This window comes from Acinetobacter junii CIP 64.5 (genome assembly GCF_000368765.1).
Classification (GTDB): Bacteria; Pseudomonadota; Gammaproteobacteria; order Pseudomonadales; family Moraxellaceae; genus Acinetobacter; species Acinetobacter junii.
This window is the reverse complement of the sequence record NZ_KB849659.1, coordinates 57,672-115,027: the sequence shown is the minus strand read 5'-3', so window position 1 is coordinate 115,027 and position 57,356 is coordinate 57,672. Positions and strand designations below refer to the sequence as shown.

The window sequence follows — 57,356 nt, the reverse complement described above, 5'->3', positions numbered from 1 at the left end:
AACTTTCATCTGGCAGCATCCACCATTGCTGCAATTTATAAAGACCGCTGGAAGATTGAGTTATTCTTTAAAGCCATCAAGCAGAATTTAAAACTGAAGTCATTTCTAGGTCGAAGCCGCAATGCGATACAAACGCAAATATGGATTGCATTAATTGCCTATTTGCTGGTGAACTTCGCTAAACACATGGCACAAGAAGGATGGAGTGTTCAGCGTTTACTGAGAATTATTCAGATCAATTTATTTGAAAGGAAACTTTTAAGGTCACTCTTTGTGCCTGATAAAAAATGGCGAAAACAAGAAGAACCTCAATTGAGGTTCTTCTTGTGATATTTGTGGGACAGTAGTGGCGTAACGCTCCTTTTTATTTAAAACGGAATTCGTTTATATCGACGATATTCAGGATGCCAGAAAGATTCTTCTATTTTTTGCTGCAATAAATCATCACTAATGGTTACAGCCACACCATCTGCCATTGCAGCTTTTGCCACTTCAAATGCAATTACTTTAGACACTTGTTGAATTTCACCTAAAGGTGGCAATAAATCCGCTTGTGGATCTTTCAGCAACGGTGAACAGTCTGCTAAAGCACTACTTGAAGCCATGAGCATGTTTTCTGTAACGCGTTTAGCGCCTGATGCTACTACACCTAAACCAATACCAGGGAAGATGTATGAGTTATTGCACTGCGAAATATTATAAAGCTTGCCGTGATGATTTACAGGTGCAAATGGGCTACCCGTTGCAATTAATGCTTTACCTTCAGTCCATTCCACAATATCCGCCGGTACTGCTTCTACACGCGAAGTCGGGTTAGATAACGGCATCACAATTGGTCGTTCACAATTGGCAGCCATGGTCTTAATGATTTCTTCAGTAAATAGGCCCGGCTGACCAGAAACACCGATTAATACTGTAGGCTTGGCATTTTTAACAACATCAAGCAGTGAAATCACTTCTTCAATATTGCCCCATTGGTCTACTACTTCAGCTTTTTGAGCTAACTTACGTTGGAAGTCTAATAGGTTTGGCTGATTTTCAGTGATCAAACCAAAACGATCTACCATGTAAACACGAGCACGTGCTTCAGCATCGGTTAGACCTTCTGAAACCATTTGTGCAACGATTTGCTCTGCAATACCACAACCAGCCGAACCTGCACCTAAGAAAGCAATTGTTTGGTCTTTTAATTGTTTACCTGCTGCACGGCTTGCAGCAATTAAACTACCAACAGAAACCGCTGCTGTTCCTTGAATATCATCATTGAAACAACAAATTTTATCGCGATATTTTTCTAAAAGTGGCATCGCATTTTTTTGTGCGAAATCTTCAAACTGGATGAGCGCTTTTGGCCAACGATGCTTTACAGCTTCAATCACCATATCTACAAAGTCATAATACTCATCACCACTAATACGTGGTTGACGCCATCCCATGTAGATTGGGTCATTTAATAATTGAGGGTTATTCGTCCCTACATCGATTGTGATTGGCAATGTGTAAGCAGGGCTAATACCACCACATGCGGTATACAGCGAAAGTTTCCCAATTGGAATACCCATGCCACCAATGCCTTGGTCACCAAGACCTAAAATACGTTCACCATCTGTAATCACGATGACTTTGACATTATTTTTATTAACGTTTTGCAAAATATCATCAATCACATCACGATCTGGATATGAAATGAAAACACCACGATGACGGCGATAGATATCAGAGAAACGTTGACATGCCTCACCCACAGTTGGCGTGTAAATAATTGGCATCATCTCTTCAAGATGATTTTCAATTAAGTGGTAGAACAGAGTTTCGTTGGTATCTTGGATATTACGTAAATAGATGTGCTTATTAATATCATCATTGAAAGCACAATATTGCTGATAAGAGCGTTGGCTTTGCTCTTCGATAGTTTCAATAATATGTGGAAGTAACCCGTGTAAGTTAAAGTTACTTCTTTCTTCTTGAGTGAAAGCGGACCCTTTATTCAAAAGGGGTAACTCTAAAAGTGTATAGCCTGCATAAGGGATATAAAGGGGATGTTTACTTGGGTGACCTGATATCATTGCCTATCTCATTTTCCAGCTTAGAACTCAGAAAAGTACAGTTTCAGCACTCTCTAAAGCTCGTTGTATGCGTAAGCTTAAGACTATTTAATACAAAATAGGTATTTTAAACTGTGATATTGAAATTGAATACTATTTAGAAAAAACATATAACAAAATTAATATTAAAAATTAATTACTTACATTTTTCATCTTTTTAAATCTATTCTTTCTTAACTCTATATCTGGCTTAGAATCTTATATTTTTGCCCTGTCTTACATTTTTATAAAAAATACCAAGTGTTTTACTATCTTATAATTTCAAAAATATTGCATAGAAAGCTTGAATTTACTTGTTTTTAGAATTTTACTAATTTTATTTTTTAATATTTACGAAAAAAATAGTTCTCGGCAACTTCATGAAAGAAATTAAATGAAAGCGTTAAATGCACTCCCCTAACTTATAGGAAATTTGCTATATTTGACGTTTTTCTGCGACATCTATTTTCGATTGATATGAATACGGCAATACAAGCAGCTCTCGACCATGCAGTGCAAACCCTTCAGCAAGAAGGTGTGCTTCCTTCGGATTGGAATAATTCAAGCAATTTAACGCGCACCAAAGACCGAAGCCATGGCGACTTTGCTTCTAATATTGCCATGATCGGCTCTAAAGCCGCTGGTATGAAACCACGCGATTTAGCTGAGAAAATTCTCGCAGCGCTACCAGAAGTTGCAGACATCAGCAAAGCTGAAATCGCAGGTCCTGGTTTTATCAATTTCTTTTTAAATGCAGATCAACGTTTTGCAATTCTTGACCAGATTCAGGCTCAAAAAGAAAGCTTTGGTCGTAGCCAATCAAATGCAGCTAAAAAGATTCAAGTTGAATTCGTTTCTGCAAACCCGACGTCTAGCCTACACGTAGGTCATGGCCGCGGGGCTGCTTATGGTATGACTGTTGCAAACTTGCTTGAAGCGACAGGTGCTAAAGTTGATCGCGAATATTATGTAAATGATGCTGGCCGTCAAATGGATATTTTGGCGACTTCTACTTATTTGCGCTATTTAGAGTTAACAGGTCAAACTCTTGTTTTCCCTAAGAATGCCTACCAAGGCGACTACGTGAAAGAAATCGCACAAAGCATCATTGATCAAGATGGTGATGCTTATGTTCGTCCAGTTGCAGATATCTACAAAGATGTACCAGAAGACGTTCAATATGCAGAAGAATTAGACGCTGATGGCAACAAAGTTGTGCTCTCTGGGGATAAAGAAAAGCATATTGATGGTTTAATTTCGAATTCTCAAAAACATTTAGGTGAAGGCTATCGCGTTTTCCACCAAGCGGCTTTGCTTGCCATTTTAGATGATATTAAAGACGACCTCGCAGACTTTGGTGTGACCTTTGATCAATGGTTTAGTGAAGCATCATTGGCTGATAAAATTGATGAAGCACTTGCAACACTTGATCAACGCGGTTTCCTATACGAAAAAGATGGCAATATCTGGTTTAAATCAACTGAATTTGGTGATGAAAAAGATCGTGTTGTGAAACGTCGTAACGGTCAAACCACTTATTTTGCATCCGACATTGCTTATCATTTGAATAAATTACAACGTGGTTATACTGACTTAATTGATATTTGGGGTTCAGACCATCATGGTTATATCTCACGTGTCAAAGCAGCAATTGACGCGATGGGCTATGACTCGAAGAAATTGACTGTACTTTTAGTTCAGTTCGTGAGTTTGTGGCGTGGCGGTGAGATGGTACAAATGTCATCTCGTTCAGGTCAGTTCGTCACATTGCGTGATCTACGTAAAGAAGTTGGTAATGATGCGGCACGCTTCTATTACGTGATGCGTAAATCTGAGCAACACATTGATTTTGACTTAGACCTCGCGGTTTCGCAAAGCAAAGACAATGCGGTGTATTACATCCAATATGCGCATGCGCGTGTAAACAGTATTGTCAATCGTGCTAAAGAAAAAGGCATTGTATTTGACGCTACGAATGCACGACAGTTTGCTGATCTATTAACCTTAGAGACAGAAACAGAAATACTTGCAAAATTAGCAGCTTATCCTGAAATTGTTATACGAGCTGCAAATGTTTGCGAACCACATCAAATTGGTAACTATCTCAAAGATTTGGCTGCACTATTCCATGGTTGGTATGCACAAGATGGTGTGAAATTTGTAGATGAAACAAATACCTCATTGTCTCAAGCACGCTTACTGCTCTCAACGAATGTACAGCAAGTGTTACGTAATGGTTTAGAGTTATTGGGCGTATCTGCACCAGACTCAATGTAATCTAAACAACGTTATAATTAATAGATGCAAGCAAAGTTCGCTTTGCTTGCTTTATTATTTATATCGTTTAAGTTTAAGAAATGAGAGATTCATATTCACTTTACAGAAAAAAACACTATCTTAGGTTTTATCTGATAAATAATAAGGTGAATAACGCATTATTTTTGAACATAATGCTTTGTTTATTCAATGATTCACGTTACAAATAACATAATAGGATCAAGAGGAATTTCAGGTGTTTGGAAAAACGCAACGTGGTGTATCTGAACGACCAAATAAACCCAAAAAACCACTCATACCCAAGTGGCTCGGTATGCTTGTAGCCATTTTGGCGATTCTATGTGTTGCGGTTATGTTGATGCTATGGAAACCATGGCAACCTGTACCTGCTAAAAACCAGGTGACATCAGAGCATTATCAAGAAGAAGATACCAACAAAGACTATCGCTTCTATGATCTGCTCCCTCAACAACAAGTCACGCCAATTCCTGAACAAGCTGTTCCTGAAACCAAACAGCAAGGTAATGTCGTGATTATTGAATCCCCAGCCGCAGAGACGACAAACGCTGATGCGTCAGGAGGAATTACGCCAAGTGAGCAAACAGCTCCTGCTCAAGCCACTTATATTTTACAAGTGAGAAGCTATCCAGATCCTGATAGTGCCGATGCACGACGTGCCGAAATTATTTTAAATGGTTTATCGGCAGATGTAGTCAAAACTGTTGAAAATGGTCAAACATGGTATCGTGTTTTTTCAGGACCATACGATAGCCAAGATGCCGCTTTAGCAGCACAACAAACACTTCAAAATAGTGGTATTGATTCGATTGTCATCAAACGTTGATCGGCAAAATATCAAATAGAAAAGGAACGCTTGATCGTTCCTTTTTTATTTAAAGCAAGATGATTTGAACTAGCCACACTCAGATTCTAAACTTTTCTGTTCAGCACGTTGAAATGCCGCGCGCTCTTGTATTCGCTGTACAAAGGCTTGAATATTTGGGTATTTCCCATGTAGACGTTTTTGTAACGCAATCAATGGGAACGCCATTTGAATATCAGCAAATGAAAACTCACCTGCAAAATAATCATGCTCAGACAGATATTGTTCTAAATACAGAATATGTTCTTTTACACGAGGACGAATAAAACCACCTTTTACGCCATCTGTGATTTTCTCGGCAATTGGACGAATCACCCACGGTACATGCTTACTGACATTGTTCATGACTAAAGTCATCACCAAAAGCGGCATCAAAGACCCTTCCGCATAATGCATCCAATAGTCATATTGTCTTTGATCTTTCGCTTGTTGGGGTTTGAACTGCTGAAGTCGATCATATTGTTGCTGCAAATAATCCAAAATCACTGCCGATTCAACAATCACATCACCATCATCTACCAAGATAGGTGCTTTGCCGAGAGGATGTATGTTTTTAAGGATTTCTGGTGCTGCGTAACTGGCTGACCTTTGATAAAACTCTACTTGGTAGTCCACACCAAGCTCCTCTAATGCCCACAGTATTCGAAACGAACGGGAGCATTGCAGATAATGTAAGGTAATCATTTTGTGTGCCTGCTTGTGCTACGCAACTGTTGTTTTTTATCCCTCTAACAGTTGCGTTTAGAATTATGTTTTGCCCAAGCACAATAGCACTAAAGCCTTAAAGAATCACGGTCTGAATGTCTAAACTGCGTAACAAAGTTTTAGTGACAGGTGTCTTGCTGCAGACATTGAGAAGTTTTTCTTTTAGCTCTGGTGAAACAGGTTGCTTAAAGGTGACACGACGTTTAATTCGCTCCTGTTGTTCACGATTAGTATGAAAATCCACCTCAACAGTAAACTCACCTAAGTCTATTTCTTTATGTTGAGCATACATGCGCAATGTAATCATGGTACATGATGCTAGGCTAGCTGTAAGAAAATCATATGGTGCGGGACCTGTGTCATGTCCACCGAAAGATTCAGGCTTATCTGTCAAAAATTGATGCGTTCCACTAGTCACTTCCCCTTTCTACGGTTCAGGTAAAGTTAGAACTTTTACACTTGCGATAACACTCATTTTGAAGCCCTCATTTGATCAGGTAGCGTTGGTGCTTCCAAGCGTTTGCCTTGATAATCTGGAATCTCACCAAAGCGTGCATCATGGTTAATCCAGTCTTCACGTGCTTGCTGCAAGTCTTCCATCGTGCGTCCTACGAAGTTCCACCACAACAAAATAGGTGATTCAAAAGGTTCACCGCCAATGAGAAGCACTCGATTACCAGATTTGATTTCAACTTCGATTTCCGTCAAACCTGTTTCTAAAACCACCATATTATCAGCAGTTAATTCATGTCCGTTCACACGAGCTTTGCCATCAAGCGCCATGAAAGCATATTCAAATGCTGGATTAAGTGGTATACGTGTTTTAGTATCTTGGGTAGCAATGAGATCAACCCCTACTAACGGTGTATGAACCACAACTGGAGAAGTCGTCTCTAAATATTCACCCACCAGTACAGTAAATTCCAGACCGTCTTTTTCAACAACAGGAAGATCGGGATAATGTTCAAATTTCGGATCCATGTTGCGCTTATGGTCCGGTAATGCGATCCAGAGCTGTGCCGCATGCATTTGAGTTTCAGTATCAGGTGCAACCTCGGTATGAGAAATACCATGTCCCGCTGTCATTAAATTAACTTGTTTAGGACGAATTAATTGCTTTGACCCTAAACTATCTGTATGCATCATGGTCCCTTCAATCATCCAAGTGAAGGTTTGCAAACCAATATGTGGATGAGGTCCTACATCCAAACCATTGCCGGCAGGAAATGTTACTGGTCCTGCATGATCTAAAAAGCACCATGCCCCAATCATTCGTTTTTGTCGACTAGGTAAAGCCCGCTTAATCACCGTCCCCTGTCCAATTTCGGCAGAGCGAATTGGAAATTCCTGAATAAATTGATTGGCAAATTTTTCGCAATCCTTTGAATCCGAAATATCGTAATCGTTATTATTGCTCATGATATTACTCTCTTTTACCTATGCTTGTGCAATGAGTCGTTATACTGATCTTAACAATACACTCATTATTCAATATAGTCTTTTAGTAATACACAGGGTGCTATGAATGAGACAATCAATTTTTAATAATCGAAAATCTAAAGGGATATGGCCAACTTAAGGTGATTGGGTCTTAACTTGTTGTTTTAAATTTTTCATAAATTGTCCAAACTGTGGCAAGAATTCTTGAAACAATGGATGGTCTCGATTCTCTAACATGACTTCACTAAATAACTTTAGACCGACTGCAAAAGACTTTGTGGTTTGATCATCAAAAAATTCTGCTTTCTTTAACTTTTCAACAATCTCAAAAATATCGTCATGATTACCAGTATAGAACTCGAACCTTTCCGTATAAGTAGAAACTTCCCCTTTGGCATCTTTTAAATGTTGTACCGTAACGTGATATTGATGCTGTTTCATACATAAACCCTCTATTAAAGTTGATAGTTTTTAGATAATTTCAACCTGTTTAAGACCCACCTATAGGCGCCCAATCGCAACAGCAGCCTGATCAATTTTTTCAGCAATTTGATAGATCTGCTCTTGCTTCAACTCAGTGGTATTCAATTTCAAACGTAAAGCTGTTTTTAAGTTTTCCATGGCACGGTGAATTTCGATTAATTGATCATTACTGTGAATTTCACGTCTCAAACGCAATTTCTCTAACAACCCACTTAGCTTGTCTTGGTGTTCATTTAAATAAGCTTCCCCAAATTCCGTAATTTGATATTGTTTACGCTCTACATCTAGCAAGTTAATGAGGTTCATTTCTTCCAGGCTAGTTAAAGTCGGATAGATTGTTCCTGCACTTGGCGTATAGCCATCGCCTACCAAATCACTTATTTCTTTAATAATTTCATAACCATGCTTAGGACTTTGCTGAATAAGATGAAGGACTAAAAGTTTCATACGTCCAGCTTCAAAAAGTCTCCCACGACGCCCCGAACGGTGATGGCCGTGATGATGGTCATTATGTTCAGCATAATGATGTTGTGATTGTTGTCTCATCTTTGGAGGTTCTCTAATACGCACAATTTATAACTATTAAGATATATCTTAATATATCTTTTATCAAGAAAAAGTAATAAACTCCAACCTATTACTTTGATAATTATTAAAATTAATATTATTTTCTTTAAACACTAAGTAATAAAAAAAGAGTGCTTAAGCACTCTTATATAGCCGTATGTTTAGTAAAGTCGGTAAAAAAAGCCAGAATCTAAAAAATTATTATGTGATCAAATTTCTTTTCTGCTCAAACTGCTCTTCAATTTTTGAACTCAGAAAATTAACAATAGGCTGCAAAGCATAATGTTCCTCTTGCCAATTTTGCTTGCCGATTTCCCCTCTATATTCCTGTATAAGCCGCTGCAATACGAATTTCTGCTCAGGAGGAAGCTGAGGCATAACCCATCGAGCTGCATTGCCTTTTGAAGCAATATCCTTCATGACTAAACTAAAATAGATCCGGCATAAAGCTAAAATCTGGTTTCTTTCATCTGCATCCTCATCCCAATGAGCTACAATTTCGGGATAAGTATCAGACATTGCTTGCCATAGTTCTTGATCAGAAATTTCAGGTGCCCATTGGTTTAGAGCTGGACCAAATAAAACTGTATGATGAGATCTCGCTTTTCTAAGCAATATACTAATATCTGGGTCTTTCTGCGAACTTAATGTTCCACCTTCTTTAAGTTCTTCACGTAGCCATTCACCAAACTGCATTTCATAACTTAAAGGATAATTTCCAGACTGAATCTCATCTTTTAATAAAATAGTAACTTCTAATGGTCTTTGTAATTCCCCAACAGGCTGTGAAATTTTTAGTAATTCTCGTGCAAGCTGCTCGCGTAAAGCAGATGTTAATGGTTGAGTAACCACGACCAGAACATCAAGGTCACTTTCTGGCCCTAAGCCACCATCAACAGCTGAACCATAAAGATAGATTGCAAATAATGATTCCGCTAAAAGTTGCTGTAATTTTTCTTGTAGATATTCTAACTGAATGAAATCAGACAACTCTCACCTCCTTCGGAAGAAACAGATATAAAAAAGGCAGGATTTAATCCTGCCTTTTCATTTGATTATTCCCACTCAATCGTTGCTGGTGGTTTAGATGACACGTCGTATACCACACGTGATACATCTTTAATTTCGTTCATAATGCGTGTTGAGATTTTATCAACCAATTCGTATGGTAAATGTGCAAAACGAGCTGTCATAAAGTCAACTGTTTCAACTGCACGAAGCGCAATCACCCATGCATAACGGCGGCCATCACCGACTACACCCACTGATTTAACAGGTTGGAAGACAGCAAATGCTTGAGCTGTTTTATCATACCAACCGCTGTCACGAAGCTCTTGCATAAAGATATCATCAGCAAGACGAAGAATATCTGCATATTCTTTTTTCACTTCACCCAAAATACGAACGCCTAAACCTGGGCCCGGGAATGGATGACGGTAGATCATGCTGTGCGGTAAACCAAGTGTAGTACCTAATTTACGTACTTCATCTTTAAACAAGTCACGTAAAGGTTCAACCAATTCAAATGCTAAATCATCTGGTAAACCACCCACATTGTGGTGAGATTTAATAACGTGTGCTTTACCTTGTTTGCTTGCAGCAGATTCAATTACGTCTGGGTAAATTGTACCTTGCGCCAAGAATTTCACGCCATCAAGTTTACGTGCTTCTTCAGCAAATACTTCAATAAACTCGCGACCAATAATTTTACGCTTTGCTTCAGGATCGGTAACGCCAGCTAGAGCATTTAAGAAGCGCGCTTCTGCATCTGCACGAATAACACGAATACCCATGTTTTCAGCAAACATTTGCATCACTTGGTCACCTTCGTTTAAACGAAGCAAACCATTATCAACAAATACACATGTTAATTGATCACCAATCGCTTTGTGTAAAAGCGCAGCAACAACAGATGAGTCAACACCACCAGAAAGACCTAAAAGTACTTTCTCATTACCAATTTGCTCACGTAACTGCTCTACACGCAAATCGATGATGTGTTCAGGTGTCCAAAGGCCACCACATCCACAAATTTTGTGAACGAAATTAGAAAGTAGCTCTTCACCTTTTGCCGTGTGTGTTACTTCTGGGTGGAACTGAACACCGTAAAAACGGCGTGTTTCATCACTTACAGCAGCAACTGGACAGCTTGGTGTGCTTGCAGTAATCGTAAAACCTTCTGGAATCTGGCTCACTTTGTCGCCGTGGCTCATCCAAACGTGTAGTTGGTTTTCGCGGTCTTGTAAGTTGCCAATGAGTTGGTCACGTTTAACGATATCAACTTCGGCATAACCAAACTCATGTACAGTACCCGGCTCAACTTTACCGCCTAACTGTTCAGACATGGTTTGTAAACCATAGCAAATACCCAATACTGGAACGCCTAATTCAAACACCACTTGCGGTGCGCGAGGGCTGCCCTCTTCATGCACACTCTCAGGTCCACCTGATAAAATGATACCGTTTGGCTTAAAAGCACGGATGTCTTCTTCAGACATATCAAAGGCATACATTTCAGAGTAAACACCAGCTTCACGTACACGACGTGCAATGAGCTGACTATATTGAGAGCCGAAATCCAAAATAAGGATACGATCTTCAGTAATTTGAGTATTGGTCGTCATGGGATAATCATAAAGGCAAATGAATTAAGCGCCACATTCTAACATTTTTCACGCTTTGGCGCATCGCAATTCATCATCTATCTTATTTTTTAGCTTTACTTGCTAATCCCTGCTGAAATTTAAACTAAAATTTCACAACTTTTTGCCTATTTTAGAGAGTTAAATCAACAATTCTTGCCAATTCTGCTCAACACAAAGCAAAAATTGGTGCTAAGATGATGAACTGAAAAAAGCATTACCATGGAAAGGTATTCAATAGATCTCATCGTTTCCTTTTTATGTGAATGCGATGTCCTTGATAAAAGGAAAAATTAAAAGAATCTAAAGATATTGGTGTACCACCAATGTCCTAAAACATTTCATTATCATCTATGGCTTGTCTTGTCATAAGGCAACAATTAGGACTTGAAGGACCAATACAATAATGTTTCAAGAAATGATTGCAGATTTTCAACAGAATTTCTGGTTATATATTTCAATCCCTTTTATTAGTGGCATTATTGGCTATGTAACAAAAGTGATTGCGATTCAAATGATGTTCTCACCACTTGAGTTTAAGGGGTTAAGATTATTTGGTCTTCCTATTGGCTGGCAAGGTATCGTTCCTCGCAAAGCTGAAAAAATGGCAACCACTGCCGTTGAATTGATGACCTCAAAACTGATCAAACCTGAAGAAATATTTGCACGACTCGATCCGAAACGCATCGCAAAAGAAATTGAAAAACCGCTCATGGCAGCCGCTGAAGACATCACTCGTGAAGTTGCTCAGCAATACCAACCTGGTTTATGGGAAGGGATGCCAGAGTTTGCTCGTCAAAAACTGATCAAACGTGTCCAAACCAAAGCACCTGAAATCGTTGAACATATCATGAGTGAAGTACAGCGTGATGTGTCTAAGTACTTCGATATCAAGCACATGGTGGTCAACAACCTACTCAAAGATAAACGCCTCCTCAATGAAATCTTTAAAAAAGTCGGCAAACAAGAATTTAAATTCTTTAGTAATGTCGGCTTTATTTTTGGATTCGCGATTGGTGTCGTACAAATGCTTTGTTGGATTGTGACACAAGGAAAATATCCTTGGATGCTTCCAATGTTTGGTGGTTTTGTCGGTTTCTTTAGTGACTGGATCGCATTACAAATGATGTTTAGACCTTTGTACCCGAAAAAAATCATGGGTTACACATGGCAAGGACTATTCATTAAACGTCAAAATGAAGTGGCTGCGGACTACGCTGCATTAATCTCGAAACAGTTACTCACCTCTCGTAACATGATGGAAGAGCTTTTTTCAGGAACTCACTCAGACAAGGTAATTGAACTGGTCAGCCGCCATGTAAAACAAGAAATTGATTTACAGGCAGGTATTGTTCGCCCATTGGTGGTGTACGCGATTGGCGGCGAGAAGTATCAAAGCCTGAAAGCTGAAGTTGCTGAGCGTATTTTAAAACAGCTGCCAGATACGATGCGTTATGTTGAATCTTATGCTGAAGATGCAATGAATGTTCGTAATACCTTAGTTGATCGTATGCAACGCCTCAGCCCTGAAGAATTTGAAGGTATGTTACGTCCAGCATTCAAAGAAGATGAATGGTCATTGATTATCGTCGGTGCTGTGCTCGGTTTCCTCGTCGGGGAAATGCAAATCCACTTTATGCTGTAAATCTAAAATCCATACCAGCAAAAACAGGGAGCAATTGGCTCCCTGTTGATTTTATATCAATTGAAGTTATTTAATCGGTATGGGCAACCTTTTCAATTGCGTGGTCAAGGCTCAAACGGCCTGCGCCATGCAGTATTAAATAAAATAGGCCACCTGACATGGCCAGATTTTTCATAAAGTTGATGTGTTGTGCCTGATCATCGGCACTGTGGAAGATAAATGCAGTGATAATGCTGAAAATAGCCATTCCAAAGGCTGCAAAGCGTGCCTGAAAACCAAATAACAACATTCGGATTAAACATAATCAATTCCACACTGTTTGTTTTTTAACTTAACACCAGTTTATGTATCTTCCTATTTGCAATAAACATCATATTTATTAATACATCGTTCCATTTTAAGAACAATAGTGACTAATTTAACAGCAATTCGTTATGCTTTGCATCATTAAGTAAAGTTACTAATTAATTTGCTTTTCTTACTGACATTAGACAGACGCACTGCTAGGATTTAGCTCAAATTTATAGTGTTAAAGCCTTCATGGAACTCATTGATTTTATTCTGCACGTTGACGAACACCTTTTAGAGTTTATTAAGAATTATGGTGTCTGGATTTATGCCATTCTCTTTTTGATTATTTTTGTCGAAACGGGTTTAGTGGTGATGCCATTTCTGCCAGGCGATAGTTTGTTATTCGCGGCAGGTGCGCTAGCAGCATCAACTGGTGCAATGGATCCTTGGGTTCTCGGTGTCTTGTTGTTTATCGCTGCAGTTCTTGGTGACACTGTCAATTATCATATCGGACGTTACATAGGTCCTCGTGTATTTGAAATGAACTTGCGTTTCATCAATAAACAGCACTTGTTTAAGACTCAAGAATTTTTTGAGCGTCATGGTGGAAAAACCATTATCTTCGCACGTTTCGTGCCATTTGCACGTACCTTCGCGCCATTTGTAGCTGGTACAGGCAGCATGAACTATAAATACTTCCTGACCTATAACGTGGTGGGGGCATTCTGTTGGATCGCATCATTCATTACTTTGGGTTATTTATTTGGAAATATGCCAATCGTGAAAGATAATTTTACGCACTTAATTTTCGGTATCATTATTATCAGTATCTTACCAGGTGTAATTGGTTTTCTACGTCAGAAAATGCAAAGCATTAAAGCAAAATAATGCTCTGCCCCATTGATTAATAGAAACGAAAAATCATTGGTAAGGTGCAAATAATCAATAACATAGCCGATCCTTTGTACAAGTGGTCGGCTTTGATTCCTACCAAACTACCAGCCAATAATGCACGCCCAAAGATCATCCAAAAGATTGATACTGGTATTAACACTAAGCTAAACACTGCGAAAACCAATAATGCATTTTCAACGGAGTCCCATGTTTCTCTTGGGAAAATTCCTGCTGCCAATAACAATGTTTTAGGATTCTTTAGACTTGAAACAAATAGTCGAGGAGTTTTAATTTGTTGATGATGCTGATTATATTTTTGAAGATGTGAACTTTTCCATAAATGAAATGCTAGCCATAAAACATAGGCAACACTACAAACATGCAAAATGATGATTAAAGCAGGCCAAATTGGGTCAAAAAGATGGATAAATAACGCCCACAATCCGATCCCATAGATATAACCTAGCCACTCTACAGGTATATATGACAACGTTTTCAGCACGCCTTGTTGATGTGTTGAACTGGCTAATAAAGCATTCGTCGGCCCTGGAATGAGTAACACTGCGATCATCGCCAAAACAAAAAACCAACTCTCAATCATATAGATACCAACTGACTAAACATGCTCGCCACCTTATACGAAATTCGCTGCGACAAACAAGTTTTATGGGAAAAATGAACAATTTGAAATGAAGAAAATTGAAGATAGAATCAATTAAGACATTGTTATATTTATATTTTTAATGAAACATTTTGCTAAAATTTAATTAAGCATCACCAGCGTAAACACCAGTGATGCACATATGAAGATTAAGAATTTGCACGCTGTTTGACAATAATTGGGCAACCTTTAAACTTCGCAGCCTGAACAATTGCATCTTGTTGACCCAGTACATTCGCAAGCTCAGTATTTTTGGTGTTCATCGACTGCCCCATATTGACTGAGATCGAAGGCCCAAAGCCCCAACCGCCTTTACCCCAGCCACCGCCAAGTCCAACTCCCACCCCTACGCCTGTGCGCTTCGGTGTTTGTACCCCATTATCGATGTAATGCTGAATACGATTGTATTCTGCTTGTAGTTGCTGACAGTTTAATGACTGATATTGCGTTGGAGATACATAAGCAGGTTTAACCGTCGATGCACATGCACCGAGAAATAAGGTTGTTGCCAAAACTGGCAACCAATATAAACGCTTCATAAGCTTCTCTTATTTTTTTGCTTCAATCTCATTGAATAAAGTGACATAAGCAAGCGTCAATTTATGTTCAGCTGCGAGATGAACCAAAGGTAAATTCTTCTGATGTGATTCTTTCATCAAAACTGATGGCGGCAGCATACTTTCAAGTACAGGCAAACCATCATCTTTCAATTGTTGAACCACTTCACGTGGTAATTTTGCTTGAGCTTGATATTGATTGACCACAATACCTTCAATCTCTAAGCGATCATTATGATCATCTTGGGTTTCGATCACATTTTCAATCAAAGTTTGTAACGCACGTTTAGAGAAAACATCACAATCAAATGGAATTAATACACGATCTGCTGCAATTAATGCGGATAAAGTAAAGAAATTGAATGCAGGTGGTGTATCAATAAAAATACGATCATAACGTGCACTAAGCGATTGAATTGAATCACGTAATTTATAAATTTTATGTTTGCTTTCTAATGCGTGTTCTAATGAACCTAGACTTGGACTGGCAGGAATGACATCTAAATTTTCAAATGACGAACGATGTACATAACTTTCAAGCCCTTTACCACGTGGGGCTTTCAAAATAGAACCAATTGCATTACCAATCAGTCCTTTTTGTTGTGTTGTACCTAAGACATCTTCAAAGAAGTTCTCAATGTTTGGCTCTAATGCTGTTTTATCAGCAGAATATGTCGCATCTTCACCCAAAAGGTATTGGCTCGAATTTGCCTGTGGATCAAGATCAATAACTAAGGTTCTTAGACCTTGTTTAGCACTGATTGCTGCCAAATTGACTGTGATACTTGATTTTCCCACACCACCTTTTTGGTTAAATACCACACGAGTTAACATGATTTCCCTCTACAAGATTTTTTGTAAACTGCACGCAGTTTAACCTAGTGCTAAAACAATTACTAAAACAATGTCAAACAATCATGCAAAAACTGGCTTGATCATAACTAAGCCCAGAATACCCACTAAGGCCACTGTTCCGATCAATAAACCAGCACGACGTTGAACCAAAAGTACCGTATCATCTTTTTTATACATTTTGATCATCGAAGACCAGAGTACAAAAAATAGGATGACTTTGGCATAGAACCACGGCTCGACTTGGAAGTTTTTCATATAAACCAGCACAGCACCCGTAACAATAATTAAAGTCAACGATAAATGCTGTAACCCTACGATCGCTTTACTTGAGCTTGTATTTGGCTGTTGATTATCTCGCAATCCAATAAACAAAGTTGCTGCTCGAGCGACAAATACTAGAATGAGCAAACTCACCGCTGACATATGGATAATTTTGGTAATTAAATGCGCGTCCATAGTCGATTCCTAGTTTTTTGGTGCATGGGCACATTCAGGACTTGCTGGTGCTTGTCCTTGCCATTCTGAAGTGATATAAGCATGTATAGCTAAGGCGTGAATTTTCCCAGGACTCATCAATTCCGCAGCAACCGCATAAATTTTCTGGTGACGCTGTACAAGACGTAAACCTTGAAACTCTTCACTGACCACCACAACTTTAAAATGAGATTCTTTACCTGGAAAGTATCCACCATGACCTGAAGATTCATTGATAACTTCAAGATGAGTAGGGTTTAACGTGTTTAAGCGCTCAATTAACTGTTGTTCTAAGTTCATCATTCACTCTGTAAATCAGATTGAGATAGTGCATTGATTATACATAACTACTTGCATGAGGTCTGTGATGATTTCAGAGATACAAACGCAGAGTATCTGGGCAAAATAGATTAAAACTTCGCCTCTAAAGGTGAGTTTTTCGGTATTTTCAAGATAAATGCTTTTATTTTATGCAATTAAGCAAAAACTTTGCATAAAGTTGTTGACCCTTGTTTTGCTTAATGTATTATAGCTGGCACGCGGGAATAGCTCAGTTGGTAGAGCATAACCTTGCCAAGGTTGGGGTCGCGAGTTCGAGTCTCGTTTCCCGCTCCAGATTGGTTTTTTTAAGTGTAAGTTTTAGTAAAAACTGCTCAATATGCGGGAATAGCTCAGTTGGTAGAGCATAACCTTGCCAAGGTTGGGGTCGCGAGTTCGAGTCTCGTTTCCCGCTCCAAATTTAAAAGGCCCTAGTCGAAAGATTAGGGCTTTTTTCTTATCTATGGATTTTGCAAACTAGGATTGTTCAGTAATCTTCGTTTTTAAATCTAGCTCATTTGATTGCTGATAAGTTTGAGCAATTCGGTCACGCGGCATAAAAGTTGTCGCAATAATTGCTATCATCGCCATCGAACCAATATAAATCATAATCAAATATGGATTGCCACCACCGACACTCAACAACTTGGTTGCAATCAACGGTGCAATACCACCACCCAATACACCAGCCAACTGCACTGAAATCGAGATACCGCTATAACGAATCTCAGCAGGGAACTGACGCGCGAATAATTGTGCTTGCGGCGCATACATAATCGGGAACACCACACCAATTGCCAATACAATCGCAGTCCACACCAGTACAGGGTCTTTGGTATTGAGCATACTAAAGAATGGATAGCTAAATACTGCCAACACGCATAAGCCAAACATAAACATGTTGCGTTGACCAACCCGATCGGACAGATGTCCACACAATGGGGTCATAAATAGAATGACTGCTGCACCACAAATGGTGGCAAATAAAATCTCTTGTCGAGGGATTCCAAGTTGAGTCGTGGTATAAGCCAAGGTGAATGTTGATGCAATATAAAACCATGCGTTTTCAGCAGCACGTGCCACAATAATCGTAATCAACTGTTTTGGATGTTGTTTGAAGACCTGTAACGCAGGAACTTTAATATTCTCAGCTTGCTCTTTGACTTTCTCAAAGTCAGGTGACTCAGGTACTTTGACACGGATATACCATCCTACAGCCAGTAATACGATACTTGCGAGGAAAGGGATGCGCCAGCCCCAACTAAACAACGCTGGTTCAGGCAGTAGGGACACTAAACCGAGCGCAATTGAAGCCAGCATTAAACCGCCACCTGTACTGGCTTGAGGCAAACTGCCCCAAAATCCTTTTTTGCCCTCAGGTGCATGTTCAACTGCCATGAGCACAGCACCGCCCCACTCTCCACCCATAGCCATACCTTGGATAAAACGCAAGATCACCAAGCAAATCGCAGCCCAATAGCCAATTGATTCATAAGTAGGCAACAGCCCAATCAATACAGTGGGAATACCCATCAGCATCAAAGTCAGTAACAACATGGACTTACGACCAATCTTGTCGCCGAAATGTCCAAACACTAAACCACCTAAAGGTCGTCCAATAAAGCCTACTGCATAAGTACCAAATGCTGCGAGTACGCCTGTCAGTGGATCAAGATTAGGGAAAAATAATTTATTGAAAATCAGTGCTGCCGCTGCACCATAGATAAAAAAGTCATACCACTCGATGGTGGTACCCACCATACTGGAGATACCTGCCAAACGATGTGATGACTTTTTAGGATGTGAACCGTTTCCATGTAATGTTTGCATCTTCATTTTCCTTTCTTGGAAATTTTTATTCTGAATTTTTATGCTGATGATCATGCTTGATCAAAAGTCTACGTCCTGCTTGTATTTCTCCTTTGTGATAACAATCGGATGAGCCGTACTTAGCTCAGCTTTTCTAATATTTGCTCTAGTTCAGGATTGGCTTGTTGCCATTGCGGTTGTTTGTCTTTATCGACAATCAGTGCACGCACGCCTTCAATAAAGTCTCCATGCTCAAACCAAATATCCTGCAAATCACGCTCTAGTTGCATACATTGCTGCAAGGAAAGCCCACGTCCAAGATGTTGTAGTTTCAAGCTAGTTTGTTTTGCTACGAATGAGCGTTGTTGCAGTAGATGCAGTAATTTGCTTGCCCATGCTTTTAACTGCTCATCTTGTTCATTTACAAGACTTTGCTCAATCTCATCCAAATGTTGAAAACCGAAATGTTTACGAATCGCTTCAGCATACTGTTTCAATTCACTTTCTGCTGGGCGGGTGATAAAGCAACTCACAATATATTCAATGTTTTGTTGACTTAAATCGTTTTCTGCAACCAAGGCATCTTGCAAAGCTTGTAATTTTTCGCTCGGAACATGGTAGTCAATCAAATCCAAATAAAGAGCATCACTGCTACTGATTTGCTCACCTGTAATCGCCATATACACGCCTATGTCATCCAAGCGCGATAGGAAATGAGTAGCGCCGACATCTGGGAAAAAACCAATCGCTGTTTCAGGCATGGCAAAGCGTGATTTTTCACTACTCACAATGATGTGGCAGGCTTGTGCTAAACCAAAACCACCACCAAGCACATAACCATCGAGCAGAACGATGACAGGTTTATGGTACTCGCGTATGGTAGTGAGCATCTTATATTCGGCACTAAAATACCCCTGATGATCGGTCGTGCCCAGTTTATAACTGTCATACAGATAGCGAATATCGCCTCCTGCACAAAAGGCTTTCGGGCTGTTCGATTTGATTAAAATCGCTTGGATAGCGGCATCATCTCGCCAAAGCTCAAGTTGGGCTCGAATCCCCTCAATCATCTCTAGTGATAATGCATTCAGATGTGTCACTCGATCTAAGGTGATCATGCCTAGACCACCTTGTTGCTCAATCATTAAGTGATTTTCTTTGTTCATTTTATTGATCTCTTATTGATTTTTAAAATTTGCCTGCCGCTTTTCAACAAAAGCTTGCATGCCTTCTTTTTGGTCCGCAGTGGCAAAAATAGAATGGAACATGCGTCGTTCAAATCGTAATCCTTCGGTCAAATTGACTTCAAACGCTCGATTAATGGTTTCTTTCAGCATCATGTTTGCGGTCAGAGAACGTGTCGCAATTTGTTCAGCGGCTTGTAGGGTTTGTTCGAGTAGGTCTTCTTTGTTGAATACACGTGCAACCAAACCACATAACTCAGCTTCTACTGCACCCATTTGTCGTGCGGTGAGGCACATTTCCATGGCTTTAGCTTTACCAATGGCATGAGTTAAACGTTGTGTTCCACCAATTCCCGGAATTACGCCCAAAGTCACTTCCGGTAAGCCGAACTTGGCATTCTCAGCGCAGTAGATAAAGTCACACATCAGTGCCAATTCACAACCACCACCCAAAGCATAGCCACTCACCGCAGCAATCAAAGGTTTACGGCGTTGGGCAATACGATCTGCAAGATGAAAAAAATCATCAAAATAAATATCAGGAAAATTCAGCTGTGCCATTTCCTTAATATCCGCGCCTGCTGCAAAAGCTTTTTCTGAACCTGCCAACACAATACAACCAATCTCACCATCCTTTTCCAGTTGGTCGAGGGCTTGATTCACTTCACTGATCAATTCACTGTTAAGCGCATTTAAAGCTTTAGGACGATTGAGAGTAATTAACCCAACACCATTACGCTTTTCCAATAAAATAGTTTGCCACTGCATCATTCAATCCTTGTTTGAGTTTTATAGACTACGTGCGATCACTAAACGTTGAATATCGCTAGTACCTTCATAAATCTGACAAATTCGTGCATCACGATAAATTCTCTCGATTGGAAAATCTTTCAGATAGCCATAACCACCAAAGACCTGTAAGGCACTTGAACAAACACGCTCTGACATTTCAGAAGCAAATAATTTGGCCATCGATGCTTCATTCAAACAAGGCTGACCCGCTTCTTTGAGACGTGCAGCATAATGAACCAGTTGTCGTGCAGCTTCGATCTCTGTTGCCATACTGGCAAGGCGGAAGGCAATCGCTTGATGCTCGAAAATTGGTTTACCAAATGTCAGACGTTCTTTGGCATAGTGCGTGGCTTCTTCTAAAGCTGCACGCGCCAAACCCACTGCTTGTGCTGCAATCCCGATACGACCACCTTCTAAATTAGCAAGTGCAATTTTCAGACCCTCGCCTTCTTTACCCAACATCAAACTTTTATGCACACGTACATCGGTCAAAGCAATCTGACAGGTATCCGAAGCATGTAAACCTAACTTTTCTTCGACACGAATGACCTCATATCCGGGTGTATCACGTGGCACGAGAAAGGCACTAATACCCTTTTTACCTGCGCTTGGGTCAGTCACGGCAAAGACGATAATCACCCCTGCATTATGACCGGAAGTAATAAACTGCTTTGCACCATTCAGAATATAATCATCACCATCTTTAACCGCGCGAGTTTTGATAGCTGCAGCATCCGAACCGGTATGAGGTTCGGTTAAAGCAAAGGCTCCGATCATTTCACCTTGGGCTAAGGGCTTTAAAAAGCGTTCTTTTTGCTCGTCATTACCAAACTTTAAAATAGGTACACAGCCCACCGAATTATGCACGCTCATAATAGTCGAGGTCGCACCATCTGCTGCTGCAACTTCTTCGAGTGCCAATACATAGGCCAAATTTCCCGTATCTGACCCACCCCATTGCTCTGGGACGAGCATCCCCATAAAACCAAGCTGCCCCATCTGCGCCAACGCAGCTTTGGGAAAGGTGCCATCTCGATCCCAATCACTGGCATTCGGTTTGATTTGTTCTTGGGCGAAACTTTTCGCCATATCACGAATTAACAATTGTTCTTCGGTAAATTGCATTGTTATTTCCCTTACCCTGCTTTTGCTTGTTGCTTAGCAATTTCCTGATTACGCAATAAAAAACGTTGGATTTTACCACTTGGCGTCTTCGGCAACTCGGTGACAAATTCCACTAGACGTGGATATGCATGTGCAGAAAGACGTTTTTTCACAAATTGGCTTAATTCTTCTGCCAAAGCAACCGTAGACTGCACGCCTGCCGCTAAAATCACAAAGGCTTTAACCAGTTCAGTACGATCTGGATCAGGCACACCAATCACTGCGGCTTCAATTACCGCATCATGTTCAAGCAAAGCACTTTCAACATCAAATGGACCGATGCGATAACCAGATGTGGTGATCACATCATCGCTACGCCCTACAAAACTCATACTGCCATCACTATGTAACTCAGCGGTATCGCCTGTTAAGTAATAATTGCCAACAAAAGGTGATTTACGGCTTTCTTTATAACCACCAAACCACATCATTGGTGACTGGCTGATATCCACCGCTAAAATTCCGGCGGTGTCTGGCGGAAGCTCTTCGCCTTGTTCATTGACCACGGCAACCCGATAACCTGGACTTGGAAAACCTGCCGCACCCGCACGTATTTCATGGCTTAAACCGTGATGGTTACAGACCACCATACCCACTTCAGTTTGTCCGTAATGATCGTAAATCGGCGCATCTAAAACTTGTTTGAACCAGCGAATCACTTCTGGATTCAGTGGCTCACCTGCACTGCTGACCACACGGAACTGACCTTTTAACGGCGCCATTTGTGCTGGATCAGCCGCCATCATCATACGATAAGCCGTTGGTGCACCTGCCAAATTGGTGATTTGATAATCCTTGACAATTTGACACAAACTATCCGTACTAAATCCACCCTCGTAGAACAACGTCGCATGTCCCAAGAATAACGGCCCCGTAATCGCATAGTACAAACCATAGGCCCAACCCGGATCAGCAATATTCCAAAAAGCATCATCTTCAGTTAAGCCAATCGCATCTTGCATATAGCGACCAAATGCAATCAAGGCTTTTAGTGGAACTTCGAGCGGTTTTGCAGGTCCAGTAGTACCTGAGATAAACATCAATAAGAATGGATCATGCAAATTACGCATGACTAATTCACATTGATCAGACTGCTGATTCAGCTCCTGCCAAAAATTAAAATCGCTGGCTTTGAGCACTGAACCTTCTGTATCAGCAACGGTCACGATAGCTGGACATTGTTCAACTTCATCGAGCTTGCTGCGATTACCCACATCCGTGACGACTAATTTGCTTTGTGCAAGTTGAATACGATGCTCAATCGCTTTTGGCCCAAAAGCAGTAAACAGCGGTTGATATACGGCTCCAATTCGCCATGCGGCTAAAATCGTCACGATCAGCTCAGGCGTTCGTGGTAATAAACCCGAAATACGATCACCTGCCTGTACACCTTGTGATTTTAGAAAATTAGCAAATTGACTGGACCACTGTTTGAATTGCGCAAAGGTATATTGTTCCTTACGCCCATCTTTGCCTTGCCAGTACAAAGCAACTTTTTCACCATCTACATGTCGGTCACAACACTCAAAGCATGCATTGAGTGCATCCAACGAACCTGACAACATGTGTTGAGCCGTATTTTCAAAATCAAATGCATTTGCCACATCTTTATAATTCAACATCTCTATTCCCTCAGTCTGGATTTGTAGTTATTTACGACAGAGTTGCATTTATTGGTTTACAAGCCATCCAATGGCTTGATGTTTAAACTTGGTCTGGTAGGTATTGCTGGATAATGCTGGAGAAATCCAAATGCGCATTTCCACGCATACACATCTGCTGATACATCTGCTGTACCATGCCACCTAACAAAATAGGCTGTTTGACCTGACCTGCTGCCTCGACTGCCAGACCTAAATCTTTCAGCATCAGTTGTGTCGCAAAACCATCTTGATAGCCACGTGAAGCAGGTGCATTTTCATTGATATGTGGCCACGGATTACAAATCTCTGAACTCCAGCAACGACCACTTGAGGTGTTCACAACACCTGCCAATGCTTGTGGGTCGATCCCCAATTTGGCACCCAATGCCATGCCCTCTGCCACAGCAGCCATCGAGATTCCAAGAATCAGGTTATTGCAAATCTTGGCAATTTGTCCTGCGCCAACATCACCACAATGAATGACATTCTTGCCTATGTGGCTGAGCACAGGTTTGACTTCCTCAAAGGTCTGATCATTGGCACCCACCATAAAAGTGAGAGTACCTGCTTGCGCGCCAATGGTGCCACCCGACACAGGCGCATCACAGATGTGAATATTTTTAGTTTGCGCAAGCGCAGCGATATCTTTGATGGTCTGCGGGTCAATGGTACTGCTATCAATACACAATGCCCCTGCCTTCAAGACTTCCAACACGCCCTCCTCACCGAGGTAAACCTCTTTGACATGCTTAGCTGCTGGTAACATGGTGATCACCACATCTGCTTGTTGGGCTGCTGCTTGTGGACTGTCGCAGACCACACCACCCGCTTCAGCAAAGTGCTGATTCGCCACTTCACTGAGATCATAACCATAGACTGTAAGTCCTGCTTTGAGCAGGTTATGGGCCATTCTGCCACCCATATTTCCAAGACCGATAAAGGCGATATTCATCCCTGATTCCCCCTTAACGTAAACTAATGGTGGTATTTACACCGCCAACTTCATGGCTATCTTCAAACCAACGACTAGTAATGGTTTTGGTTTGTGTATAGAACTGTACCCCTTGCTTACCATAAGGACCTAAATCACCTAGTTTTGAACCACGCGAACCTGTAAAGCTAAAGAATGGCACTGGCACAGGAATTGGAATATTGATCCCCACTTGACCAATATCAATTAAGTTTTGGAAGGTACGTGCTGTCGCACCACTTTGAGTAAAGAGTCCAACACCATTACCAAATGGATTGGCATTGATCAGCTCAATCGCTTCTTCCAAAGTATCAACAGAAATAATTGCCAATACAGGACCAAAGATTTCTTCTTTATAGATACGCATGTCTGTGGTCACGCCATTAAAAATGGTCGCTCCAACAAAGTTACCAGACTCATAACCTTTAACTTGCACATCACGACCATCGAGTAACAGCTCTGCGCCTTGCTCGACACCACTATTGATCAAATCAATCACACGCGCTTTGGCACGTTGAGAAATGACAGGTCCGATATCTGTATTCGGCTCATGTCCTGCATTAACTTTCAAGGTTTTGGCTTTTTCAACCAACTCTTGAACCCATTGCTTACTTTCACCCACCATCACAGCAACTGAAAGTGCCATGCAACGCTGTCCTGCAGCACCAAAAGCCGCACCGACTAAAGCATTGAGGGTTTGTTCTTTGTTGGCATCAGGCATCACCACCACATGGTTTTTCGCCCCCATCATCGATTGCACACGTTTGCCATGTTGCCCTGCGAGGTTATACACATGCGTACCCACCGCAGTTGAACCGACAAAGGAAATCGCTTTAATGTGTGGATGTGTACAGAGACGATCGACTACTTCTTTGCCACCATGAACCACATTCAACACACCAGCAGGTACACCTGCTTGAATCGCAAGTTCGACCAACATCATCGTGGTTAATGGGTCTTGTTCAGAGGGTTTGAGTACGAAGGTATTGCCACAAACAATCGCCATCGGGAACATCCACAATGGAATCATGGCTGGGAAATTAAATGGAGTGATGCCCGCACAAACACCCAATGGTTGTTGCAAAGTATAGGTATCAACACCACGTGCTACGCCTTCGATGTACTCGCCCATTTGCAAAGTACCGACAGAACAAGCGTGCTCAACCACTTCTAAGCCACGCTGGATATCACCTTCTGCATCGGCTAAGGTTTTGCCTTGCTCAGCAGTCAGTACTTTCGCGATCTCTTTCATGTTGGCACGAATCAAGTCTTGTAGCTTCAGCATAATGCGCATACGTGCTTGAATCGGTGTTTGACGCCAAGTGGCAAAAGCATCTTGTGCAGCTTGAATCGCTGCATCCACTTCCTGCACTGTTGCAAAAGGTACGCGACCGATGACTTCCTGTGTCGCAGGATTGACGATATCTTGCCAGTGTTGGGTTTCAGACTCGATCAACTGTCCATTAATGAGTAGCTTAGCTGTGTCCAGCTCGATTTTCTGGATTGTATTCATAACCTCTCCATAGGCCTATTTTTATTGTGTTCAGATGTTCGAAAATAGCGATTCGTCGTATTTTCTTTTTTTAACATTTGTTTGAGACTAGCAAAGAATGCTTTGACCACCAACGCAAATTCATGCACGATTGATGTGCAAATATGCACAGGGATGACAATAACAATGAAAGTGGATTGGGATCATCTACAGTTTTTTCTGGTTTTAGCGAGAACCAAAACCTTGACCAATGCAGCACGCATTATTGGCGTGGAACACAGTACCGTAGCTCGACGGATTCAAGCATTGGAGCTGGCTTTAGGCATGACTTTGTTCAAGCGTGAAGCATCAGGTTATGAACTAACGATGGAAGGATTAGCTCTTGTTCCGCTGGTTGAACAAATGGAACAGGCCTTTCTTCAGATTGAGAAACCGCATCAACCTTTGCAAGGTCGTGTGCGAATTGGCACACCTGAAGGATTTGGTACCGCATTTCTTGCACGACTATTAGCAGAATTTTCGATTCACTATCCTCAACTCACGATTGACCTGATTCCTGTGCCGAAGATGATTAAACTCTCGCATCGTGAAGCGGATATTGTGGTGTCTATTGATCGACCAACGTCTGGACCTTATATCATCACGCGACTGTCAGATTACACATTAAAGATTTATGGCAGCCAAAACTATCTGTCTCAACATCCACCAATTCGTGGATTAGAGGATTTAACCCAACATCGTTTTGTTAATTATATTGATGATTTGGTCTATAGCCCTGAGCTGTATTGTCTAGAACGTTTACCCTTAAAACTCACTGCAAATTTTCGCAGTAGCAGTATTTTGGCACAGCAAATCGCAGTAAGTGCAGGTGCTGGATTAGCAATTTTGCCAAAATTTTTAGCCCATGATAAACCTGAACTTCAGGATGTTTTAGCTGAACAAGTACGTTTTAATCATACTTTCTGGATGCTTACCTTTGTAGATTTACAGCATGAGCCACGGATTAAACTGGTCTGGGATTATTTACGTAAACAGGCAGATAAATATCAGCATTTATTGGTTGATTAATACTTCTCGGCGTAGATATAAAAAGAGCCGATCTAGTTAGATCAGCTCTTTTTATGGGAGATGCAAATGAATCGATTAAGCCAATTCACGTCCAAGTTTACGCATACGTGGTTTGTATAATACTTGATAGGTCACCGCTAAAATCACCACCCACAACGGACTCACATACAGCGCTTTTAGCGTGTCAGGTTCGAGTGTCAAAATCACCAAAGTGAACAACAAGAATGCGATCACCACATAAGACATGAACACGCCGCCTGGCATTTTAAATTTAGACTGTTCATGTAACTCTGGACGTAATTTGCGATAGCGAATGTAGCAGACCATAATCAAGCTCCATACGCTAATAAACAGGATCACACAAAGCGAACTTGCCAAAGTAAAGGCTTCCATGGTGTTCGGGACAAAATACTGAAGCACAGCTCCACCCATGATAAATACACATGAGAAGATCAGACCATTTGCTGGCACTGCACTTTTGGATAAGCGACTAAATGAATTCGGCGCCTGACCATCTTTTGACAGACCAAACAACATACGACTGGTAGAAAAAACACCACTGTTCATCGACGACATCACCGAAGACAACACTACTAAATTCATGATGATCGCTGAGGTCACAATCCCCGCATTCAGGAATAACTCAACGAATGGACTTTTATCTGCGCGAATTTGATCCCACGGTGTCACAGCCATCACCACCAATAAAGCTAAGACATAGAACAAAATAATACGAATCGGAATCGCATTAATCGCTTTGGGAAGATTCTTATGTGGGTCTTTGGTTTCTGCCGCCGTGGTTCCAATCAGCTCCACTCCGACAAAGGCAAAAACGGCAATTTGGAAACCAGCCAAGAAGCCATCAACACCTTTCGGGAACATACCACCATGCGACCAAATATTATTGAGTGAAGCCACTGTGCCATGAGATGCGGTAAAGTGACTAAAAATCATATAGCCCCCAACCCCAATCAAACCAATAATCGCCAAGATTTTAATCAGTGCAAACCAGAACTCGACTTCACCAAACAATTTGACCGTAAGTAAATTCAACGCCAAAACGAATAATACGCAGCCCGCACTAATCAGCGCCTGTCCTATTGGAGTAAAGGTCGTTTCATCAGGCAGCCAAAAACCAAGATAATTAATCACGGCAGCTAAGTCCGCAATACCGACCAAGACCCAACCTAACCAATAGGTCCAACCCAAATAATATCCGGCCCACGGTCCAATCAGATCGTGTGCCATATCGACGAAAGATTTGTACTGTAAATTGGCAAGCAACAATTCACCGAGTGCTCGCATCAAAAAGAAGAACATGCCACCAATAATCATGTAAATAAACAAGATTGATGGACCAGCAAGGGAGATGGTTTTTCCTGAACCCATGAACAGTCCAGTCCCAATCGCGCCACCAATAGCAATCAATTGCAAATGGCGATTGGAAAGTTTTCGTTGTAAGTCTTGAGGTGCATCATCACCTGAAGACTGATTATGTATCACCGTCATAAAAAAGTTCCTTTTTACTACTTCCTAAAATGAATCGGTCGCTAATTTATGAGCTTAACCAGCTGTCCTTTATAAATGACCCATTCATTTTGACTGCAAGAAAATACGTATTTGCCTTACTTTTATCTATGACAAATACGTTACTTTTCTTTTTTTTTAATCTCATTTAAACAAAAATAAAGCGATTCGCTTTATTTTTGTGCTGCAGTCACTGCAATTTCAATTAACCAATTTGGATTGACCAAATCAGCTTGAATCGTAGCGCGTGATGGCGCCACACAGTCTTTTAACCAATCAACATAGATCGCATTGACCTTAGGAAAATCAGCTAGGTCTTTCAGAAAAAGCTGTACCGAAAGTAAACGTGATTTATCGCTATTTGCGGAGGCTAACAATTGCTCGATCGTTGCCAATACATCACGCGTTTGTCCTTCGATATCTAAATCAGGATTTTTAGGCACTTGTCCTGATAGATACACCACCTGATTAAAAACCGTGACTGCACTCATCACTTCGGTGCTATTGATTTTCTGGATATCTGAATGTGACATGATGACTTCCTTAGTCTTGAGTGATAAATGGAACTCGTGCAGTTACGCCACACATAAGTTCATAGCCAACTGTGCCTGAGGCTGCTGCAACATCATCAATAGAGAGTATTTGTCCTGTTTTTGATGTTCCCCAAAGCACAACTTCACTGCCAATTTCAGCATTCGGAACTGGCGTTAGATAGACTGCCAACATATCCATACTGACTCGCCCAATGGTTCGGGTACGGATTCCATTGACTAACACGGGCGTGCCTGTAGGAGAGGTACGCTGATAACCATCTGCATAACCACACGCGACAATACCAATCGTCATCGCATGTGCAGCTACGAAACTTGAACCATAACCTACACTTTCATTAGCATTTAGCTGTTGGATCGCGATCAATTCACTGCGCAAACTCATGGTCGGCGCAAGTCCCCAATCTTGGATACTATGCTTCGGATAATCGGGAGAGCTACCATACAGCATGATGCCGCCACGGACATAATCGGAGTGTACTTGCGAGGGATATCTGAGAATGGCAGCACTATTACTCACCGATCTTTCGCCAGGTAAGTCCTGAATGGTGCTTTCAAATTCTGCGAGTTGATATTCAACCCCAGCTTGACCAAAACGTTCGCCATCAGCATCAGAGAAATGCGTCATATGGGTGATGTTGGAAACATTATTGAGGCGTTGCAGATGTTGCCAGATTTTTCGGTATTGTTGAGGCTTGAAACCTAGACGGTTCATGCCACTGTTCATTTTTAAGAAAATATCAAACTGGGCTGGATAGATATGCTGCTGTATCCATTCGACTTGATGCTCGCTATGTACCGTGAAACTCAACTGATATTCAGCACAGTCAAATAAATCCTGTGGCGAAAAAATTCCTTCCAGCAATAGGATTGGACCTGTCCAACCTAATGCACGCAAACGTTTCGCTTCATCTATATCAAGTAAAGCGAAGCCGTCCGCAGTTTTTAAAGCATCGTAAACTCGTTCGATTCCATGTCCATAGGCATTGGCTTTGACCACTGCAAACACCTTGCTGTCTGGAACAGAAGTTCTCACGACCTCAAGATTTTGGCGCAAAGCCTGAGTATGGATGACCGCAGTAATTGGGCGAGGCATAATCAACTTCCTTGTATAATCAAATTATGCCGCGTGTGAATAACGCTGGATCGATAAGCCATCCGTACTAATCTCGGTACGATGATTCATCACTAAATCACTAATCAATTTGCCTGAACCACATGCCATGGTCCAACCTAAAGTGCCATGCCCCGTATTTAAGAATAGGTTCTTATATTTGGTTGCACCAATAATCGGTGTGCTGTCTGGTGTCATTGGACGTAGACCTGTCCAGAATGATGCTTGTTGTAAGTCACCACCTGGGAATAAGTCTTGGGTAACCATTTCCAAAGTTGCACGACGATCATCATTCAAGCCCAAGTTAAAGCCACTTAATTCCGCCATACCACCCACACGGATACGTTGGTCGAAACGTGTAATCGCGACTTTATATGTCTCATCTAAAACCGTTGATTGCGGAGCAAATTTTGGTTCAACAATTGGAATCGTCAATGAATAACCTTTCACTGGATAAACTGGCAGATTCAATTGCAATGGTTTTAAGAAATCGCGTGAATAACTACCAAAGGCAAGTACGAAACGATCAGCCGTTAAAATCGCACCATTGACCATCACGCCTTTGATTTCATCACCTTCTACGATCAGTTGCTCAACATTTTGATCGAATTTAAATTCGACACCTAAGTCCTGCGCTACTTTCGCCAAGGCATTGGTGAATAAATAACAATCACCCGTTTCATCATTCGGCAAATGTAAACCACCGACTAATTTATCGGTGTGTGCCAATGCTGGTTCTACACTGCCCAGTTCTTGAGCATTGAGTAAATTAAAATCAACACCACATTCTTTCAGTACTTGAATGTCACGTTGCACTGCTTCAAGCTGCGCTTCATTACGAAATACCTGTAAGGTACCTTTGGAACGATTTTCGTAATGAATACCTGTTTCACTTCTGAGTTGACCCAAACAATCACGACTATATTCCGCCACACGCATCATGCGTTCTTTGTTGACCGCATAACTTTGAGGATTACAGTTTTTCAGCATCTGTGCCATCCACTGAAGCTGCCACATGCTGCCATCTATATTAATGGCAAGTGGTGCATGATGTTGGAACATCCATTTTACTGCTTTGAATGGAATCCCTGGTGCAGCCCAAGGTGTTGAATATCCTGGCGAGATTTGCCCAGCATTACCAAAACTGGTTTCTTTTGCTGGACCAGACTGACGATCAAGTACAGTCACTTGGGCACCTTGTTGCGCAAGATAGTAAGCACTTGCTACACCAATAACACCACTTCCTAAAACGATGACGCGCATAATAGGTCCCTCTCGCCCACTAGTTTATTTAACTAGTATATTTTTGCTTCAATAGTTTTTTTGACTGTTTTATGGCTATAATCTAGGTAATTTAATGTTTTTATCGCGGAAAAATTAAAATAAAAGGGAATAATCTATGCGTAAATTAGACCGTATTGATCGCCTGATTTTAGACATTCTGCAACGTGAAGGGCGTATCGCGATTAGTGAGTTAGCTTCACGTGTGAACTTATCTACCACGCCTTGCTCAGAACGCGTCAAACGATTGGAACGTGAAGGTATTATTATGGGCTACTACGCTCGGCTTAATCCTGCGCATGTTGATCGTAGCCTATTGGTGTTTTTGGAAATCAAACTGTCAGCAAAATCAGGTGATGTCTTTGATCAAGTGGCTCGAGATTTAGTCGATATTCCTGAGGTCTTGGAATGTCATCTAATATCAGGTGAGTTTGATTATTTAGTCAAAGCTCGACTCAAAGAAATGAGTGCTTATCGACGCTTATTGGGTGATTTACTGAAAAAACTGCCTGCTTCGGCATCATCCCATAGTTATGTGGTGATGGAAGAAGTCAAAGAAAGTCTTTACTTAGATGTGAGTAAATAAAATTAGATGTCGTAGGATGCACCATTAAAAATATTTCAGCCTGCAAACGCAGGCTGAATATCTATCATTATTCGTCTTCATCATCATAGATATAGCTCATACAACCCCATCCGTCGTATTCACCATCAAACTCTTGCGCAATCCGCGTCATCCACTCTTCTAAATCAGCAATATCTTCATATTCCAACATCATATTGACGTGAATATTTAACACCCACAAATCCGATCCATCTGAATGCAATTCTTCTTGATACAGTGAAATTTTTTGCTCTTGATGCAACAGATGCAATGCACACTTTTCTGCTTGTTCTTGCTTTTCAAATACAATTGAAAATTCGACTTCATGCGGTTCACTTAGGTCATTGCCATCTTCAACCATTTGCCAAAGCACATTACCATTGTCATTATCAGGAAATTGCTCGTAATCACGTGTCATTTGAATATCCTTTGTTGTCGTTTCAGTTTAATTATTTGGCTATAGATTAACCTATTTTTATGTCAGTTTTTAGACGCATGAAGATCATTATTGTAGTGAAAGCATAAATGATCTTCATGTCGATCTTCGATAGCTATACGGTCAACTCGATGGATAGAACAACTTGATCGATACAACGGATTCCATTTTCATAAATCGGCTCAGGATAGTGTTTAAATACATCTCGCTCAATGTATGACATACGAAAACCACACTTCTGATACAGAGCCAACTGATCAAAACTTGAATTGCCTGTTTTAATCAAAACAGTTCTGACCGAAGATTGCCATGCATTTTCTATCGCATGTTTAATCAATGATTTGGCTAGACCAAAACCTCGATGCTCTTTGGTGACGGCTAAATTGATAATTTCCGCTTCATCCCCGCGTTGTAATAAACATAATTCTGCAATTACATCCCGACGATCATTGGAAATCACAAAGATTTTTACTTCTGATAGATAAGCTAAAACATGCTGCCAATCTGGATCGGCTTCAAGTAGTAATTTTTTTAATTGCGCTTGAGTCAAAGTCGGCAAACCAGCCCACTTTAACTCGTTGATACACGAATACATAGTTAAGAACGTTATTCCTTGTTTTATTTTTTTCGCAAGAGTAGATAACTAAACTTCTGTTCATTTCCCGCTGGGGTGATATGAACTTCTTTCCCCTCTTCCACCACATCAAATGCAGATTGTCCAAAGAAATGTATCAGCTCTTGTGTGCTGTAACGTTGCACAGGTAAACCACTACACTTCAATGCTCCATCTTCTGCAAAGGTTGAGATCACTAGATAACCACCTGATTTCAGCGCAGCAGTTACTTTTTGCAAATAACGCTGCTGATCGTTGTGCTCTGTCAAAAAATGAAAAACCGCCCGATCATGCCAAAGATCAAATTGATGATCTGCAAACTCAACCTCGACTATATTCGCAATAAGCCATGTCACTTTGTTGGCAAGTTCTCCCAAGCGTACCTGACTTTTTTGTAACGCAGCCTCTGCCAAATCTAAAACTGTGATGTGTTTAAAGCCTTGTTCGAAAAGCTGATCAACTAAAACTGAGGCGCCACCCCCAACGTCTATGATTTCTGCCTCAGGATTGAGTTGCGCTTTTTGGATCAATCGCAAGGAGGTCGAAGCCTGAGCTTGGAACCAACTGACTTCTTTAGGATCTTTGGTGGAATAGATGGTTTGCCAATGCTGGGTTAATGGTTGACTCATCGGGCATCTCACAAAACATTATATGTTTTTATAATCTATTATAAATCCATCCACATGCCTAGCTTAGCTACACTTATTTCACCTTAGCTTACATTTTAAAATGGAATCACCGATTTAATTTCAACGAGATGTTGTTGTAAAGGATGCTGAAAAGACAAGAATGCAGCATGTAATGCCATACGTTTTAAATGAAATTTGGCAGGCTCAGGATGATAAAGTTTATCGCCCATGATTGGATGTCCAATATGCATCATGTGCACACGAAGTTGGTGTGAGCGACCTGTAACGGGTTCTAGTCGCACACGACTTTGATCAGTTTCAACATCGTAATCCATCAATTGAAACAGTGTCTTGGCTTGCTTACCCAACTCGAAATGTACGATTTGACGTGGACGATTTTCCCAATCTGTAATCAATGGAACATCGACACTGCCTTCAGCCTGAACTGCACCTTGTACCAAGGCCTCATAATATTTTTTGACGGTACGCGCTTGAAACATTTTACTCACGGCAACCTCTGCATCACGATGCTTAGCAAACATCAGTAAACCTGAAGTGGCCATATCTAAACGGTGCGTTACTTTAGCCGTTGGATGGAGATCCAATACACGCAAATACGCGCTGTCATGATGTTCTGGTAATCGCCCCATCACGGACAATAAGCCCGCAGGTTTATTGACCACGACCAAATCCTCATCTTCGTACATGATCTCAAGAGGTTCTTGGGGAGGTTGGTAAATAAAATGATCGTTTAAAGGCATAGTAAGCAAACAGATTGAATCAAGCGAGCAGATTATAACGACAACGGATAGAAAATCGACCCATTCAAAAAAATCACAGCCAGCGGCTCGCTATTTTTTATCTTTGGTTTATCTAAAATAAAACCCTGAATAAAATGTCTTTATTCAGGGTTTATTCGATTGTGTTCAGGAAAATTAAAAGTTAAGACGCTGTCTTCATCGGTTTATTTAAGCTGTCACGATAAAGTGCTTCTAACTCCTCAACCTCACCATTCATAAACGCGATGAGATATTCTTTGGCACGGTTCAGTGTCAGGTGATTAAAGGAAATCGTATCTTTGGCTTTGCGGGTGACCAATCCAAATACATCCTTTCTCGAAATCAGAACAGGAATATCACTATCCAATTTAAATTCAAGTTGCTGGGATTGAGCATAGGCATCCAAAATGATACGGACACTTTGTCCTGTATATTCATTCGTTACGATAAAACTGGTGCTTGTACCATCCAGTTGTAACTGACGGACCATTTGTTGTCGCCATCCCATTTCATCAAACTTACGAATGATCGTCTCTGCGTCAAACATACCCAAATGAGCAGCATCATTTCTGTTGGTTTGATGGGGATAACGTATTTTCAGATCGAACTCGTTCATTATTTTTCTGACCTATTCCAGTATGATCATATTTTGATTTTTCGCTTTTAATGGCATTATATCACTTTGTTTTTTAATATAAAAATCTCGACTTCTATTCATATTTTTTGAATTTAAAGATGTGTTTCACATTCGAATTTGCTTTTATTGATCTAGTATTTATTATTTTTAATGTTTTCGTCATATTCTGTTTAGATTAATTTTTTAGGGTATCAAGGGAAAACATGTTGTTTACTTCAACACCTATGACTTTGTAAGCCATAACCTTTGCCTATAAACTTTTGATCTATAGCGTCCTAAGCCGAATCGAGACCTTTTGGGTTCGTACACACTTGCTTTATAAGCCTCGGTGCATGCTACTCTTTTCGATCCCTTTCACACCCTTGAGACATAGTTTAGGCAGATCGGGATGGGATTGTTTTCCTAAAAAATGGTATTTTTCGCCACAAATGAAATAGTTTTGCATACCAGATTCTAAAATCAGAATTATTTCCCATTTCAATAAAAAATAACTGATTTAAATTCCGATATATTCAAATTTACATGTGTATTTTTTCATGAGCCTATAAAATTTAAGCCCAAATCACCATAATCGCTGCCACGATCACCAACCACAATCCCAAATGATCAGTTCTCGCCAATTTTTCCTTAAAGAAAAATGCAGAGATCAATAAACTAAATAAAATCTCGACCTGACCCAGTGTTTTCACGATTGCCACGGTTTGCATACTCATCGCACTAAACCAACCCAATGAAGCAAGAAAACTACAGACACTCACTTTGAAAGTCAGTCCAAGACGTTGCCACATTTTGTATAAAGTCTGACGACTGAAAATACCAAGATATAGCAACAATATAATGCACTGAAAACTAATCAAGCTACACAGCACCCATGCGGCACGATGTAGAAATGGCAACATGCTCAACTCTAAACTTGCTTCACGCACCAACAATGAGGTGATAGCAAAACACAAACCACTGCCTAAACCGATCATCAATGTTTTCATTGAAAGTTCAGTATGTTGTCTGCCTTTACTCAGTAAAAATACCGCGACTGCACCAATCGAAACACCGACCCAGCCCCATGCTGTTAAATGCTCTTGTAAAAACAGCACACCAACCAATGCCGCTAAAATAGCTTCACTTTTGGCGAGTCCGACCCCGATGGCATAATTCTTTTGTTGAAATAATTTGACCATTAAAGCCGTTGCATAGATTTGGCTAATCCCTGCGATCACCACATAGAACCAAAATTTATTAGAAAAACTAACTTCAACACTGACAGGCTGCTGAGCATAAAGAATGACGATATAACTAAAAGCAAAGATCGGTGCAAATAGAAAGCGTGCCAATGTCGTGCCATAAACATCGACTGTGGTGCTGAGTTGTTTTTGAAATGCATTGCGCCACGCCTGCATAAAAGCAGCCATCAAGGTAAATAAAATCCAAGTAAACGCCATCATCAACCATGCACACTCAAAATGTGTGTGTAATTTACTCGCTTCCTTATGATTTTTCGAGTGTTATTAACACGCCGACGGATTGATCTGATTTTTTCTCTTTTTATGTATCCAACGTACCACTACAACCACAAGAATAATCACCAATACCGTAATCACGACTGGCATTACAAATGCCAAGATCGACAAGACAATTGAGCCAATCAACTCACCTGTTGCCACTACAAAATTACCGAGGCCACCTGTGGTTGCTGTTGAAACGCCACGTGCCGCTACGGTACTCATTTGCACCGCGCCTGCCGTTCCACCACCGATAATAATCGCAGCCGCCCAAGTGGCGAACTGTGACATTTCTCCATTACTGACCGCCATCGTACTGAGTGTACCAGCAACGACTGCGGCAGGCGTGGCGATAGTATCCAAGAGATTATCGATCCACGGCACATAGTAAGCTGCGATCTCACAGATGGTTGCAAATCCAAGTGCAGCGCATACAGCAGGGATCGCTAACCATTCAAAACCTTTTGCAGGTTCATACCAGCCCATCAGGGTTGCAATGCTCATCACCAATAAAGGAACAAAGACACGAAAACCACAGGCAGCGCTTAATCCTACGCCGATACAAAGTCCTAAAATTGTCTCCATCTGGGTTTTCCTTATTTTTGTCAGATATAGCTATCTTGTTATTTCATATTTTACAGTAACAAAAAAGCCCTATCGAGTGACAGGGCTTTCATCAAAACAGTGGGTAACTGTTTGGTGTTTGCGGCTTAGGCATTCTTACTGTTGAATTGATTGCCAAGGCATTTGGTACACGGAGGTAAACGATCAGTACCAATTTCTAAATAGGTGCGATGTCCGCATTGGACACAAAAATAGAAGCCAGTTCCAGGTCTTTCGCCAGCAGTAACCATCTTTGTTCTCCATAGATTTTAGAAATGGTTCATATACTATAGCGTGATAGTTTTGATTATTTATTGACCTTTCTGACGAGTAGTGATGGCTTAGGGGCAAATCATAATGAATAACTACATACCCAACAAAGATTCAATCATCCCCAACATAATCAGGATCGTGTCTACAAAAAGGACACACTTTTTCAATATGACCTTCATCTGTCCATTCAATATGAGCAATTTCTGAATTAGGCCACATTGAGCCACACATGGTGCACTGAATCTCTATTTCATCAGACTCTTCATTTTTACAATAAGTACATTTATAACCTGTAGAACTCGACTCATCAAAAATCATTGTATCTAGACCGCATTCTGGGCAAGTAAGAACATCCGTTGGAAATTCAGCAATTCCTCCATTTCTATAAATTAGATAATTTATTTTACTTTGAAATTCTTTAACTTTTTCTAAGGCTATTTTTTGCTTTAATTTCTCAAAACTTAAATGTCTTTCCTCTTTCATTTTATCAAAATTAGATTTTTCCATATCCTTATTATACATTTCAATCGTATCTCTAACCTCTTGAACTGCATTATCTGAAACCTCAACATTCAAATAATGTAAAGAGGAACTTAGAAACTTTTCAGAATCATACATAATGAAATCATCTATACCACCAACATGTAGAGCCTCATCTATTAATTCAGGTCTAGGCTGATTAAATTTTTCCCCAGAAGCATCAAACTTACTCCACCAATCTTCTTTTAAGTCATTTGTTATAAAAACTACTTGTTTTATCTCATTTTCTCTAGTGTAACTTAGAAGTTGTCGCCAAACTAAAAAATCCCCATACTTCTTCTTATATATTAAATTTGAATCTACGCATATATCATTTTTATCATTATCTAAATAACCTGGTGGAATCTTATTTTTATATCTATTTTCAGCCTCTTTATATAGATCATCTACCTCTTTCTGATCTTTTGGTGCATTACCTACTTTTAATTCAAATAATGACTCTAATCTCTCCTTTAAACTATCAGCTTTGGATAAGTGCTGTTGACTAGACTTTAAAGTATCTAATTCACCTTCAAATTTTGTAAACAACTCATTAATATCTCTATTAAAATCATCTACTTTTATCAGAGAATGCCTCTTATTAAGTTTTAATTTCTCCAATTCTGCACTTAATGTTTTTGAAGCGATACCTAAGGCTTTTTTAGTTTTTGAAAAAAGTTCTTTTTGTTCGCATATAACTATTAACCTATTACGCTGAAACTCTAAAGCTACATGGTGTGGTATCCATATTCTATTTGAAATCTTATCAAGGACTTGTAAAAATTCATTTTTAGTTTCTTCTTGATAACGATATAAATTTAATAATGTATTTGTATCAAATACAAATAATGCATTTTCCCAAATATTTTTATATTGCTCAGGCGTATAAAAATAATCATATTGTTTGAACATATTTTTCATAAAAAACTGATGTAAAAAACCCCATCATCAAGATAGGGTCTTTTTTAAACAATATCAATTACTTTTAGCTAAAGTCTTAAGCCACCTGACCTTCTAAAAAGTCTTGTGCAAAGCGCTGTAATACACCACCCGCTTCATATACAGAAACTTCTTCTTCTGTATCTAAGCGGCAAGTTACAGGCACTTCAAGAATTTCTTCTTTACCATCAGCAGTTGAACGCTCAATCACTAAAGTCAAAGTCGAACGCGGTGAGATATTACCAATCACGCTATACAACTCAGTACCATCTAACTTCAACGTTTTACGGTTCACACCTGGTTTAAACTCAAGCGGTAACACGCCCATACCCACTAAGTTAGTACGGTGAATACGCTCAAAGCCTTCAGCTACGATCGCTTCAACACCTGCAAGACGAACACCTTTCGCTGCCCAGTCACGGCTTGAACCTTGACCATAATCCGCACCTGCAACAATGATCAACGGTTGCTTACGGTTCATGTAAGTTTCAATCGCTTCCCACATACGCATCACTTCGCCTTCAGGCTCTACACGCGCTTTTGAACCTTGTTTAATCGTGCCGTCAGAACGAACCACCATTTCATTAAACAATTTCGGGTTGGCAAATGTTGCACGTTGTGCTGTCAAATGGTCACCACGATGTGTCGCGTATGAGTTGAAGTCTTCTTCAGGTACGCCCATTTTGTGTAGGTATTCACCCGCAGCCGAATCCATCATGATCGCATTGGAAGGCGATAAATGGTCAGTCGTGATGTTATCACCCAAAATTGCAAGCGGACGCATGTTGGTCAACGTACGTGGTGCAGCCAACGCCCCTTCCCAATACGGCGGACGACGGATGTAAGTACTCATTGGACGCCAGTCGTAAAGTGGGCTTTCCGCTTGCTCAACTTCACCGAGGTCAAACATTGGAATGTAGACTTTGCGGAATTGTTCAGGCTTCACAGCTTCTTTTACCAGTGCATCGATTTCAGCATCAGATGGCCAGATATCTTTCAGGTAAATTGGATTACCGTCTTTGTCTGTACCCAATGAATCTTTTTCGATGTCAAAACGAATTGTCCCTGCAATCGCATACGCTACCACAAGTGGAGGCGATGCCAAGAACGCTTGTTTTGCATAAGGATGGATACGACCATCGAAGTTACGGTTACCCGAAAGTACCGCTGTCGCATACAAATCACGGTCAATGATTTCTTGTTGAATCATTGGATCAAGCGCACCTGACATACCATTACACGTAGTACATGCATACGCCACGATACCAAAACCAAGTTTCTCTAGGTCTTTGAGTACGCCAGCTTCTTCAAGATAAAGTGCAGCCGCTTTAGAACCTGGTGCAAATGAAGATTTCACCCAAGGTTTACGCACTAAACCAAGTTCATTGGCTTTACGTGCCAATAGACCTGCCGCCACAGTGTTACGTGGGTTTGAAGTATTGGTACAAGACGTGATCGCAGCAATGATGATCGCGCCATCAGGCATTAAACCATCCGTACGGTTTTCAACAACACCTGCAATACCTTTTTCTTTCAAGTCAGCAGTAGATACACGTGCATGTGGGTTTGATGGACCTGCAATGTTACGAGTCACTGTTGAAAGATCGAAACGAAGTACACGTGGGTACTGCGCTTTGGTCATATCCGATGCCCAAAGACCGATTTCTTTTGCGTATTGCTCAACCAATGCCACTTGTGCATCTTCACGACCTGTCAGGCGTAAATAATCAATCGTGTTTTGGTCGATGTAGAACATCGCAGCCGTTGCACCGTATTCAGGTGTCATGTTCGAGATGGTTGCACGGTCACCAATCGACATGGTGTCTGCGCCTTCACCGAAGAACTCAAGGTATGCACCAACCACACGTTCTTTACGTAAGAATTCAGTGAGTGCCAATACGATATCAGTAGCTGTGATGCCTGCTTGACGCTGACCGACAAGCTCAACACCGATAATGTCTGGAAGACGCATCCAAGATGCACGACCCAACATCACGTTTTCAGCTTCTAAACCACCCACACCCACTGAGATCACACCAAGTGCATCCGTATGTGGCGTATGTGAGTCTGTACCTACACATGTGTCTGGGAACGCTAAGCCATCACGATTTTGGATCACTGGAGACATTTTCTCCAAGTTGATCTGGTGCATGATGCCGTTACCCGCAGGGATCACGTCGACATTTTTAAATGCGGTTTTGGTCCACTCAATAAAGTGGAAACGGTCTTCGTTGCGACGATCTTCAATTGCACGGTTTTTCTCAAACGCGTCAGGATCAAAGCCACCAAATTCAACTGCCAAAGAGTGATCAACGATCAACTGCGTTGGCACCACTGGATTGACTTTAGATGGGTCACCACCTTTTTCAGCAATCGCATCACGCAAGCCTGCAAGGTCGACGAGTGCTGTTTGACCCAAAATGTCATGACACACCACGCGCGCAGGATACCAAGGAAAATCCAAGTCCTGACGGCGTTCGATCAATTGCGTTAAATAGGCCGTTAAATTTTCTGCATCAGCTTTACGTACAAGCTGCTCTGCCAACACTTTAGATGTGTATGGCAAAGTTTCATATGCGCCTGGCTGAATATCTTCAACGGCTTGACGCACGTCATAGTATTCGAGCTGGGTACCTGCCAGCGGTTTACGGTATTGATTTGTCATTAACCACGCTCCGCCAATGGTTTAAATTCTAAGTTTTCAGGGCCAGTATAGTTCGCGCTTGGACGAATGATCTTGCCGTCTTGACGTTGTTCAATCACGTGTGCTGACCAACCTGCTGTACGTGCAATCACGAATAATGGAGTGAACATTGCTGTTGGAACACCCATCAAGTGATAGCTCACCGCGCTGAACCAGTCGAGGTTCGGGAACATGTTCTTCACTTCTTTCATCACTGCTTCTAAACGTTCAGCAATGAGGTACATTTTGGTGTTCTCTTGCGCTTCTGCAAGATCACGCGCCACTTTCTTGATTACTTCGTTACGTGGATCAGAGATGGTATAAACAGGGTGACCAAAGCCAATGATCACTTCTTTTTTCTCTACACGGCTACGGATGTCTGCTTCTGCTTCATCAGCGTTGTCATAACGTTGTTGAATCACGAATGCAACTTCGTTCGCACCACCATGTTTTGGACCACGCAACGCACCAATACCACCTGTAATTGCTGAGTACATGTCTGAACCTGTACCTGCAACAACACGTGAAGTAAATGTAGAAGCGTTGAATTCATGCTCAGCATACAGAATCAAAGACGTATGCATGGCTTGAATCCATTCTTCAGATGGCGCTTCGCCATGAAGTAAATGGAGGAAATGAGCAGCGATTGAGTCATCATTCGTTTCAACTTCGATACGACGACCGTTGTTGCTGAAGTGGTACCAATACAACAACATTGAACCCAAGCTTGCCATCAATTTATCAGCGATGTCTTTTGCACCTGCTTCATTGTGGTCTTCATGTTCAGGCGTTAAACAACCTAAAACTGAAACGCCCGTACGCATCACGTCCATTGGGTGTGCAGATGGTGGTAACTGCTCAAGTGCAGTTTTCAATGCGGCTGGTAAGCCACGCAATGCTTTTAATTTTGCTTTATAGGCTTTCAACTCAGCTTTGTTTGGCAGTTTGCCATGTACAAGCAAGTGCGCAACTTCTTCAAATTCGCTACCCACTGCAAGGTCAAGAATGTCATAACCACGATAGTGCAAGTCATTACCACTACGACCCACTGTACAAAGTGCTGTGTTACCTGCAACTTGACCACTTAACGCAACTGATTTTTTTGGCTTGAAGCCTGTTGGAGTTTCATTACTGCTCATAAGATTGTCCTTTTTTATATCTTTGGGTTAATACAAAAATCCCACTTGCGGAGCTACAACCGCTCCTCACCTCCTTTTCCAAAGGGAGGGAAGTCCCCCTTTACAAAGGGGGATTTAGGGGGATTTCTTATTTATTCTTCACAAAAGTTCCATCTAGGTATTGTTCAAACGCATGGTAGTTAATGCGGTCATACAATTCTTGACGGGTTTGCATGGTGTCAACAACGTTCTTCTGTGTGCCTTCTTGACGCAAAGTCACATACACATTTTCTGCTGCTTTGTTCATCGCACGGAATGCTGAGAGTGGGTATAACGCAATGCTCACATCCGCAGAAGCCAACTCTTCAGTCGTGAATAATGGTGTAGAACCAAATTCAGTAATGTTTGCTAATACTGGAACTTTAGTCAGGTCAGCAAATTGCTTGTACATCGCCAATTCAGTGATCGCTTCAGGGAATAACATATCCGCACCTGCTTCGATATACGCACCTGCACGATCAATTGCTGCTTGTAAGCCTTCAACTGCAAGTGCATCAGTACGCGCCATAATCACAAAGCTTTCATCGGTACGAGCATCAACCGCAGCTTTAATACGATCAACCATTTCTTGTTGGGTCACGATTGCTTTGTTCGGACGGTGACCACAACGCTTTGCACCCACTTGGTCTTCGATGTGCATTGCTGCTGCGCCGAACTTAATCATTGATTTAGTGGTACGTGCAATGTTAAATGCAGATGCACCAAAACCCGTGTCTACATCCACCAATAATGGGAGATCACAGACATCAGTAATACGGCGTACATCCGTCAATACATCATCAAGGTTACTAATCCCTAAATCAGGTAAACCTAACGAACCTGCGGCAACACCACCACCTGACAAATAAATTGCTTTATAGCCTGCACGTTTTGCTAACAATGCATGATTGGCGTTGATCGCACCCACCACTTGTAATGGTTTTTCATTTGCGACCGCGTCGCGGAATAGCTGACCAGCAGATTTAGCCATGTTGATGTTCTCCTTGGGTTTGCAGCAATGTTTGCTCAACAATTTTGTAGGATGCATTGATGTGACGATGCATGAGCATTTCGGCAAGTTCACCGTCACCTTCTGCAATCGCATCTAAAATGCGGATATGTTCGTCCCAAGCTTTGCTCGGTCGATTTGGGGTATTTGAAAACTGAATTCGGTACATACGGATGAGGTGATACAGCTCATCACATAACATTTTTTCTAAGGTTTTATTGCCACTGCTTTTGATAATGCAGTAATGGAAATCGTCTTGACCTTCTTGTAGGTAATAACCCTTACCTGCTTTAAAGTTTTCATCTTCAGCATGCATTCGTAACACATCACGCAATGCTAAGATTTGTTTTTTATCAATATGCTGTGCAGCCAACTTACAAGCTAAGCCTTCAAGTGAAGCACGAATTTGGTAAAGTTCTTTAAATTGTTGTAGAGAAAGAGAAACAACTCGCGCACCAACATGGGCGGTACGCTCAACCAATCGCTGGCCTTCTAGACGATGAATCGCTTCACGCAGAGGACCTCGACTGATCCCATAAATACGTGCCAACTCAGGTTCAGAAATCTTACTACCCGCAGGAATTTGTCCTAATACGATTGCTGATTGAATTTGCTTAAATACGTGTTCCGTCAGAGTAATACTCTGACTCGTGCTGATGGCTTGAGGAACAAGGGTATCTTGCATATTGTCGACAATCTCTACAGTTTTTATGATTTTATAACGAGATAGAAGAAAAAATGCAATAGGATTGTCGACAATAAAATAGAATGATCCAGTCAATATTATTCGATTGCCTCACAATAGAATGTTCTAAAAAAGGTACTAAAAATATATAATAATTACATATAAAACATACTCTTACTAAAATTTAAGTATTTTATTTCGATTGATTCAAGGCATTTTTCCATTATTTATATTACGTATGCTACGACCATGGTATGACAGCTTGATTGTAGACAATCCTTATAATCGATCGATTTTCTACGAATTTTTGTAAGTAAATACTGCACCAGAAATGTAAATAACAGCGTGCTTCATAGGCGCTTTATTGGTACATTATTGGGCATCTGGAGTCATGCTCCGCAAGACACATCCATGCACCTTGTTGAATAAAAGGACATTGTTAATGTTTCAACATATCCCACCTTATGCAGGCGACCCAATTCTCTCTTTAATGGAACAGTTCAACGCTGATCCACGCGCTGAAAAGGTTAATTTAAGTATTGGTTTGTACTACAACGAAGACAGTATCGTTCCACAGCTCGAAACTATTATCGAAGCTCAAAAACGTATTGCACCTAAAAATACTCAAACCAAACTTTATCTACCAATGGAAGGTTTTAAACCTTACCGTGATGCGATTCAAGCGTTATTGTTTGGTGCAAATAGCCCTGCAATTCAACAAGGTCGTGTTGCTACCATCCAAACATTGGGTGGTTCAGGTGCATTAAAAGTTGGTGCAGATTTCTTAAAAACTTATTTCCCAAATTCAGAAGTGTGGGTGAGCCAACCAACGTGGGATAACCATGTTGCGATCTTCAACGGTGCTGGCATCAAGAGCAACTACTATCCTTACTTCGATGCAGAAACTCGTGGTGTTGATTTTGATGGTATGTTATCGACATTAAAAACTTTGCCAGAGCAAAGCATCGTATTGTTACACCCTTGCTGCCATAACCCGACAGGTGCGGATCTAAATCCAGCACAGTGGGATCAAGTCATTGCAGCATTAAAAGAGCGTAACTTGATTCCATTCCTTGATATTGCTTACCAAGGCTTTGGCGATAGCATGGAACAAGATGCTTATGCGATTCGTGCTTTAGACCAAGCTGGTCTGAACTTCATCGTAAGCAACTCGTTCTCTAAAATCTTCTCACTTTATGGTGAGCGTGTTGGTGGTTTAACTTTCGTATGTGACGATGCTGAAGCAGCAAAATGCACATTCGGTCAGTTAAAAGCAACGGTCCGTCGTATCTATTCTAGCCCACCAACAACGGGTGCATGGTTGGTTGATCAAGTATTAAATGATGCTGATCTTAATCAACAATGGCAAAACGAAGTTAAAGAGATGCGCGAACGTATTATCAAAATGCGTAGTATCTTAAAAGATGAGTTGACGAAAGCACTTCCTGAGCGTGACTTTAGCTACCTTGTAAACCAAAAAGGTATGTTCAGCTACACAGGTTTGACAGGCGAGCAAGTCGACACCTTACGTGAAGAATATGCAATTTACCTTGTTCGTAGTGGTCGTATCTGCGTTGCAGGTTTAAATATGAATAATATTTATAAAGTTGCAAAAGCAATGGCTGAAGTGTTAGCAAAATCAGCTTAACATCCCCTTGCGGAGCTATATTCGCTCCTCATCTCCCTTTTAAAAGGGAGACTTTATGGATCAAAAATGGTTGTTTCACGTGAAACAACCTTTTTTATTTTTACAAAACCAGCGTCATTAAAACTAAAATTTATCCGACAACTAGAGCCAAGAATAAATGTGCTAAATGATTAAATCTGTATCATTCAATGTTCAATCTAACTCAGTCTTTGTATACTGTAACACATGAATAAACAACAAACAGCACTTTTCAAAATGACTCAACTGACTTGCTTCAAAGCGTATGATATTCGCGGAAAATTAGGTACCGAACTGAACGAAGAAATCGCCTATAAAATTGGTCGTGCATACGGACAAATCTATCAACCTAAAAAAGTGGTGATTGGTTGTGACATCCGTCAGAGCAGTGAAGGCTTAAAGCAAGCAACCATTCGTGGTCTCAATGATGCAGGTGTCAATGTTCTAGATTTAGGCATGACGGGTACTGAAGAAGTTTATTTCGGCGCTTTCCATCTTGATGTCCAAGGTGGCATTGAAGTTACGGCGAGCCATAATCCAATGGATTATAACGGCATGAAATTGGTACGTGAAAATGCACGCCCAATCAGTGCTGATACGGGATTAAAAGACATCCAAGCACTCGCTGAATCAGGTACTTTTACCGAAGTTGAGCAAAAAGGTACAACTGAAAACTATAATATTTTGCCAGAGTTTGTTGATCACCTATTAACCTACATCGATCCTCAGAAAATTAAACCACTCAAACTGGTGGTAAATGCAGGTAATGGTGCAGCAGGCCATGTCATTGATGCAATTGAGCAGAAATTCCAACAACTGAATATTCCTGTTGAATTTATTAAAATTCATCATGAAGCCGATGGAACTTTCCCTAATGGAATTCCGAATCCGATCTTAATTGAAAACCGTGACAGTACCCGTGATGCTGTGCTTGCGCACCATGCAGATATGGGTATCGCATGGGATGGTGACTTTGACCGTTGCTTCCTATTCGATGAGAAAGGTCAATTCATCGAAGGCTACTACATCGTTGGTTTATTGGCACAAGCATTCTTAATCAAACAATCTGGCGAAAAAATTGTGCATGATCCACGCCTAGTTTGGAATACCTTTGATATCGTAGAGCAATACCAAGGGATCGCAGTTCAATCAAAATCTGGACATGCTTTTATTAAAGATGTGATGCGTGAACATAATGCTGTTTACGGTGGGGAAATGAGTGCACATCATTATTTCCGTGACTTTGCTTATTGTGATAGCGGTATGATTCCTTGGTTACTCACCATTGCTCTACTCTCAGAAACAGAACAATCACTCTCGACACTCGTGGAAAATATGATTGCCAAATTCCCTTGTAGCGGCGAAATCAATTTTAAAGTGGCAGATACTCAAGCGACAGTTCAAAAGATCTTTGATCATTATGCAGACCAAAATCCATTAGTAGACCGTACTGATGGTGTTAGCCTTGATTTTGGTGCCTGGCGTTTGAATGTCCGCGCATCGAATACAGAACCATTACTGCGCTTAAACATTGAAAGTCGTGCTGATAAAAATCCGCAACCTATGCAAAATTATGTGGATGAATTGACAGATTTGATTCAAGGATAAGCGAAGAGTTAAGAAATAGGGAGCTATTGCTCCCTGTTTCTACAAAACGATAATTATTGATATCCATTTGGATTTTTCTTTTGCCAGTGCCAACTATCAGCGAGCATATCTTCCAAAGTATATTGCGGTTGCCAACCAAGCTCCGTAATTGCCCGTGTATTATCAGCAAATGATATTGCAACATCACCCGAACGCCGTGGTGTAAACTCATAAGCAACTGACACACCATTTACTTTTTCAAAAGTATCTTTAACTTCTAAAACAGAACAACCATTTCCTGTTCCAATATTCCAAACACGACAGCCATGTTTAGACAGGCGATTATTTAGAGCGCATAGATGGGCATTCGCCAAGTCCACCACATGGATATAATCTCGAACACCAGTACCATCTACCGTATCATAATCATTACCATAAATTGATAACTTTTCACGACGCCCTACAGCAACCTGAGTGACGTACGGCATTAAATTATTTGGAATACCTTGTGGGTCTTCGCCAATTTGACCACTTTTATGTGCACCAACAGGATTAAAATAACGAAGTAATGCGATTGACCACTTCGGATTAGCTAAGGATAATTTTTGTAATAATTGCTCAACTATGAGCTTCGTATAGCCGTAATTATTGCTAGGTATACCTGTAGGCATATTCTCATTCAAAGGGGATATATTGATCTCATCATAAACTGTTGCTGATGAACTAAATACAAGAGTAAATATACCTGCTTTTTCCATAGCTTTAACAAGCTGAATACTACCTGCAATATTATTGTCAAAATAAATTAATGGTTTTTCCTGACTTTCCCCAACGGCTTTCAAACCTGCAAAATGAATCACCGCCTCAATCTCATGACTTTTAAAAAGCTGATCTAAAGCATTTGCATCACGAATGTCACCTTGAACAAAAACTAAAGATCTATTCGCCAACTTTTGCACACGTCTTAGAGATTCTTCAGAGCTATTCGACAAATTATCAAAAACAATAACATCGTGACCCGCATTCAGTAACTCTACACAAGTGTGTGAACCAATATAGCCTGCTCCACCTGTTACTAATATTTTAGCCATTCATCTTTCCTAGTATTATTCGGAGTAAACCCTGCGTTGAAGCATCAAATGTTGAAATATCATCGATCTCATGATTTAAAATTGGTAATAGTTGATTAGCAATTTCCTTCCCCTTCTCAACCCCCCATTGATCAAAAGGATTGATATTCCATAAGATGGATTGTACGAACACCTTATGCTCATACATTGCTATCAACATCCCTAAACTATATGGATTAAGCTCTTTTAACAAAATCGTTGAACTTGGTTGATTACCTTCATATTGTTTATATCTTGGTAATTCATTTAACTCATCTTGAGAAAGTGCTTGGTTCCCAAAAGCCAACAGACGTGATTGGGCTAAACAATTCGATAATGCCAAATGATGCTGCTCTATCAAGGCATCCGCATTTTCAGCATAAGTAAATTGATTTGAATTATAACGTTTTACAGGCGCGATAAAATCACAACTGACTTTATGCGTTCCTTGGTGAAGTAATTGATAGAACGCGTGCTGCGCATTGGGTCCAACTTCACCCCATACAATTGGGCAAGTAGCTAAGCTAACCTTTTCTCCATCCCGTTGAATGGATTTACCATTAGACTCCATTTCAAGCTGTTGTAAATAGGCAGCAAAATATTTAAGCCGACCATCATATGGCAAAACAGCATGTGTTTGGATATCGAGAAAATTATTATTCCACGCACCTAACAAACCCATCAGAACAGGGATATTCAGTTCAAATGATGTGGTTTGGAAATGCTGATCTATCGCATGAGCCCCTGCTAGAAGTTGTTTAAAACCCTGAATTCCGATCGTTAATGCGATCGGTAACCCAATACAAGACCATAGAGAATAACGACCACCAACCCAATCCCACAGTAACAATTGTTTATCAGCTGCTATTCCCCATTCCGTCATTTTTTCAGGTTTAGTTGAAACCCCAATAAAATGATTCTTGAGAATTTTGTCATTGTAACCTAACGCCTTTTCAAGCCATTGACGTACGGTTTGTGCATTAGAAAGCGTATCAATTGTGCCAAAAGACTTCGATGAAATAATAAATAGCGTTGTTTCAGGTCGCAATTGATGCAAAAGCTCAGATAACTGGCTACCATCCATCGTAGAGACAAAGTGGACAGCTAAAGGTTTTGCAGTTGGCACTTTAAAATCAGACAGCGCGTGAGTCACCATTAGTGGACCCAAATCTGAACCGCCAACACCAATATTCACGACATCTTGAATTACCTCACCAGTAGCGCCACGAAATTGACCGCTATGAATCTTTTCTACTAAGGCATACATGCGATCAAGTTGCACATGTACTTGTTCAGTAATTTCGGGTTGAAAACTAGAATCCTTTGGCAGCCGCAATGCCCAATGCATTGCTGCTCTTTGCTCCGTATAGTTAATCAACTCTGTTGAAAATAATTTCTGAATCCATTGCCCTAAATTTCGCTCATCTGCTAATTTAACTAAACCATTTATTATGCTTTGATTGATACGGTGTTTACTAAAATCTAAAACAATTTGATCATATTCAACTGAAAAATGATTAAAACGCTTTGAATCTTCAGCAAATAAGGTATTGAGATGAGTATCAATCAATTGATTTTTTAAAGAAGATAAGTTTTCGATTGCAGGCGACTTCTGCGTTAACGATTGGTTCGGTTGAGTCATGATTAACGCCCCACGCCTACATAAGCAAAACCTTGTGCTTTCACATAATGAGGGTCATAGATATTACGCCCATCCAAAATCAAAGGATGCTCCATCTGCTGCTGCAATCGCTTAAAATCAGGGCTCCAGTATTGTTTCCACGCCGTTAAAAGGCAAAGGGCATGAGCATTCTGAACAGCTTCATATTGATTTTGACAGAGAATCAAATCTGAGCGTTGCCCATAAATCATTTCAATTTCATCTAAAGCCTGTGGATCATGCAAATGGACTGTAACACCTTGTGCCCATAGTGCTTTTAGCATGTGATGGATCGGTGATTGTTGGATACTGGAGGTATTTTCCTTAAAGGAAGCCCCCCATATCGCTATTGTTTTACCTTGCAAATCACCATGATAATAATTCCATAATTTACGGAACAGAATTTCTTTTTGCTGCTCATTAATATCCCAAACTTGTGCGAGTAACTGACTTTTAACTCCTGTATTTGCTACAGTACTGGCCAATGTCAAAACATCATGGGAAAAGTTTTCACCACCAAACCCCGCTCCAGGTGATAAATAAGCAGAGCCTATACGATTGTCTGCAGCCATGCCTTGACGTACTGAGGCAATATCTATTCCAAGTTTTTCAGCGACTACAGCCAAATCATTTATGTAACTAATACGGGTCGCCAACATGCCTGAGATGCTAAGTTTAGTAAACTCGGCATCTAGGATGGGCATAAACAAAAATTGCTGTTCCAAAGGAAAAAAAGGTCTTAATAATTCTTTAACCTTGCATTGAGCACGATGATCCAAACAGCCCACGATCAATTGCTTAGCTTGGGTTAAGCTCTGCAAAGCATTACCTTCTTGGATTGTGTCAGGTAAATATACCCAATCATCCTCTGCAAGTATTTTCTGCATTTTTTCAGTACCATGCAGACCAAAAGTAGATGCATTAATCATGAGTTTTGGATGGATAATATTTCGCTGCTTTAGCCTACCAAGCAACTGAAAAACGAAAGTTTCTTGGGTTTGGTTAAAACTAAAAAAATACCCATCTATATCTAATGGCAACTCAGAAAGAGCTGCGTAGTTCAAAAAGCCACTCTTTAATTGTTTTTCTAATAGTTGATTAACATTCTCATCATGAAATGCATATTGCAAATTATTTTGATTGTTTTGAGTATCTGAACACCAAAAAACCTGATGTCCAGATTCAGATAAAAGTACGGACATTACTCCCGCATATAAAGTATTGCCAAATATTGCAATTTTCATAACCGTTAACCCTAAATTACAGGGCTAACTCACGAATTAAGCCCTTAAAATCAGCACCTAGCTTTGGATGCTCAATACCATAGTGCAATACTGCTTTAAGATAACCAATCTTACTGCCACAATCAAAGGTTTGACCTTTCATTCGATAAGCCTCTACAGCCTCAAGTTGTTGCAAGCTTGCAATTGCATCAGTGAGTTGTATTTCATTACCAGCCCCCTTAGGTGTATCTTGCAATAATTGCATGATTTTAGCTGGCAAAATATAACGCCCAACAACTGATAAATTTGAAGGTGCTGTACCTACTGCGGGTTTTTCTACAATACCGTTCATGATAATGCTTTCACCTTCATTCGGTGATTGTGCAACATCTACGATGCCATACTGATCCACTAAATGATCAGGCACTGCTTCAACCATAATTTGTGCTGCTTGAGACTGTTGAAAACGCTGAATCATCAACGATAAATCATTTTCAGCTGCATGGTCTTTAACCAACACATCAGGCAACAAAACTGCAAACGCTTCGTCACCTACAATGTCTTTCGCACAAAGTACAGCATGCCCCAGACCTAATGGTTGCGGCTGGCGTACACTTACAACACTGATATGTTGAGGTAATATATCGGTAATTTCTTTCAATAAATCAAATTTCTTTTTTTGTTCCAGCGTCGTTTCAAGCTCGAAATTTCGATCAAAATAATTTTCAATAGATGCCTTAGATGAATGCGTGACTAAGATAATCTGTTCAATACCTGCATCAACGGCCTCTCGAACAACATACTCAATCGCAGGGCGATCTACAACAGTCACCATTTCTTTAGGAATCGATTTACTTGCTGGCAAGAAACGTGTACCTAAACCTGCAACAGGCAAAATTGCTTTTTTGATCATAATAACTCTATATCCAAACTAAATATCTGTTTTTACTTTTTGACTGCTTCACTTGAATAACGACTTGCACCAACAATTTGATCTGGAGCATTTATGCCCTCTTTTCTAATCATCACAACTACTGTTTTAAACATAATTTTAAAATCTAAAAGTATATTGTGTGACTCTACATATTTTATATCCAACTTAAACTTTTCTTCCCAATCCAAGTTATTTCGACCACTCACCTGAGCCAAACCCGTCATACCAGGTTTCACTTCGTGTCGGCGCATTTGTTCAGGAGTGTAATGATTTAAAAATTCAGCAAGTTGAGGACGTGGACCAACTATACTCATATCTCCTTTTAACACATTAATTAATTGTGGCATTTCATCAAGTGTTGTAGAGCGAAGTTTTTGACCAAATGGGGTTATGCGCTTTTCATCGGGTAATGGATTACCATACTCATCAAAAGCATCTTTCATAGAACGAAATTTTATCATTTTAAAGAGTTTTCCATTTCGTCCTGGGCGTTCCTGATAAAAGAAAATCGGGGAACCTAGATTTTGACGAACTTTATATGCAACTAATAGAAAAATCGGGGATAGCAAAAGTAAAGCAATTAATGCAATAACAATATCTACCAAACGTTTCATTCTAATTCCACTCTATTTTCAACTTTCTTTCGTAAAAAAGTATTGTATATTTTACCTAAAAGATTCGCAGGCAGAAGACGTAACGCTGATCTACCTAAAAAAAGTACATTAGCATATATTATAGGCTGTAACTTTAGTTTTTTCTTTAAATCTAGTAACTGCTTTTCGCTTTTTATATATTCCAAACCTTTACGTCTAGCATGCATACCATTACCTACTCGTGCATATAATAATACATTTGGATGATTACCTACTTTATAGCCAGCTCCAATAACTCTTAACCACAAATTATAGTCTTCCATATATAAATGATGCTGATATCCACCAACTTTATCTATTACAGATTTCTTATAAGCAACAGCCATATGATTAAAAGGACTTCTCTTTTGTGCAAATTTAACAATATCTTCATGTAATATAGGCACAGATTTCAAAACATTAGCTTTTTGAGGGTCTTTATCAAACTCTAATATTTGACCACTAAATAATACAACATCAGGATTCTCTTTGATGAAAGATATTTGTTTTTCAAAACGATCAGGTTTGCAGATATCGTCTGTATCCATTCGAAAAACCCACTCATTGGTGCAATGCTTCAACCCTTCATTTAAGGCTTGACCTAATCCGATATTTTTGGATAAAGGGATTACTTTTAAAATATCACCTATTTTTAACCTCCAACTATCGATAACTCGGTGTAATTTAACGCCAATATCACCATCTAACACCAAAATTATTTCATTAGGATGAATACTTTGTTCTTGCCAAATACTTAAAAAACATTGATTCAATGCAACAGGAGATTCTTTATAGTATAAAGAAAGCAGTATGCTAAATTTCATTCATCAAACCCTTATACAAATTGTGATATTTTTCAATCATAACTTCAGATGTATATTCAGCCTTATATTTTTTATAGATATTAGTTTCTAAAACTTCTCTGTATATTCTCGCTTTTAAAAAAGCTTGAGTCAAACTATCAATATCATCTAAATTAAAAAAAACGACTTCATTTTCTTGAAAGACATCAGTATTTGATGGTATTAACGAACAAACAACAGCTTTCTTTGCAGCAGCTGCCTCAAGTAAAGCAATGGATATACTTTCAGTGTAAGAAGTCTGAGCATATATATCAAATAAATTCAAATATTCAGTAGCATTTTTACGATAACCCAAAAATAAACATCTAGCATCTACTTTTAAGTCCAAAGCTAATTTTTTCAAAAATTCAATATATCCACCATCACCAATTAGGACAAAACAATAATCAGGTAAGTTAGGTAAAGCCTGTATAATCTGAGCATGACCTTTTAGTTTAATTGCGCGTGTGCAAGTTCCAATACAAGTATATCTTTCTTTTAAAACCTTTATTTTTGCAACATCATCTTCAGAACATCCATAGCCTTGATTATTAGCTATAGTTCTACCATTTGGCACATTAACAACCTTATTATTAGGCAATAGTTTACGATAGTAATTACTAGCTGTACCTCCTATCGATATGACTAAATTCTTATTAGTAAGTGCAAATTTCCAAATAGATTCTATAGCTTTAGTTTTCAAAAAAGAATTATTAATGATGTACTCATCATAGATCACATTATGTTGGGTTGAGATTAAAAAACTATCAAATTTATGTATTTTTGTATATAAATCTGGTCTTATTCCATGAGTATGTATAATGTCAAAACCATTAAAATCAAATTTATGAAAAAAACTTATTTTTATACAATTAACACTAAAATCCAAAATATCTTCTTTGAAATCATCAAAATAAAAAACAGTCACAGATACATTTTTATTCTTCAATAGACCATCAATAATATCTTTCACGACAATAATAGGACCTAAGTTTTTTAAAGATGGTAATAAAAATGCAATTTTCATTAGTTCTTTCATTTTAACAGCCCAACCCATAATTCTCTAATTTGACCTATTTCATAGTCAGATGCTACTGTGTTACTATTTTTAGATAACGTATTTAGCATTTCTTCAGATAGATTCATATAATCCGCAAGAGTTTGGCAAAATATTTTTTTATCTCTATTTTTTACGACATAACCATTATAAGAGTTTTTAACAATCTTATTAACGCCATGACCACATTCAAAAGTAATAATTGGAACACCAAAAGCCTGCGCTTCTAATAAAACCATTGGCAATCCTTCAGAATGAGATGACATTAAATATACTGTAGCATCCTGATAAAACCTATCAATTTCCTTTGTAGATGACAAAAAGTTAAGATTTTTTTTTGTAAGATTATATTTTTCAGCAAGTGCTATAAGTCTATTTTTTTCCACACCATTACCGATAATATTTAATGTAGCATCCTTATTATATTGTATAAAGTCAGCCCAAATAGTGATTAAATCATCAAACCCTTTTTCAGGAGAAAGGCGCCCAATACTTAAAGCTATAAATTTTTTTTGATTAAACTCTTTAGGTCTAACATCAAAGGCTATAGGATTAGGTATTACAGAGACTTTATTTCTAGAATATTTATATTTTTTTTCCCAATCCCTTTGATCCATATCTGTTAAAGTAACAATGTGATTACAAGAAATGGAGGCTAAAAATCGACCTAGAGATCTAAGGATAGATTTATCTTTAAATTCAAGATTAAAGTGCTCCCAACAAATAACATTAATGTTTAAAAGCCTAGTAGCAAAAAAGGCAAAACTTGCACATAAACTATCAACTATAATTAAATTATTAATTTTATTTATTAGAAGATATTTTCTTAATTCAGAGCAAATATTTAAAAAATTTTTCTTTGATGAATTTGGTGGAAATCCTAAATTAGATACTAAAACATTTGGGTCAACGGAATAAAAAACGTCTTTTTCATCTTTAACAATACTTAGAATATGAACCTCAAAACCCAAGGCACATAACGCATTCGAAACAGTTGCTGTAACCCGTTCTGTTCCACCTGAAGAGTTAAAATTACTTATAAAAAAACATAAGCTATTCATAACATAATCCTAAAATATATAATCAAAGATATTAGTATTTATATTATATACGCTCCTTAAATTCTCAACGGAAAAGTGAAACATAAAATAAAATAAAAACAAAATAAGAAAAACTATTAATGATTTTCTATTAAATTTAGAAGCTAAAAATATAAAAATAATAGGCAAATATATTTCATAATATCTTGCAGCAATTGAAGCATTAACAAAAATACTAAATATCAAATAGTTTAACAAACCAAGCATTAACAAAATATAAAATTTATTACTACGATCATCTTTAAAAAATGAATAAAAAATAATGAAAATAAATAGTACAAATAAAAAAGTTGCACCAACCCCTCTAGCCCCATATAAAGAGTACACATCAGTAATCTGAGAAAACCCTAAAATCTGACCAACAATTATAAACAAAAAGGCTGTTGTAAGAAAAAAAACGCCATTTAATAACAACCTAAAATTAAATGATCTCCCTTCACTTATAATAAAAAAGTTTATAAAGTAAATAATAAAAATATAGAAAAAAGAATTATGTATCAATGAAACAAAAAACAAAACAAAAAGATTTATTCTCTTATTCTTACAAAAAGAGAAAAAAAACAAAAATATATACAAAGCAAATGCTTGCCGTAAAGCAACGATATTTAAATGAACTAAAGGTAAAATAAAAAAACTAATTAACAACGAAAGTAAGTAAATAAAAATATTTTTTGAATGATAAAAAAGTAAAAAGGTAAAACCAAAAGCAATAAATGTTAAATAAAAAATTTTTGTATAAACAGGGTTTCCTGTCATAGAATAAATAAAATTATTTAAATAATGAAAAACATACTCTCCTCTCAGGTAATCTTTAACCCCCTCCATTCTTTGCAAATAATCACTTGAATTATCAAAAAAAACATAATAGTTAAACCTATCCCAGACCAAATCATCAGGAACAACATTAACTAAATAAATAACAAAAAACAATGATAATAAATAAAAAATATAGTTTATTAAAACCTTAGATGACTGAATTCTCATAAAATTTTTTCAAAACCTATGCTTTAAATTTAGAATAAAAATAAAAATTACAGGAAAAAAACAAAAAAACTTATTTTTAAGATTAAAGTTATTTTTACTACTTAAAGCTGACTTTCTAAATTCTTT

General features: G+C 39.6%; 56 protein-coding genes, 2 tRNA genes and 1 pseudogene (1 of these 59 only partly in view). 11 read left to right on the top strand and 48 right to left on the bottom strand.

Translation table 11 applies throughout. The features are described 5' to 3' along the window. A partial coding sequence (locus tag F948_RS15585) for an IS4 family transposase (RefSeq protein ID WP_004967033.1) occupies positions 1–330 on the top strand: 330 nt, incomplete at its 5' end. Between the two features lie 38 nt (positions 331–368). Here F948_RS15585 and F948_RS15580 read toward each other — a convergent pair. Then, complete coding sequence (locus F948_RS15580) at positions 369–2,066, bottom strand: NAD-dependent malic enzyme (protein WP_004967029.1); 1,698 nt, start codon at positions 2,064–2,066, stop codon at positions 369–371. 495 nt (positions 2,067–2,561) lie between these two features. On the opposite strand from F948_RS15580, the gene argS reads away from it, so the two are divergent. Next, positions 2,562–4,361: an arginine--tRNA ligase gene (argS, locus tag F948_RS15575; protein ID WP_004967027.1), complete on the top strand. Its 1,800-nt coding sequence runs from the start codon at positions 2,562–2,564 to the stop codon at positions 4,359–4,361. Between the two features lie 235 nt (positions 4,362–4,596). Further along, complete coding sequence (locus tag F948_RS15570; RefSeq protein WP_004905581.1) at positions 4,597–5,205, top strand: SPOR domain-containing protein; 609 nt, start codon at positions 4,597–4,599, stop codon at positions 5,203–5,205. Between the two features lie 69 nt (positions 5,206–5,274). On the opposite strand, the gene F948_RS15565 is transcribed toward F948_RS15570, so the two are convergent. The 7 genes from F948_RS15565 to guaA form a co-directional block, all read right to left on the bottom strand. Next, positions 5,275–5,928, bottom strand: a complete 654-nt coding sequence (locus F948_RS15565) for a glutathione S-transferase family protein (RefSeq protein WP_004905585.1) — start codon at positions 5,926–5,928, stop codon at positions 5,275–5,277. 97 nt (positions 5,929–6,025) lie between these two features. Continuing rightward, complete coding sequence (locus F948_RS15560; RefSeq protein ID WP_004967025.1) at positions 6,026–6,367, bottom strand: OsmC family protein; 342 nt, start codon at positions 6,365–6,367, stop codon at positions 6,026–6,028. Positions 6,368–6,420: 53 nt separating this feature from the next. Then, a complete protein-coding gene (locus F948_RS15555) occupies positions 6,421–7,368 on the bottom strand; it encodes a pirin family protein (RefSeq protein WP_004967022.1) in 948 nt (315 codons plus the stop codon). A gap of 156 nt (positions 7,369–7,524) precedes the next feature. Next, the gene (locus F948_RS15550; RefSeq protein WP_004967019.1) at positions 7,525–7,830 is read right to left on the bottom strand and encodes a DUF3861 domain-containing protein; all 306 of its coding nucleotides are present in this window, start codon (positions 7,828–7,830) and stop codon (positions 7,525–7,527) included. A 60-nt stretch (positions 7,831–7,890) separates the two neighbouring features. Then, the gene (locus F948_RS15545; protein WP_001249795.1) at positions 7,891–8,418 is read right to left on the bottom strand and encodes a PadR family transcriptional regulator; all 528 of its coding nucleotides are present in this window, start codon (positions 8,416–8,418) and stop codon (positions 7,891–7,893) included. Positions 8,419–8,640: 222 nt separating this feature from the next. After that, positions 8,641–9,429: an aminoglycoside nucleotidyltransferase ANT(3'')-IIa gene (gene ant(3'')-IIa, locus F948_RS15540; RefSeq protein WP_001279068.1), complete on the bottom strand. Its 789-nt coding sequence runs from the start codon at positions 9,427–9,429 to the stop codon at positions 8,641–8,643. Between the two features lie 65 nt (positions 9,430–9,494). After that, positions 9,495–11,063, bottom strand: a complete 1,569-nt coding sequence (gene guaA, locus F948_RS15535; RefSeq protein WP_000210750.1) for a glutamine-hydrolyzing GMP synthase — start codon at positions 11,061–11,063, stop codon at positions 9,495–9,497. 436 nt (positions 11,064–11,499) lie between these two features. On the opposite strand from guaA, the gene F948_RS15530 reads away from it, so the two are divergent. Beyond that, positions 11,500–12,726: a DUF445 family protein gene (locus tag F948_RS15530; protein WP_171053841.1), complete on the top strand. Its 1,227-nt coding sequence runs from the start codon at positions 11,500–11,502 to the stop codon at positions 12,724–12,726. A gap of 70 nt (positions 12,727–12,796) precedes the next feature. Here F948_RS15530 and F948_RS15525 read toward each other — a convergent pair. After that, positions 12,797–13,012, bottom strand: a pseudogene (locus F948_RS15525) (DoxX family protein); the annotation flags it as partial. Between the two features lie 254 nt (positions 13,013–13,266). On the opposite strand from F948_RS15525, the gene F948_RS15520 reads away from it, so the two are divergent. Further along, positions 13,267–13,905: a DedA family protein gene (locus F948_RS15520; protein ID WP_004905607.1), complete on the top strand. Its 639-nt coding sequence runs from the start codon at positions 13,267–13,269 to the stop codon at positions 13,903–13,905. A gap of 16 nt (positions 13,906–13,921) precedes the next feature. Here the strand turns inward: F948_RS15520 and F948_RS15515 are convergent, their stop codons facing one another. The 5 genes from F948_RS15515 to F948_RS15495 all read right to left on the bottom strand — a co-directional run bounded on the left by F948_RS15515 (position 13,922) and on the right by F948_RS15495 (position 16,758). Next, positions 13,922–14,512, bottom strand: a complete 591-nt coding sequence (locus F948_RS15515) for a LysE family translocator (RefSeq protein ID WP_004967017.1) — start codon at positions 14,510–14,512, stop codon at positions 13,922–13,924. Positions 14,513–14,721: 209 nt separating this feature from the next. After that, positions 14,722–15,111 (bottom strand): hypothetical protein, encoded by a 390-nt coding sequence (locus tag F948_RS15510; RefSeq protein ID WP_004956592.1) that lies wholly within the window; start codon positions 15,109–15,111, stop codon positions 14,722–14,724. Between the two features lie 9 nt (positions 15,112–15,120). Next, positions 15,121–15,963, bottom strand: a complete 843-nt coding sequence (locus F948_RS15505) for a ParA family protein (protein ID WP_004905614.1) — start codon at positions 15,961–15,963, stop codon at positions 15,121–15,123. Between the two features lie 81 nt (positions 15,964–16,044). Next, positions 16,045–16,440 (bottom strand): SirB2 family protein, encoded by a 396-nt coding sequence (locus F948_RS15500; RefSeq protein ID WP_004905615.1) that lies wholly within the window; start codon positions 16,438–16,440, stop codon positions 16,045–16,047. A gap of 9 nt (positions 16,441–16,449) precedes the next feature. Next, positions 16,450–16,758: a BolA family protein gene (locus F948_RS15495; RefSeq protein WP_004967016.1), complete on the bottom strand. Its 309-nt coding sequence runs from the start codon at positions 16,756–16,758 to the stop codon at positions 16,450–16,452. Positions 16,759–16,997: 239 nt separating this feature from the next. Here F948_RS15495 and F948_RS15490 point away from each other — a divergent pair. Together F948_RS15490 and F948_RS15485 are read left to right on the top strand one after the other, a co-directional pair. Continuing rightward, positions 16,998–17,073, top strand: a tRNA-Gly gene (locus F948_RS15490). 45 nt (positions 17,074–17,118) lie between these two features. Next, positions 17,119–17,194: transfer RNA gene (locus F948_RS15485), tRNA-Gly, on the top strand. Positions 17,195–17,253: 59 nt separating this feature from the next. Here F948_RS15485 and F948_RS15480 read toward each other — a convergent pair. The 7 genes from F948_RS15480 to F948_RS15450 form a co-directional block, all read right to left on the bottom strand. Continuing rightward, a complete protein-coding gene (locus tag F948_RS15480; RefSeq protein ID WP_004967014.1) occupies positions 17,254–18,606 on the bottom strand; it encodes an MFS transporter in 1,353 nt (450 codons plus the stop codon). A 119-nt stretch (positions 18,607–18,725) separates the two neighbouring features. Then, positions 18,726–19,751 (bottom strand): enoyl-CoA hydratase/isomerase family protein, encoded by a 1,026-nt coding sequence (locus tag F948_RS15475; protein ID WP_004967012.1) that lies wholly within the window; start codon positions 19,749–19,751, stop codon positions 18,726–18,728. Positions 19,752–19,763: 12 nt separating this feature from the next. Next, positions 19,764–20,537: an enoyl-CoA hydratase gene (locus F948_RS15470; RefSeq protein WP_004967010.1), complete on the bottom strand. Its 774-nt coding sequence runs from the start codon at positions 20,535–20,537 to the stop codon at positions 19,764–19,766. A 21-nt stretch (positions 20,538–20,558) separates the two neighbouring features. Further along, the gene (locus F948_RS15465) at positions 20,559–21,686 is read right to left on the bottom strand and encodes an acyl-CoA dehydrogenase family protein (RefSeq protein WP_004956740.1); all 1,128 of its coding nucleotides are present in this window, start codon (positions 21,684–21,686) and stop codon (positions 20,559–20,561) included. 11 nt (positions 21,687–21,697) lie between these two features. Further along, positions 21,698–23,347 carry an AMP-binding protein gene (locus F948_RS15460; RefSeq protein ID WP_004967008.1) on the bottom strand — a complete coding sequence of 550 codons (1,650 nt, stop codon included), beginning with the start codon at positions 23,345–23,347 and terminating at the stop codon, positions 21,698–21,700. A gap of 82 nt (positions 23,348–23,429) precedes the next feature. Continuing rightward, positions 23,430–24,320 carry a 3-hydroxyisobutyrate dehydrogenase gene (gene mmsB / locus F948_RS15455; protein WP_004967005.1) on the bottom strand — a complete coding sequence of 297 codons (891 nt, stop codon included), beginning with the start codon at positions 24,318–24,320 and terminating at the stop codon, positions 23,430–23,432. A gap of 13 nt (positions 24,321–24,333) precedes the next feature. After that, positions 24,334–25,851 carry a CoA-acylating methylmalonate-semialdehyde dehydrogenase gene (locus F948_RS15450; protein ID WP_004967003.1) on the bottom strand — a complete coding sequence of 506 codons (1,518 nt, stop codon included), beginning with the start codon at positions 25,849–25,851 and terminating at the stop codon, positions 24,334–24,336. 165 nt (positions 25,852–26,016) lie between these two features. Between F948_RS15450 and F948_RS15445 the strand changes: the two genes are divergently transcribed. After that, a complete protein-coding gene (locus F948_RS15445; protein ID WP_004967001.1) occupies positions 26,017–26,898 on the top strand; it encodes a LysR family transcriptional regulator in 882 nt (293 codons plus the stop codon). 75 nt (positions 26,899–26,973) lie between these two features. Here F948_RS15445 and F948_RS15440 read toward each other — a convergent pair whose 3' ends face one another. The 4 genes from F948_RS15440 to F948_RS15425 form a co-directional block, all read right to left on the bottom strand. Beyond that, positions 26,974–28,407 carry an amino acid permease gene (locus F948_RS15440; protein ID WP_004966999.1) on the bottom strand — a complete coding sequence of 478 codons (1,434 nt, stop codon included), beginning with the start codon at positions 28,405–28,407 and terminating at the stop codon, positions 26,974–26,976. A 191-nt stretch (positions 28,408–28,598) separates the two neighbouring features. Beyond that, a complete protein-coding gene (locus F948_RS15435; RefSeq protein WP_004966996.1) occupies positions 28,599–28,958 on the bottom strand; it encodes a RidA family protein in 360 nt (119 codons plus the stop codon). 10 nt (positions 28,959–28,968) lie between these two features. Next, on the bottom strand, positions 28,969–30,072 hold the full coding sequence (gene alr / locus F948_RS15430; protein WP_004966994.1) for an alanine racemase: 1,104 nt from the start codon (positions 30,070–30,072) through the stop codon (positions 28,969–28,971). A gap of 24 nt (positions 30,073–30,096) precedes the next feature. Further along, entirely contained in the window at positions 30,097–31,353 is a 1,257-nt protein-coding gene (locus tag F948_RS15425) for a D-amino acid dehydrogenase (protein WP_004966992.1), read from the bottom strand. Between the two features lie 136 nt (positions 31,354–31,489). On the opposite strand from F948_RS15425, the gene F948_RS15420 reads away from it, so the two are divergent. Further along, on the top strand, positions 31,490–31,957 hold the full coding sequence (locus F948_RS15420; RefSeq protein ID WP_004665270.1) for an Lrp/AsnC ligand binding domain-containing protein: 468 nt from the start codon (positions 31,490–31,492) through the stop codon (positions 31,955–31,957). Positions 31,958–32,024: 67 nt separating this feature from the next. Here F948_RS15420 and F948_RS15415 read toward each other — a convergent pair whose 3' ends face one another. From F948_RS15415 to F948_RS15360, 13 genes are all read right to left on the bottom strand, one after another. Beyond that, complete coding sequence (locus tag F948_RS15415) at positions 32,025–32,393, bottom strand: ribonuclease E inhibitor RraB (RefSeq protein WP_004907196.1); 369 nt, start codon at positions 32,391–32,393, stop codon at positions 32,025–32,027. Positions 32,394–32,526: 133 nt separating this feature from the next. Beyond that, positions 32,527–33,006, bottom strand: a complete 480-nt coding sequence (locus F948_RS15410) for a GNAT family N-acetyltransferase (RefSeq protein ID WP_004966991.1) — start codon at positions 33,004–33,006, stop codon at positions 32,527–32,529. A 23-nt stretch (positions 33,007–33,029) separates the two neighbouring features. Beyond that, on the bottom strand, positions 33,030–33,653 hold the full coding sequence (locus tag F948_RS15405; protein WP_004966990.1) for a class I SAM-dependent methyltransferase: 624 nt from the start codon (positions 33,651–33,653) through the stop codon (positions 33,030–33,032). 95 nt (positions 33,654–33,748) lie between these two features. Beyond that, entirely contained in the window at positions 33,749–34,414 is a 666-nt protein-coding gene (locus tag F948_RS15400) for a pseudouridine synthase (protein ID WP_004966989.1), read from the bottom strand. Between the two features lie 181 nt (positions 34,415–34,595). Next, on the bottom strand, positions 34,596–35,048 hold the full coding sequence (locus tag F948_RS15395; protein WP_004966988.1) for a hypothetical protein: 453 nt from the start codon (positions 35,046–35,048) through the stop codon (positions 34,596–34,598). A gap of 572 nt (positions 35,049–35,620) precedes the next feature. After that, entirely contained in the window at positions 35,621–36,508 is an 888-nt protein-coding gene (locus F948_RS15390) for a DMT family transporter (RefSeq protein WP_020899790.1), read from the bottom strand. 66 nt (positions 36,509–36,574) lie between these two features. Continuing rightward, positions 36,575–37,153 (bottom strand): DUF4126 domain-containing protein, encoded by a 579-nt coding sequence (locus F948_RS15385; protein WP_004966987.1) that lies wholly within the window; start codon positions 37,151–37,153, stop codon positions 36,575–36,577. Between the two features lie 125 nt (positions 37,154–37,278). Next, on the bottom strand, positions 37,279–37,422 hold the full coding sequence (locus F948_RS16270) for a zinc ribbon-containing protein (RefSeq protein WP_004665293.1): 144 nt from the start codon (positions 37,420–37,422) through the stop codon (positions 37,279–37,281). Positions 37,423–37,555: 133 nt separating this feature from the next. Next, complete coding sequence (locus F948_RS15380) at positions 37,556–38,875, bottom strand: PIN-like domain-containing protein (RefSeq protein ID WP_228128844.1); 1,320 nt, start codon at positions 38,873–38,875, stop codon at positions 37,556–37,558. 85 nt (positions 38,876–38,960) lie between these two features. Beyond that, positions 38,961–41,567 carry a Fe/S-dependent 2-methylisocitrate dehydratase AcnD gene (gene acnD / locus F948_RS15375; protein ID WP_004966985.1) on the bottom strand — a complete coding sequence of 869 codons (2,607 nt, stop codon included), beginning with the start codon at positions 41,565–41,567 and terminating at the stop codon, positions 38,961–38,963. Next, entirely contained in the window at positions 41,567–42,724 is a 1,158-nt protein-coding gene (gene prpC, locus F948_RS15370) for a bifunctional 2-methylcitrate synthase/citrate synthase (protein ID WP_004966984.1), read from the bottom strand. The genes acnD and prpC overlap by 1 nt, the downstream gene beginning before the upstream one ends. Before the next feature lie 127 nt (positions 42,725–42,851). After that, positions 42,852–43,733, bottom strand: coding sequence for a methylisocitrate lyase (prpB, locus tag F948_RS15365; RefSeq protein ID WP_004966981.1), 882 nt, complete (start codon positions 43,731–43,733; stop codon positions 42,852–42,854). Next, entirely contained in the window at positions 43,726–44,436 is a 711-nt protein-coding gene (locus tag F948_RS15360) for a GntR family transcriptional regulator (protein WP_004956801.1), read from the bottom strand. Before F948_RS15360 ends, prpB begins: the two co-directional genes overlap by 8 nt. Positions 44,437–44,878: 442 nt before the next feature. Between F948_RS15360 and F948_RS15355 the strand changes: the two genes are divergently transcribed. Together F948_RS15355 and F948_RS15350 are read left to right on the top strand one after the other, a co-directional pair. Beyond that, complete coding sequence (locus tag F948_RS15355; RefSeq protein ID WP_004966980.1) at positions 44,879–46,084, top strand: amino acid aminotransferase; 1,206 nt, start codon at positions 44,879–44,881, stop codon at positions 46,082–46,084. Positions 46,085–46,339: 255 nt separating this feature from the next. Next, complete coding sequence (locus F948_RS15350; protein ID WP_026057367.1) at positions 46,340–47,710, top strand: phosphohexomutase domain-containing protein; 1,371 nt, start codon at positions 46,340–46,342, stop codon at positions 47,708–47,710. A 53-nt stretch (positions 47,711–47,763) separates the two neighbouring features. Here the strand turns inward: F948_RS15350 and galE are convergent, their stop codons facing one another. The 10 genes in view from galE to F948_RS15300 are tightly spaced (at most 32 nt apart) and all read right to left on the bottom strand, a layout consistent with a single transcriptional unit that may run on beyond the window. Further along, entirely contained in the window at positions 47,764–48,780 is a 1,017-nt protein-coding gene (gene galE / locus F948_RS15345) for a UDP-glucose 4-epimerase GalE (RefSeq protein WP_004966977.1), read from the bottom strand. Further along, positions 48,773–50,440 carry a glucose-6-phosphate isomerase gene (gene pgi / locus F948_RS15340; protein WP_004966976.1) on the bottom strand — a complete coding sequence of 556 codons (1,668 nt, stop codon included), beginning with the start codon at positions 50,438–50,440 and terminating at the stop codon, positions 48,773–48,775. The genes galE and pgi overlap by 8 nt, the downstream gene beginning before the upstream one ends. A gap of 2 nt (positions 50,441–50,442) precedes the next feature. Further along, positions 50,443–51,702, bottom strand: coding sequence for a nucleotide sugar dehydrogenase (locus F948_RS15335; protein WP_004966975.1), 1,260 nt, complete (start codon positions 51,700–51,702; stop codon positions 50,443–50,445). 16 nt (positions 51,703–51,718) lie between these two features. Then, positions 51,719–52,594, bottom strand: a complete 876-nt coding sequence (gene galU, locus F948_RS15330) for a UTP--glucose-1-phosphate uridylyltransferase GalU (RefSeq protein ID WP_004966974.1) — start codon at positions 52,592–52,594, stop codon at positions 51,719–51,721. 32 nt (positions 52,595–52,626) lie between these two features. Next, positions 52,627–53,229, bottom strand: coding sequence for a sugar transferase (locus tag F948_RS15325; protein ID WP_004966973.1), 603 nt, complete (start codon positions 53,227–53,229; stop codon positions 52,627–52,629). Then, the gene (locus F948_RS15320; protein ID WP_004966972.1) at positions 53,226–54,071 is read right to left on the bottom strand and encodes a glycosyltransferase; all 846 of its coding nucleotides are present in this window, start codon (positions 54,069–54,071) and stop codon (positions 53,226–53,228) included. The genes F948_RS15325 and F948_RS15320 overlap by 4 nt, the downstream gene beginning before the upstream one ends. Further along, positions 54,061–55,146: a glycosyltransferase family 4 protein gene (locus F948_RS15315; protein WP_004966971.1), complete on the bottom strand. Its 1,086-nt coding sequence runs from the start codon at positions 55,144–55,146 to the stop codon at positions 54,061–54,063. The genes F948_RS15320 and F948_RS15315 overlap by 11 nt, the downstream gene beginning before the upstream one ends. Next, entirely contained in the window at positions 55,125–56,207 is a 1,083-nt protein-coding gene (locus F948_RS15310; RefSeq protein WP_004966968.1) for a glycosyltransferase family 4 protein, read from the bottom strand. Before F948_RS15310 ends, F948_RS15315 begins: the two co-directional genes overlap by 22 nt. 9 nt (positions 56,208–56,216) lie before the next feature. Beyond that, positions 56,217–57,230: an EpsG family protein gene (locus F948_RS15305; RefSeq protein ID WP_004966967.1), complete on the bottom strand. Its 1,014-nt coding sequence runs from the start codon at positions 57,228–57,230 to the stop codon at positions 56,217–56,219. Positions 57,231–57,239: 9 nt separating this feature from the next. Next, a protein-coding gene (locus F948_RS15300) for a glycosyltransferase family 2 protein (RefSeq protein ID WP_004966965.1) crosses the window boundary here: on the bottom strand, positions 57,240–57,356 show its end. The gene runs 840 nt beyond the window's last position; the window shows 117 of its 957 coding nt (coding positions 841–957); its start codon lies beyond the right edge, outside the window — the gene reads right to left on this strand; it ends in the stop codon at positions 57,240–57,242.

What these genes read in the sequence shown, in the direction of transcription:
- alr (WP_004966994.1), bottom strand. Translation starts at nt 30,072, where the DNA reads ATGCCTCGCCCAATTACTGCGGTCATCCATACTCAGGCTTTGCGCCAA.
- F948_RS15350 (WP_026057367.1), top strand. Translation starts at nt 46,340, where the DNA reads ATGACTCAACTGACTTGCTTCAAAGCGTATGATATTCGCGGAAAATTA.
- F948_RS15415 (WP_004907196.1), bottom strand. Translation starts at nt 32,393, where the DNA reads ATGACACGTGATTACGAGCAATTTCCTGATAATGACAATGGTAATGTG.
- prpC (WP_004966984.1), bottom strand. Translation starts at nt 42,724, where the DNA reads ATGAGCAGTAATGAAACTCCAACAGGCTTCAAGCCAAAAAAATCAGTT.
- F948_RS15310 (WP_004966968.1), bottom strand. Translation starts at nt 56,207, where the DNA reads ATGAATAGCTTATGTTTTTTTATAAGTAATTTTAACTCTTCAGGTGGA.
- F948_RS15505 (WP_004905614.1), bottom strand. Translation starts at nt 15,963, where the DNA reads ATGTTAACTCGTGTGGTATTTAACCAAAAAGGTGGTGTGGGAAAATCA.
- F948_RS15325 (WP_004966973.1), bottom strand. Translation starts at nt 53,229, where the DNA reads ATGAAACGTTTGGTAGATATTGTTATTGCATTAATTGCTTTACTTTTG.
- F948_RS15465 (WP_004956740.1), bottom strand. Translation starts at nt 21,686, where the DNA reads ATGCAATTTACCGAAGAACAATTGTTAATTCGTGATATGGCGAAAAGT.
- F948_RS15390 (WP_020899790.1), bottom strand. Translation starts at nt 36,508, where the DNA reads ATGGCGTTTACTTGGATTTTATTTACCTTGATGGCTGCTTTTATGCAG.
- F948_RS15495 (WP_004967016.1), bottom strand. Translation starts at nt 16,758, where the DNA reads ATGAACTTAGAACAACAGTTAATTGAGCGCTTAAACACGTTAAACCCT.
- F948_RS15520 (WP_004905607.1), top strand. Translation starts at nt 13,267, where the DNA reads ATGGAACTCATTGATTTTATTCTGCACGTTGACGAACACCTTTTAGAG.
- F948_RS15445 (WP_004967001.1), top strand. Translation starts at nt 26,017, where the DNA reads ATGAAAGTGGATTGGGATCATCTACAGTTTTTTCTGGTTTTAGCGAGA.
- F948_RS15355 (WP_004966980.1), top strand. Translation starts at nt 44,879, where the DNA reads ATGTTTCAACATATCCCACCTTATGCAGGCGACCCAATTCTCTCTTTA.
- F948_RS15380 (WP_228128844.1), bottom strand. Translation starts at nt 38,875, where the DNA reads ATGTTCAAACAATATGATTATTTTTATACGCCTGAGCAATATAAAAAT.
- F948_RS15550 (WP_004967019.1), bottom strand. Translation starts at nt 7,830, where the DNA reads ATGAAACAGCATCAATATCACGTTACGGTACAACATTTAAAAGATGCC.
- F948_RS15305 (WP_004966967.1), bottom strand. Translation starts at nt 57,230, where the DNA reads ATGAGAATTCAGTCATCTAAGGTTTTAATAAACTATATTTTTTATTTA.
- argS (WP_004967027.1), top strand. Translation starts at nt 2,562, where the DNA reads ATGAATACGGCAATACAAGCAGCTCTCGACCATGCAGTGCAAACCCTT.
- F948_RS15460 (WP_004967008.1), bottom strand. Translation starts at nt 23,347, where the DNA reads ATGTTGAATTATAAAGATGTGGCAAATGCATTTGATTTTGAAAATACG.
- F948_RS15470 (WP_004967010.1), bottom strand. Translation starts at nt 20,537, where the DNA reads ATGCAGTGGCAAACTATTTTATTGGAAAAGCGTAATGGTGTTGGGTTA.
- F948_RS15480 (WP_004967014.1), bottom strand. Translation starts at nt 18,606, where the DNA reads ATGCAAACATTACATGGAAACGGTTCACATCCTAAAAAGTCATCACAT.
- F948_RS15450 (WP_004967003.1), bottom strand. Translation starts at nt 25,851, where the DNA reads ATGAATACAATCCAGAAAATCGAGCTGGACACAGCTAAGCTACTCATT.
- F948_RS15565 (WP_004905585.1), bottom strand. Translation starts at nt 5,928, where the DNA reads ATGATTACCTTACATTATCTGCAATGCTCCCGTTCGTTTCGAATACTG.
- F948_RS15545 (WP_001249795.1), bottom strand. Translation starts at nt 8,418, where the DNA reads ATGAGACAACAATCACAACATCATTATGCTGAACATAATGACCATCAT.
- F948_RS15405 (WP_004966990.1), bottom strand. Translation starts at nt 33,653, where the DNA reads ATGAGTCAACCATTAACCCAGCATTGGCAAACCATCTATTCCACCAAA.
- pgi (WP_004966976.1), bottom strand. Translation starts at nt 50,440, where the DNA reads ATGACTCAACCGAACCAATCGTTAACGCAGAAGTCGCCTGCAATCGAA.
- prpB (WP_004966981.1), bottom strand. Translation starts at nt 43,733, where the DNA reads ATGGCTAAATCTGCTGGTCAGCTATTCCGCGACGCGGTCGCAAATGAA.
- F948_RS15315 (WP_004966971.1), bottom strand. Translation starts at nt 55,146, where the DNA reads ATGGGTTGGGCTGTTAAAATGAAAGAACTAATGAAAATTGCATTTTTA.
- F948_RS16270 (WP_004665293.1), bottom strand. Translation starts at nt 37,422, where the DNA reads ATGGTTACTGCTGGCGAAAGACCTGGAACTGGCTTCTATTTTTGTGTC.
- F948_RS15440 (WP_004966999.1), bottom strand. Translation starts at nt 28,407, where the DNA reads ATGACGGTGATACATAATCAGTCTTCAGGTGATGATGCACCTCAAGAC.
- F948_RS15580 (WP_004967029.1), bottom strand. Translation starts at nt 2,066, where the DNA reads ATGATATCAGGTCACCCAAGTAAACATCCCCTTTATATCCCTTATGCA.
- F948_RS15555 (WP_004967022.1), bottom strand. Translation starts at nt 7,368, where the DNA reads ATGAGCAATAATAACGATTACGATATTTCGGATTCAAAGGATTGCGAA.
- F948_RS15395 (WP_004966988.1), bottom strand. Translation starts at nt 35,048, where the DNA reads ATGAACGAGTTCGATCTGAAAATACGTTATCCCCATCAAACCAACAGA.
- F948_RS15360 (WP_004956801.1), bottom strand. Translation starts at nt 44,436, where the DNA reads ATGCAAGATACCCTTGTTCCTCAAGCCATCAGCACGAGTCAGAGTATT.
- F948_RS15410 (WP_004966991.1), bottom strand. Translation starts at nt 33,006, where the DNA reads ATGTATTCGTGTATCAACGAGTTAAAGTGGGCTGGTTTGCCGACTTTG.
- F948_RS15420 (WP_004665270.1), top strand. Translation starts at nt 31,490, where the DNA reads ATGCGTAAATTAGACCGTATTGATCGCCTGATTTTAGACATTCTGCAA.
- F948_RS15530 (WP_171053841.1), top strand. Translation starts at nt 11,500, where the DNA reads ATGATTGCAGATTTTCAACAGAATTTCTGGTTATATATTTCAATCCCT.
- F948_RS15320 (WP_004966972.1), bottom strand. Translation starts at nt 54,071, where the DNA reads ATGAAATTTAGCATACTGCTTTCTTTATACTATAAAGAATCTCCTGTT.
- galU (WP_004966974.1), bottom strand. Translation starts at nt 52,594, where the DNA reads ATGATCAAAAAAGCAATTTTGCCTGTTGCAGGTTTAGGTACACGTTTC.
- acnD (WP_004966985.1), bottom strand. Translation starts at nt 41,567, where the DNA reads ATGACAAATCAATACCGTAAACCGCTGGCAGGTACCCAGCTCGAATAC.
- guaA (WP_000210750.1), bottom strand. Translation starts at nt 11,063, where the DNA reads ATGACGACCAATACTCAAATTACTGAAGATCGTATCCTTATTTTGGAT.
- F948_RS15400 (WP_004966989.1), bottom strand. Translation starts at nt 34,414, where the DNA reads ATGCCTTTAAACGATCATTTTATTTACCAACCTCCCCAAGAACCTCTT.
- F948_RS15475 (WP_004967012.1), bottom strand. Translation starts at nt 19,751, where the DNA reads ATGAACAAAGAAAATCACTTAATGATTGAGCAACAAGGTGGTCTAGGC.
- F948_RS15510 (WP_004956592.1), bottom strand. Translation starts at nt 15,111, where the DNA reads ATGAAGCGTTTATATTGGTTGCCAGTTTTGGCAACAACCTTATTTCTC.
- mmsB (WP_004967005.1), bottom strand. Translation starts at nt 24,320, where the DNA reads ATGAATATCGCCTTTATCGGTCTTGGAAATATGGGTGGCAGAATGGCC.
- F948_RS15385 (WP_004966987.1), bottom strand. Translation starts at nt 37,153, where the DNA reads ATGGAGACAATTTTAGGACTTTGTATCGGCGTAGGATTAAGCGCTGCC.
- F948_RS15500 (WP_004905615.1), bottom strand. Translation starts at nt 16,440, where the DNA reads ATGGACGCGCATTTAATTACCAAAATTATCCATATGTCAGCGGTGAGT.
- F948_RS15335 (WP_004966975.1), bottom strand. Translation starts at nt 51,702, where the DNA reads ATGAAAATTGCAATATTTGGCAATACTTTATATGCGGGAGTAATGTCC.
- F948_RS15515 (WP_004967017.1), bottom strand. Translation starts at nt 14,512, where the DNA reads ATGATTGAGAGTTGGTTTTTTGTTTTGGCGATGATCGCAGTGTTACTC.
- F948_RS15435 (WP_004966996.1), bottom strand. Translation starts at nt 28,958, where the DNA reads ATGTCACATTCAGATATCCAGAAAATCAATAGCACCGAAGTGATGAGT.
- galE (WP_004966977.1), bottom strand. Translation starts at nt 48,780, where the DNA reads ATGGCTAAAATATTAGTAACAGGTGGAGCAGGCTATATTGGTTCACAC.
- F948_RS15425 (WP_004966992.1), bottom strand. Translation starts at nt 31,353, where the DNA reads ATGCGCGTCATCGTTTTAGGAAGTGGTGTTATTGGTGTAGCAAGTGCT.